Origin of the sequence: Thermodesulfovibrio thiophilus DSM 17215 (assembly GCF_000423865.1) — a bacterium.
Lineage (GTDB): Bacteria > Nitrospirota > Thermodesulfovibrionia > Thermodesulfovibrionales > Thermodesulfovibrionaceae > Thermodesulfovibrio > Thermodesulfovibrio thiophilus.
On record NZ_AUIU01000015.1, the window covers coordinates 115,344 to 173,014 of the forward strand.

The following is a 57,671-nucleotide window of genomic DNA, read 5'->3' on the forward strand; positions in this document are numbered from 1 at the left end:
TAAAATTTTAGGTTTTCTTAAAATTGCTCTTGCTATGGTAATTCTCTGTTTTTGTCCACCTGAAAGTAAAATTCCTTTTTCACCAACTATAGAATTATAACCATCTGGAAGATTTATTATAAAATCATGAGCATCTGCCATTTTTGCAGCTTCTATGGCTTCTTTATCAGTTGAAGAAATATTCCCAAATTTTATATTGTTCATAGCTGTATCATTGAATAGAACTATATCCTGTGTAACAAGGGCTATCTGAGAACGCAAGGTATGTAGAGAATACTGCTTTGTGCTTATTCCATCAATTAAAATCTCTCCCTCAGTTGGATACCAGAATCCAGCTACTAAGTCTGCTATTGTGCTTTTTCCTGATCCAGAAGGGCCAACTATTGCAACTGTTTCTCCAGGTTTTATATCAATATTAATATTTTTCAATGCATAGTCTTTTGAAACAGGGTATTTAAATGAAACATTTTTAAAGGTAATATGCCCTTTAATCTCTTTTTTAATTCCTTCTTCTGCTTCATGGTTTACAAATATGATTTCTCTCAATCTTTCAACAACATTTCTTCCCCTCTGAAATAATGCATTCACTCTTGTAAGTCTTTTAAGAGGTGTGTACATAAGCATAACAGCGGTTGCGAAAGAAAAAAAGTCTCCAGATGAAATTTTATCATTGACTACAAGCCAGCCACCATAAAAAAGTATCATTGCTACACCAACTCCTGCAATAATTTCAGTTATTAAGCTTGTGAATTCTTCGTTTTTCACTTCCCGCATTATATTTCTGTAGTGCTCATTAAGAGCTTTCCTATATCTATTAATCATGTCATCTTCCATTGTGAACGCCTTAATAATCTTTATTCCATGCAATGCCTCATGAAGAAGTGTTGTGACTCTGGCAATTCTTAAACGAGTTTTCATTCCTATATCTTTCATTCTTTTTCCAAGCTTTGTCATCACATAAACCATTAAAGGAATAACAACAAAGGAAAGCAAAGCAAGGTCCCATTTGCGATAAAATGCAACACCAGCAAGCACAACCACTGTAAGTCCTTCAACGATGAAGTTTTTTATTGTATATGACACGGTATTGTTAAGAAGGTCAATATCATTAAGTAATTTTGAAATAATATTGCCAGAGCTATCTCTGCAAAAAAATGAAAAAGGAAGCCTTAGAAGCTTATCGTAAACAGCCTCTCGTACGCTCTTTACAATATTTGCACCGATAGAACTCATAAGATAGTTATTAAAAAATGTAAAAAGTCCTCGAAGGGTAAAAAGAATTACAACAGCAATTAAAATGAGATAAAGATACTCTGATGATTTCTTAACAAAAATCTGGTCCATTGCTGGTTTAACAGACCATGCAATAGCTCCATTTGTCCCTGATATAGCAATACTGCAAATCATTGCTATAAGAAATCTCAATCTATGTTTTTTAATAAGTCTCCAGAATACAGCAAGATCATCAATCCATTTTTTTTTATACTTTATTTTAAACTGTCTTTGTATTTCCATATTCTTTTCCATGTGTATAGGTTATAAAAAATTGTTAGAAACTAATCTTAAAAAACATAAAATTCAAAAAACAATCAACCTCCTATTGTTGACATGGGGCGTAGAGGTTTTATATATTTTGACATAGCTTGAGGTTTTGAATGGATTGTTTTTATAAGAATTTTTCTAATTTCTTTATCCGATGAAGCAGCTCTTAAATGCTTTTTTAAATCAATCTCTTTATCCGAAAAAAGACATGCTCTGAGTTTTCCATCTGCTGTAAGTCTGAGCCTGTTGCATCTTGCACACATATGAGTTGTCATAGGGCTTATAAATCCAAGAAGTCCTTTTGCTCCTTGCAACATGAAATACTCAGCAGGACCAGATTTTTTTACCTGAACCGAAATTAAGTTTCCTACTGTGGTTTGTATTCTGGATTTAATTTCATCTGAGGATACAAAAAGCTCTTTACTCCAGAGCTTTAATCCTCCAAGAGGCATAAATTCTATAAATCTAATCTGATAAGGCACTTCTTTGCTCCATTGAGCAAACTTTTCTATTTCATTATCATTAATTCCTCTCATTACAACAACATTGATTTTTATTGGTGTAAAGCCAATCTCATTAGCTTTTTCAATTCCTTCAAGGACATCTTTTAAATGACCAAATCTTGTTATCATACTAAATTTTTTTTCATCAAGCGAGTCAAGACTTATATTCAGTCTTTTTAATCCTGCTTCAAAAAGATCTTTTGCATAGCTTTTGAGCAGCACTCCATTTGTGGTTATCCCTATATCATTGATTCCATCAATCTTTGCCAGTTTTTCGATGAATCCAACAACTCCTTTTCTTACCAGTGGCTCTCCACCTGTGATCCTTACTTTAGATGTTCCAAGAGTGACTGCAATATTTATAACTCTTAAAATTTCTTCATAAGTGAGAATTTCTTGATGAGACAGTATTTGTTTTATGCCTTCTTCAGGCATACAGTAGATACATCTTAAATTGCATCTATCGGTAATAGAAACCCTTAAATAGTTTATTTCTCTGTTATATTGGTCTTTCATTTTCTTTTTTTCTTTGTTGTGGTTTTCTTCGGTGTTGATTTAGTTCCAGTATTCATACTTTTAAGTATTTCTACTATTTTCTGTTGGGCAATTGTGGCTTCCTTGGATTGAGGATATTTTTCAATTACTCTTTCAAAAACTACTTTTGCGGTTTTTTTATCCTTTAACTCTAAAAATGCCATCCCTTCCTTAAGAAGTGCTCCTGGTGCCTTATCATGTTTTGGATATCTTTTAAGAAACTCCTCATAAGAAAGAATAGCATCTTCATATTTTTTCTCGCCATAATAAGTTTCTCCAATCCAGAAATAGGCATTTGGAACAAGTTCAAAATCTGGATCATTTTTAATTATTTCCTGAAATTTTTCTCTGGCAGATGTAAAATTTTTATTTTTTATATCAATATGAGCATCATCATAAAGTTGTTTTGGATCCTTTAATGTTTCTTTAGGAGGTTGTACAGGTTCCTGTTTCTCGACTGGTGGAGCAGATGGAGTAAGTTTTGCCTGTAATTCTGTTATTTTATCATTTAGTTCTTTGAATCTTTTTTCATTATTATAGGAGCTTTCCTCAAATTTTCCTTTAAGAATCTGAAGCTCTTTCACATAATCCTGTGTCTGAGCAATAAGTGTAAGTTGTCCTTCTTTTAACGCAACTGTTGTGTTAAGATCAGAAGAAAGATTATCAACCCTTGTTTTAAGTTCAGAAATCTCTTTTCTCAGTTCACTATTTTCCACATAAAGTTTTGCAATATCTGATTTCATCTGATCAAATTCTCCGGTGGTTACACAACCAAACAAAGCTATTGATGCAAATCCAGCAAATATAAGGCTAATTCCCTTTTTCATCTGGCCTCCTCAATAAATACAAAATGTGCTCTTCTATTTTTCTGCCAGCATTCTTCGGTATGTTCCATGCATAAAGGTTTTTCCTCACCATAACTTATTATGTCTATCCTTGAAGACATAACTCCAAGATTTATTAAATACTGTTTGGCAGCGTTTGCTCTTTTTTGACCCAGTGCAAAATTATATTCATTAGTGCCTTTTTCGTCACAGTGTCCTTCAATGATAACTTTCAGTTTTGAATATTTTTGAAGTGTTTTAGCTACTTGTTTTAATGTCGGAATGTCCTCTTGTTTTATATCGTATTTATCAAAATCAAAATGAATATCCCCTATTTGCTCCTGAAGCTTTTTAATTAGCTCTGACATTTGAGCGGATGATAAACTTTCTTCTTCAGAAGGCTTTGTCTCTTCAACCTCGGCTTTTTGTTCTTGCTTTGATGTAATTCCTTCAGCACCTGTTTGCCCTCCTGGCATATAAATTTTCCTTTCAGCGCAGCCAGCTACAAGTAAAATGCAAAAAATAATCAGAAAAATAGTTTTGAAATGCATTTTTGCCTCCAGAGAATGTTTTTTAATGCGGGGTTTTTAATTTTTTTCATACATATATAATACAACAATTAGTAAAGCTTTGAAATGTCTGCAACTGATTTCAATAATTCCGACAACTCCTGAATTAATGCAATGCGATTTCTTTTGATATGTTCATTTTTGTCCATAACAAGGACTCTGTCAAAAAAATTATTTATTACAGGAGTGAGTTGATTTAAATGATTTAAAGCTTCCAAAAACTGCTCATGTTTTAAATAAATTGTAATCGTTTCTCTATTTTTCAACATTACTTTATATAACTCTTTTTCTTCTTCTGTAATAAAAAGCTCTGGATTAAGCTCAATTTTTTCATAATCTTTAATGATATTTGAAACTCTCTTTACAGCGAGGAAAAAACTTTCAAATTCTTCATTTTTCTGGAATAATTTTACTGCCTGAATTCTATTTTCAATCTCATATACAGGTCGATTTAAAATAAAGTCATTTACTGTTTTTATCATGTTTACATCATATCCAGAGGTTTCTAAATAACTCTCTAGCCTCTGTGCTATAAAAATTGCAATTCTTTTTTTTGTTTCCTCATCAATTAATTCATCTATCATATCAACAACGTCTTTGATGCTTATTAAATATTTTTTCTTTAAAAGTATTGCAATTATTCCATTGGCAGCTCTTCTTAATCCAAAAGGATCCTCTGTTCCAGTAGGAAGTTCCTCAAGGTAAAAAAATGATGCAATATGGTCAAGCTTATCTGCAATGCTTACAATACAACCTGCATCTGAAGACGGAACTTTATCCTGGAAGGTCTTAGGGAGATAGTGTTCATTAATTGCTTGAGCTACTTCATCTGGGAAATTAGCAGCCCTGACATAATATCCTCCCATAATGCCCTGTAACTCAGGAAATTCTCTAACAACTCCACTTGCAAGGTCAGCTTTACAGTATTTTGAAGCAAGCCTTATAAGTTCAGTTTTTTCAGGCAAAAGCTTTTGCGATAACTTTGTAGCTATATTGATAATTCTAATGGTTTTATCATAAAGACTTCCAAGCTTTTTATGATAAACAATGCCTTTTGTTGCCTCAAGAAGTCTTTCTATTCCATTTTTTAGATCTTCTTTATAATAAAATCTGGCATCCTCAAATCTTGCTCTTATAACCCGTTCTGCACCCTTTCTTACATTTTCTCTGTTTTCTAAAGATGTGTTGCTTACAACAATAAAGTGATTTTTAAGTCTTCCTGATGAATCGATAACTGCAAAATATCTCTGATGATCCTTCATTACTGTAATGAGTAATTCTTCTGGTAGCGAAATATACTGATCAGAAAATACACAGAGTACAGTATCCGGAAACTCAACAAGATAGTTTACTTCCTCAACCAGCCTGTCATCCAGTAAAACTGTACAGCTTATTTTTTCGGCACACTTAATAGCTTGATTAACAATAGTTTCCTTTCGCTTTTCCTGATCAACTATAACAAAAGCTTTTTCAAGATGATTCTCGTATTCGTCTATTTTTGATATAGTTAGAGGGTTTTCGGCAAGAAATCTGTGCCCAGAAGTTTTACAATCACTTTTGATTCCTTCTATTTCGAATTCAATGACCCTATCCTCATATAAAGCCAGAAGCCATCTTACTGGTCTTACAAACTTGAGGTTGCCATCACCCCAGCGCATCATTTTTGGGAAAGTTAATGAAAAGAAAAGACTTTTAAGAACCTCATGCAAAACTTCCTCTGTATTTTTACCTTTCTCTTTTATTGCAGCACATACATAGTTCCCCTTGCCTTTCTGTTTAATCTGTAACTCTGAAACTTCAATCCCCTGTGCTTTTGCAAATGCAAGGGCTGGTGCATCGGGATTCCCATTTTTATCAAATGCAACATGAGCAGGAGGTCCCCATATTAATTTTTCTTGAGTTGTCTGCTGTTGAGATATTTTTGCTTTAATGGTGAGTCTTCTTGGTGTTGCATATACCTTTGGTTTTTCAAAGTTAATCCTGTATTCCTCGAAAATTCTTTTGAAGTTTTCTTCTAATTGAGAAGTAGTTGATGGAATAAATCTTGCAGGAATCTCTTCAACTCCTATTTCAAAAAGCAGATTAGCCATTATTATCCCTCTTTTTCAGATAAGCCTCTGCACAGGCTTTTGCAAGCGTTCTTACTCTTCCAATATAATTTGTTCTCTCTGCTACTGAAAGAACTCCTCTTGCGTCAAGTAAATTAAACATATGAGAACACTTTAAACAGAACTCATATGCAGGCAGGATCAAACCTATCTGGAGCATAGTTTTAGATTGCTTTTCAAAATCATCAAAATGTTCTCTAATCACTGAATGGTCAGAATGGTCAAAGTTGAAATATGAAAACTCTACTTCTCTTTCATGATGAATATCTCCGTAGCTTAGATATTTGTTCCATTTTATATCGAAAACATTTTCTACTTCCTGTAAATACATTGCAATTCGTTCAAGTCCGTAGGTTATCTCAACAGAAATTGGATTTAAATCAATACCACCAACCTGCTGGAAGTATGTAAACTGGGTTATTTCCATTCCATCAAGCCATACTTCCCATCCAAGTCCCCATGCACCAAGAGATGGAGATTCCCAGTCATCTTCAACAAATCTTATATCATGCTTTGAAGGCTCTATACCAAGTGCTTGAAGGCTTTTTATGTAGAGTTCCTGAGAATCTTCAGGAGATGGCTTAAGGATGACCTGATATTGATAATACTGACCAAGTCTGTTAGGATTTTCTCCATATCTCCCATCTGTTGGTCTTCTGCATGGTTGAACATAACCTGTGTTCCATGGTTCATTTCCAAGAACTTTGAAAAATGTTGCAGTGTGAAATGTTCCCGCGCCAACTTCAATATCATATGGTTGAAGTATAACGCATTCTTTTTCTGCCCAGTATTTATTGAGTGTGAAAATTATATCTTGAAAATACATAGATTTTCATGATACTTTAGCATAGAAACTATTGTCAAATGTATCCCAGAATACTTATAGCAGGTATCAGAGGTGGTGCAGGAAAAACAACTGTAACTTTAGCCATTCTTTCACTTTTGAGGGAAAAAGGATTAAATGTTATTGCTTTTAAAAAAGGTCCTGACTACATAGATAGCGGCTGGCTTTCTCTTTTTTCAGGAAATCCATGCTATAACCTTGATACATATATGATTCCTCCAAATAAAGTGATTCGCTCATTTATTGAGAGATCAGAAGGAGATATCTCTGTTATTGAGGGAAACAGAGGGCTTTATGACGGAATGGATATAGAAGGTACAGTGGCAACTTCAGAACTTGCAAAGCTACTTAAATGTCCTGTAATTTTAGTTGTTGACTGCACGAAAATTACACGCTCTGTTGCTGCGATTATTCAGGGATTTGTAAATTTTGACAGAGATGTCTATCTGAAGGGAGTTGTCCTTAATCAGGTTGCAAATGCAAGACATGAAAAAATTATCAAAGAATCAATAAAAAGATACTGCAATATTGAGATTGTTGGATCAATTCCGCGATTCAAAGATATAAAAATGCCTGAAAGGCACATGGGCCTTACTCCTCACCAGGAACAGGAGATGAAAAAAGAAACTGAGGATTTTATATATAGAGTAGCTGATTATCTAGATATAGAAAAAATTTTAAAAATAGCAAGAGACGCTCCTCCAATATCATATATTTTTAATGATACAAAACCATATATTAATGGTGAAGGAGTAAAAATTGGTGTTATAAGAGACAGAGTATTTCAGTTTTACTATGAAGAGAATCTGGAAGAGCTAAAAAAATACGGGGCAGAAATTGTTTTAATTAACTCTCTTGAAAATAAAGCCTTGCCTGAAATCGATGCTTTATATATTGGAGGAGGTTTTCCTGAAACCAATATTAAGCCTTTATCTGAAAATGTTGACTTAATTAAAAATATAAAGGAAAATGCGCAGAAGGGACTACCAGTATATGCTGAATGTGGTGGACTAATGTATCTTTGCAAGAGTTTAATCACTCATGAAGGAGAATTTTCAATGGCAGGCATTTTTCCTTTTAAATTAAAGATGTTTAAAAAACCACAGGCACATGGATATGTTATGGCTAAAGTCAACGAGGATAGTCCCTTTTATGAAAAGGATATCGAAATAAAAGGCCATGAATTTCATTACTCAAGGGTAATAGACTATGATGAATTACCACATATGTGCTTTACAATGTTAAGAGGAGAAGGGATAGTCGAAAATCAGGATGGAGCCTGTTTTAAAAACACTCTTGGCACTTATGTTCATGTTCATGCAATTGGATGTGAGGAGTGGATAAAGGGAGTTTTAAAGATAGCAAAAAATTACAGGGAGATTAAAAATGCGTAAAGAACTACCAACATGTCTTTTCTGTGGCAGGATAATTATGCCTCCTCAGCAGACAATGACAGAAATAGGAGAAGTTATATCTGGAAAATGCGAGTGCGGAGCAATTTATGTCTGCGAACCAACAGGACATAATCAGGGAGATGCTTTAGTTGATGCTATGCTACTTGCCTCTCCAGAGGGGATAGAAAATATAGAATTAGGAGTAAACTTTGAGATCAGAGAAAGAGACTACGATTATAGAACTCATCAGTATGTTTATATAAAAAGCTGGCCTTTCAACGGGAGGCTTTTTTTCATAAAAGCTCTGACAGGAGGTGAAAGAATAGTTGTGGAGGATAATATCAAAATAACAAAAAAGGATTTTATTGATCTCATTGAAAATAGAGATTTTGAAAAAATAGAAAAATTAGCACTTCAGAATAAAAATTCTATTGGCTGGTTGATCTCTCTTTCGTATGATAAAGAAAATCTTATATCCTGGAAAGCAATAGAGGCAATGGGACATGTTGCAAAAGCATACATTGAGGCAGGAGACATAGAAACCCTGAGAAACACTATAAGAAAACTCCTCTGGTCGATGACTGATGAATCTGGTGCTATAGGATGGCGTTCGGCAGAATTAATAGGCGAAATTATATATGCCAATCCCTCGCTTTTTGAAGACATAATACCTATTTTATGGTCTCAAAGGGAAGAAGAGAGTTTTATTGAGAGCGTCCTCAGAGGTATTTTAAAATTATCCAAAAAAGTTAATCTGTCCAATTATATAAAAATTAACTGTCAGGAACTTGAAAATCTTTCCAGACATAAAAATGATGATATAAAAGGATTATCTACTTTGCTAACGAAACGCACCACATGTGATTATGAGTTGCCTGAAGAAATCAAACAAATAACCATTTCCATGTATGATAACGGGAAAACGATAAAACTAAAAGTTAATGACGCTGAAAAATTTTTATAAGTTTATAAACTAAACTTATTTGACTTTAAAAATTGTCATACTTTAAAATTTTTTACTTTAAAAATAAAAAATGCAAATATAGACTTGAATTATTATTCCCAAAAAGTTAAAATATTTGCAAAAAACTAAGAAGGAGGTTCTACAATGCCGTACATTGAATTTAAGGGAAAGCAGATTGAGATTGATGAGGATGGATATCTTAAAAACCTTGATGATTGGACACCTGAGTTATCTGAGTACATGGCTCAACAGGATGGGCTTACGCTAACAGAGCAACATTGGGAGGTTATTAACTTTTTGAGAGATTACTATCAGAAATATCAGATTGCTCCAATGATTAAAATACTTGTCAAAGAAATGGCTAAAATGTTCGGACCTGAGAAAGGAAACACAAAATATCTTTATGGTCTTTTCCCAGATGGTCCTGCAAAACAAGCATGTAGATACGCAGGGCTTCCAAAACCAACAGGATGCGTATAATTTATCTAATTGAAGGGGTAGAAATCTGCCCCTTCATCTTTTTTGAAAAAGAGCGGGTTGATTATATTATGACCCTGACTCTATCAGATGCAAAACTTTTTATAAATAGGAGAATACATTGGAAATAAATAGCGTCTTTTCAAAGAAAAGGCAAGCTATCATCGACAAAGCTTTTAATCTGACTATCTCAACTTATCCAGAAGGAGGGATCTCCTTTTTAAAGGGAAAGCATGAACAATTTACCAACCCTGTTGGCTATAATATTTATCAAAGTATTCAAAAGATAGTTGATAACCTGATTGCTGATGAATCTTTAGAAAGTTTTGTTTCCTCTATTGAAGAAATTATACGTATAAGAGCAGTTCAGGATTTTACTCCTTCTCAGGCTGTGGGATTCATTTTTTTGCTTAAAAAAGCAATATATGATGAATTGTACAACGATGTGGATTTGTTTCAGCTTATGGGTTATCTTTCCAGGATAGACTCTCTTGCTCTTATAGCTTTTGATATCTTTATGAAATATAGAGAGAAAATCTATGATCTTAAATCTAAGGAATTAATTGATAGAACATGGTGGGTTCTTAAAAAGTGGAATATTGTTTCAGAAATTAACGATGAAAAAGATGAAACTGTGCAAAAATAAAAAAATTATTAAAGAGAGGTAGGGTGAGATGGGTCTAATATCAGCCTTTTTAATTGTGATGGGGTTAATAATTTTTGCTTATATTGGTAGTAGTATTTCAGGGTTGCAACCTCTTTTTGCTGTAGTATTCCCCTATGTTGCATTAATAATATTTATTGTAGGTTTTGTTGTAAGGATTATTAAATGGGGAAAATCTCCGGTTCCATACAGAATACCGACAACAGCTGGACAACAGTTTTCTCTTCCATGGATTAACCAGAATAAAATTGACAATCCTTCAACAGGCTGGGGCGTTTTGCTCAGGATGTTTTTTGAAGTTTTTATGTTCAGAAGTCTCTTTAGAAATGCAAAATCTGAAATGATGAGTGGAAAGCTTTATATTGGTTCAAACAAATGGTTATGGCTGGGAGCATTAACTTTCCATTATTCCTTTCTGGTTATCCTTTTAAGACATCTGAGATTTTTCGTTGTTAAAACACCATGGTGTATTTCCATGTTAGCTTCGCTTGATTCTTTCTTGCAGATAGGCTCTCCACTTCTGTTTATGACTGATATATTTATAGCATGTGCTATTCTTTATCTACTTGGAAGAAGAATTTTTAATGTTCAGGTTAGATATGTATCCCTTCCTTCAGACTATTTTCCTCTTTTCCTGATTCTTGGAATTATCACAACGGGCATATTGATGAGATATTTCGTAAGAGTTGATATCGTTAACATAAAAGAACTAGCACTGGGATTGATTTACCTTAATCCATCTGTGCCTGAAGGCATAGAAAGTATATTTTATATTCACCTTTTTCTTGTAAGCGTTCTTTTTGCATATTTTTCATTCAGCAAACTGATGCATATGGGTGGAGTTTTCTTGAGTCCTACCAGAAATTTGGCAAATAACAACAGGATGAAGATGCATGTTAATCCATTGGAGTATCCAGTTAAGCATAGGCATTATGAAGAATATGAAGAGGAGTTTAGAGAAAAAATGAAAAAAGCTGGAATACCAGTAGAAAAGGAGTAATGATTATGGCACTACCAAGACCAGAAGAATTAATAGGAACCGTTAATTTAAAACAGATGCCATCCAGAAAATGGATGGATATGTTGCCAGTAGAATTTAAGCCAGGTTTTTACTGTTATGGAGCTCAGGGCAAAAACCTCGAATATGTGGATTTTCCAAATGCGAGAGATTTCAATGTAACAGATCCTGACTGGAAGCTTCCAGAGGACTGGAAAAAAATAGTGATTGAAGGCATAAAGCAAAGACTTGAACGCTTCAGGACGTTTCATGTTTTTATGGATATCTGTGTCAGATGTGGTGCTTGTGCTGATAAATGTCATTATTTTATCGGAACAGGAGATCCTAAAAATATGCCTGTTTTAAGGGCGGAACTGTTACGATCTGTTTACAGAAAATATTTTACAACAGGTGGAAAAATATTTGGTAAATACGGTGGAGCTAGAGACCTTGATTTAGATGTATTAAAAGAACTGTGGTACTATTTTTATCAATGTACTGAATGTAGAAGATGCTCTCTGTTCTGTCCATATGGAATTGATACAGCTGAAATTACAATTATAGCACGAGAATTGCTTAATTTGCTTGGCCTGAACACAAACTGGATATCTGGACCTGTGGCAAACTGTTACAGGACTGGCAATCATCTTGGGATAGAGCCTCATACCATGAAATCAACTCTTGAGTTTATGTGCAATGATATAGAAGACATAACAGGAATTAAAATTGAACCACCAATCAATAAAAAAGGTGCTGAAATTCTATTCATCACACCATCAGGAGACCTTTTTGCTGATCCTGGAATTTATAACTGTATGGGTTATATGATGCTTTTTCATGAACTAGGACTTGACTATACCTGGAGCACTTTTGCATCAGAAGGTGGAAACTTTGGATTTTTTACATCTCTGGAAATGGCAAAAAGACTTCATAGCAAAATATATGAAGAGGCAAAGCGGCTTAAAGTTAAATGGATAATCGGTGGTGAATGTGGCCATATGTGGAGAGTCTGGCATCAGTATCATAATACATGGTATGGACCTGTAGACTTTCTTGAAGAACCGATATCTCCTATTACAGGAACGAAATTTGAAAATGCTAAATCGAATAAAATTGTCCATATCAGTGAATTTACAGCTGATCTTATCAAACATGGTGTACTCAAATTTGATAAATCAAGAAATGATAATCTGGTAGTTACATTTCATGATTCCTGCAATCCATCAAGAGGAATGGGACTTCTTGAGGAGCCACGATATATAATTAAAAATGTCTGCAATCACTTTTATGATATGCCTGATGAAACAATAAGAGAAAAGACTTTTTGCTGTGGAAGCGGTGCTGGATTGAATGCAGGAGAAATTATGGAGCTCAGAATGAGGGGAGGATTTCCAAGGGCAAATGCAGTAAGGTATGTTCATGAAAAGTTTGGTGTAAATATGCTGGCAAATATATGCGCCATAGACAGAGCTGCTCTACCACCTCTTATGGATTACTGGGTTCCCGGAGTGAGAGTTACAGGTGTTACTGAACTTGTTGCAAATGCTATGATCATGAAGGGAGAAAAAGAAAGAACAATGAATTTAAGGATGGAGCCACTACCTGGAAAGGAGGAATAATAAAATGTATGATGGATGGAAAATAATTACTGGATTGGTTGTTTTTGTCGTTATAGTGACTCTGCCTTTTACGATGAGCATCGGCAAGGCCTATATAAAACCCGAACCCCGGATTGACACTCCTGAAATACAAAAGTTGTCCGATGCAGAAAAAAAATGTATTGAGTCAAAAGAATTTATGAGAACAAAACACTTTCAACTTCTTAATGAGTGGAGAGATGAGGCTATAAGATCTGGTCACAGAGTGTATGTAAGCAGCACTGGCAAAACTTACACAATAAGCTTGCAAAATACCTGTATGAAATGTCATTCAAACAAATCTAAGTTTTGCGATGAATGCCATACTTTTGCAGAGGAAACACCCTATTGTTGGGATTGTCATATCCAGCCAAAGGAACAAAACCAGAAGGAGGCAAAACGATGAACGATATAGACAGAAGAAAGTTTTTAAAAATAGCAGGACTTGGCGCTCTTTTTGGCTTGACAGGTTTATCAATGTTTGAAGTTGTAACTAAAAAACATATTGAAGCAGCTGTTGAAAAATATAAAATACTCCCGAACACACTAACTGCACAGAGATGGGCTATTGCTATTGATTTAAAGAAACTTGATGAAAAAATAATAAATGATTGTATACAGGCATGTCATAGTATACATAATGTTCCCCAAATCGCTATGCAAAAAGAAGAGATTAAATGGATATGGAAAGAGACTTTTGAGCATGCATTCTATGAAATGGAGTATCCCTATATGCCAGAACAAATGAAAAATTTGCCTGTTCTTGTCCTTTGTAATCACTGTGATAATCCTGCTTGTGTAAGAGTTTGTCCTACCAAAGCAACATTTAAAAGAAAAGATGGGATTGTTATGATGGATATGCATAGATGTATTGGTTGCAGATATTGTATGGCTGCATGTCCATTTGGCGCAAGAAGTTTTAACTGGCGAGATCCGCGGCCTTTCATAAAAGAAGAAAACAGTGAATATCCTACAAGAATGAAAGGAGTTGTGGAAAAATGTACGTTATGCTGTGAAAGACTGGAAATTGGGAAACCTCCAGCATGTGTAGAGGTTTCTAACGGAGCTATTATATATGGCGATCTTGCAAATCCTGATTCTGAAATTAGAAAAATTCTTGCAACTAATTATGCCATAAGAAGAAAGCCAGAACTTGGAACAAATCCATGTGTATATTATCTAATTTAGGGAGGATGATAGATGCTTGAATATGCATTGAAAGGAAGTAAAAGATACTGGACTTGGGTATGTTTCTTACTTGTTCTTATTGGCATAGGTTTTATTGCTTATTTAAATCAGTTTCAGGTTGGTTTGGGTATTACTGGCATGAGCAGAGATGTTTCATGGGGATTTTATATAGGTCAGTTTACTTTTCTTGTCGGTGTTGCTGCATCTGCTGTTACAGTTGTTTTGCCTTATTATTTTCATAACTGGAAAAAATATGGCAGGATTGCAGTAATTGGTGAATTTCTTGCTATTCCTGCTGTGTTGATGTGCATGCTTTTTATTTTTGTTGACCTCGGACAACCTATGAGAGTTATGAACGTACTTCTGCATCCAACTCCGAACTCGGTTATGTTTTTTGATATGGTTGTATTGAGTGGTTATTTAATTTTAAATCTTCTCTGCGGATGGGTTGTTCTTGGATCTGAAAGAAAGAGTGCTCCACCTCCAACATGGATTAAACCATTTCTTTATATTGCTATTTGTTGGGCACCGTCAATCCATATAGTTACAGCATTTCTCTATCAGGGTTTGCCTGGAAGACATTACTGGTTAACAGCAATTATGGCTGCAAAATTTCTATCTTCAGCTTTTGCCTCTGGTCCTGCTCTTCTTGTATTGCTCTGCATGATAATACGAAAATTCACTAAGTTTGATCCTGGAAAAGAAGCTATTCAAAGTCTTGCAAAAACTTCAGCGTATTTTTTAATTGCAACCATTCTTTTTTACGTTTTTGAAGTTTTTACAGCATTTTATAGCAGTATTCCAGGACATATGGCTCCTATAACATATTTATTTTCTGGATTGGATGGCTTTACTAAACTCGTGCCTGTAATGAAAGTATGTGCTGTACTTGTTGCTATAGGAACAATTATTTTGGTAACACCTCCATTAAGAAAATGGGAAGTTACCCTTGCCATAGGAGCTCTAGCAACATTTCTTGGTATGTGGCTTGAAAAAGGTCTTAGCCTCGTAGTTGGAGGATTTATACCAAATCCTTTTGAGAGAGTTTTTGAGTACTGGCCTACATTACAGGAAGTTTTAATTGCACTTGGAGTCTGGTCTCTGGGATTTTTTATTCTTACCATACTTTACAAAATCGCCACAACTGTTAAGGAAAAAGCTGTGTTTGACAAATATGGACAAAAACAGATAATAGAGTAATATTTGCCTAGTCAGGGGAAAGGGCAGGTTTTTAAAAAATCTGCCCTTTTTTGTACTTTCTTGTGCACAAGCGTTCTGAATGACAGATTAAATTAGGTATTAACTTTATTTTATAACAATGAAAACATTGTCATAAATAATTAACAATTTGTAGGCACTTTGAATATACAGCTATGGATTCAGCTACATTAAAAGATTTAGCCTGTCAAAAACTGTTATAATATGCCTATGCTTCAATCAATAAGGTGGGAAAATGGCATAGTTTATATCCTTGACCAGAGACTTTTACCTGAAAAAATTGAGTATTTAAAATGTACTCATTATGAAGAAATAGCCAGAGCAATTGAGAATCTCGCAATCAGAGGTGCACCGGCAATAGGTATTGCAGCCGCGTTTTCCGTGGCAGTTACTTCATATAAATCACAGGCTTTATCAGGCAAAAAACTTCTTAATGAACTTAAGACAGTATTTCAGAGACTTATAAAAACAAGACCAACTGCTGTAAATATAAAATGGGCAGTTGAAAGGATGAAAAGTTTAATAATTAATAATCTGAATCTATCAGTTTCCAAGCTTAAGGAACTTATTGTAGAGGAAGCATTGAAAATACACCAGGAAGATATCGAGATAAACAGAACTATTGGTGAATACAGTTTGCCTCTTTTTAAAGATGGATGTACGGTTATGACTTATTGTAATGCAGGAAGCCTGGCAACAGGCGGATTTGGAACAGCAACCGCAGGAATGTATCTTGCCAAGCAAAAAGGAATCAAGTTTAAAGTTATCGCATGCGAAACAAGACCTTTACTGCAGGGTGCTCGTATTACTGTTTTTGAGCTTTCAGAGGCTGGCATAGATGTCACTCTTATTGCAGATAATACAGCGGGTGTTTTACTAACAAAAGATATGGTTGACTTTGTAATTGTAGGAACAGATAGAACAGTACAAAATGGAGATGTGGCAAACAAGATTGGCACATATTCTCTGGCTGTTCTTAGCAAGGAAAATAAAATTCCATTTTATATTGCTGCACCCACCTCAAGCATTGATCTTTCAATCCCATCTGGAAATATGATTCCAATTGAAGAAAGAAGTTCTGATGAGGTGACAACCATCAGAGGTGTAAGGATAGCTCCTCAGGGAGTTAAGGTAATAAATCTTGCATTTGATGTAACACCCTCAAAGTATGTTACAGCAATAATTACTGAAAAGGGTGTATTTTTACCAAAACATATTAAATACATTAATAGTGATGATAAATTGCAAAAATTGAGGGTTAGACTGTGAATCTTAATGATACGTTTAAAGAATATGAAGTGGAACTTAAAGAAGTAGAAAAAGAGCTTACAAAGATTTTTAAATCAGAGGCACTTCTTATACCAACAATTGGAGCGTATATTATAAACTCCGGAGGGAAACGGCTTCGTCCACTTTTTTTACTTCTTAGCTCAGATCTCGCAGGTTACAGAGGACATAAGAGAGTCGTACTTGCTGCAGTGATTGAAGCTCTTCATACAGCAAGCCTTCTTCATGATGATGTAGTTGATGAGGCAGAGCTCAGAAGAGGTAAAACTGCTGCAAACAAAGTATGGGGCAATCAGGTGGTTGTACTTCTTGGGGATTATCTTTATGCAAAAGCTCTGCATGTATCAGTAGCGCAGGAAAGTCTTCAAATAATTGAAGCTCTATCTAAAGCAACATCTTTAATGGCTGAGGGAGAAATCCTTCAACTAATGAAAACAGGAGATCCATCCATAACATTTGATGAATATATAAAGATAATAACAGGTAAAACAGCGGGGCTTATTAGTGCTGCGTGCCGGATTGCCGGGCTTCTTGCTGAACTTCCAGCAGAAAAAGTTCAGGCATTAACTGATTTTGGACATTATATTGGTATTGCATTTCAGATGCTTGATGATATTCTTGATTATGTAGCCAATGAATCCGAGCTTGGTAAAAAACTCGGTAAAGATTTGATGGAAGGTAAAATTACACTTCCACTTATTGAGCTTTTAAGAAAAGCTAACGAAAAAGAGGATGTTATAAAAATAATAAAATCCGAAGATTTCTCAGAACAGAGTCTTGTCGGTATTCTAAATTATTTAGAAACATACAAATGCATTGATTCATCAATGGAAATAGCAAAAAATTATATAGAAAGAGCAAAACAGTCACTGGAGATATTTCCAGATTCTCAGTACAGGCAGAGACTACTCAGTATTGCTGATTATATTTTATTGAGGAATAAATAATGCCATTAATACTCGTTACCAATGATGATGGCTTTTTCTCGATGGGTATTCAGAGTCTGTTTTTTGCTTTAAAAGATCTGGGAGAAACAGTCATAGTTGCGCCAGACAGAGATCGTTCTGCTGTGAGTCATGCTCTCACAATGCACAGACCATTAAAAGTGGACTTGATAAAAGAAAATTGCTTTAGTGTGAATGGGACTCCAACAGATTGCATTGTTGTGGGAGTGAAAAAAATTCTACCTCGAGACCCTGATCTTATTATTTCGGGAATCAACAAAGGAGCAAATCTTGGAGAAGATATTACATATTCAGGTACTGTTTCAGCTGCTATGGAAGGAACTATTCTTGGAATTCCTTCATTTGCAGTTTCACTTGTTGGAGAAAGACCTTTTAAGTATGAAACAGCTTCTACCTACGCACTTAAAATTGCAAAGTTTATCCTTGAAAAAAAACTTCCTCAAGAAACTCTTTTAAATGTTAATGTACCCAATAAAACTCTACAGGAGATTAAAGGAATCAAGGTAACAAAGCAGGGTAAAAGGTCTTATGAAAACTCGATTCATGAGATTTTTTCGCCATGGGGAGAAAAACAGTTCTGGATTGGAGGAGGAATCGTTTCATGGCACAAAATGGAGGGAACAGACATCCAGGCTGTGATGGACAATTATGTGTCAGTAACCCCGCTTCACATTGATTTAACTAACTATAATGCATTAGATTATCTTAAAAAACATGGCATTGAAGAATAACTATGATATTATTATTATCGGAGCAGGACCTGCAGGTATATTTGCAGCTTTAGAGGTAACTTCAAAATCTGACCTCAAAGTTTTAATTGTTGAGAAGGGAAAAGATATTGAAAAAAGACAGTGTCCAATGCAAACCTCAGGAAAGTGTGCTCACTGTCCTGTTTGTGACATTTTAAGTGGATGGGGTGGTGCAGGTGCGTTCAGTGATGGAAAGCTGAATCTTTCACCTGATATAGGTGGTTTTCTTACAAAATATATCAGTAGAGACACTCTAATTAAGTTGATAGATTATGTTGATAAAATTTACGTTAAATATGGAGCTCCAGAGAAACTGTACGAACCAGCTCCAGAAATTGTAAAAAAAATAAAAAGTGTGGCAACAAAAAACGGTATTGCTTTTATTCCATCTAAAATAAGACATATAGGCACAGAAAGATGTACTGAAGTTTTGAGAGCCTTAAAAGAAGATATATCAAAAAACGTTCAAATCCTGTTTAATCTGTCTGTAGATAGAATTCTTATAAAAGATAATAGGGTAGGTGGCGTTGTACTTAATGATGGAAGAAAAATCAATGCAAAATGTGTTGTACTCGCACCTGGAAGAGTTGGAAGTCACTGGCTTCAGCAGGAAACAAAGAAGCTAAAGCTAAACACTGAATTAAATCCTGTTGATGTAGGTGTGAGAGTGGAAGTTGCCGCATCAATTATGGAGGACCTCACACGGGTTTGTTATGAACCAAAGTTTATCTATTACTCAAAAACCTTCGACGATGCCACGAGAACATTTTGTGTTAACCCCTATGGAGAAGTTGTAAGAGAAAATATAAATGGGATATGGACAGTTAACGGACACAGCTATGCAGATAAAAAAACAGACAATACAAATTTTGCCATACTTTCAAGCACATATTTTACAGAGCCATTCCGTGAGCCAATTCTTTATGGACAGAGCATTGCAAGACTGGCAAATTTTCTTGGCCATGGAGTTTTAATACAGAGACTTGGAGACCTTAAAAAGGGAAGAAGGTCAACTCGTGAAAGAATAATGAAAAATCCCATTCAACCAACGCTGAAAGATGTAACACCAGGAGATCTCAGTTTTGTTTTGCCCTATCGTTATCTTGTAAATATAATTGAGATGCTTGAAGCTCTTGATAAGGTCTTGCCTGGAATAAACTCTAACCATACACTTCTTTATGGAGTCGAGATAAAGCTTTACAGTATGAGGTTAAAGCTTACAGAAAATCTTGAAACAGAGATAGAAAACCTTTTCGCAGCAGGAGATGGAGCAGGGGTATCAAGAGGCTTGATTCAGGCGTCAGTATCTGGCATTCTGGTAGCAAGAGAGATATTGAAACGCTATGGATAAATATAAACATTTAAGAGAATTGATGGTTGAGACTCAGATCCTTGAAAGAGGCATACGAGATAAACGTGTAATAGAGGTGATGAAAAAACTTCCAAGACATCTTTTTGTCCCTGAAAATATAATTGATGATGCTTATGATGATAGAGCTCTGCCAATTGGTCATGGTCAGACAATTTCTCAGCCATACATAGTTGCTTTAATGACAGAACTTATTGAACTTAAGGGAGATGAAAAAGTTTTAGAGATTGGAACGGGTTCGGGGTATCAGTCTGCGATTCTTGCTGAACTTGCAAGAGAAGTTCATACTGTTGAAAGAGTTTTACAACTTGCAGAGGAATCAAGAAAAAGATTTGAAAGACTTGGATATAAAAATATAAAAGTTTATATCAGAGATGGCACTGAAGGAGTTCCCGAGGAAGCTCCATTTGACAGAATCATTATAACCGCAGCCACTCCGGAGATTCCTCCTCCGCTTGTTGAACAACTAAAAGAAGGAGGAATAGTTGTTGCACCTGTGGGTGAAAGATATTCACAGTATATGCTCAAAGCAATTAAAAAGGGAAATGAGCTTGAACGGTATTATCTTATTCCGGTTGCTTTTGTTCCATTAATAGGTAAATATGGCTGGAAGGATGAGTCATAGAAACTTAAACAACTATTCTAAGTTGTATTCTTTAATTTTATAGTAAAGGGTTCTTAAAGATATTCTCAGAAGTTCAGAAGCTTTCTTTTTATTTCCATTAGTTTTGTTTAGCGCATCAACAATTGCTTTTTTTTCAATGGCTCTGAGATCGTTTCCCTCTAACTCTAAGGTGCTATCGACTTTTATTTCTATCTCATCATCTTTTGCCAGAATAATTGCCCTTTCAAGCATGTTTTCAAGTTCACGGATATTTCCAGGGAAAGAGTAGGTTTTAAGAATTTCAAGAGAATTTTTACTTAATTTTTTGTCCTCCCTGCCAACTTTTCTTGAGATAGTTTTCACTAGATACTCAGCGATTTTTGGTATATAATGTTTTCGATCTCTTAATGGAGGAATAAAGATTGGAAAAACATTAAGTCTGAAGTAAAGGTCTTCTCTGAATTTTCCTTCTTTAACCATCTGTTTTAAATCTCTGTTTGTGGCTGTTATAAATCTTGCGTTAGTTTTAATTGTTTCAAGACCGCCAACTCTTTCAAAGCTTTTGTCCTGCAACACTCTCAGAAATTTGGCCTGAATTGAAGGAGTTAACTCACCAATTTCATCAAGAAAAAGTGTTCCATCATGAGCAAGCTCAATTCTTCCTGGTTTTTGTTTTATTGCTCCTGAAAAAGCTCCTTTTTCATATCCAAAAAGCTCGGACTCAATCAGAGCTTCAGGAATTGATGCACAGTTTATTTCAACAAATGCTCCTTTTTTGTTACTTATCTGATGAATAGCCTTTGCAATTGCTGATTTCCCTGTTCCTGTTTCACCATAGAGTATTAAAGTGGTGTCAGTTTTTGCCACATCTTTTATCATTTTATAGACTTCTTCAATGCCTGCAAAAAGAATCTCAAAAGGAGGAATATCATGCGTTTTATTATCAGAAAACTTAATCATTGATTTTTTATTCAAAATTTTCTTTATAGCTTCCAGAAACTCTTCAGGCGAAGAAAGGGGTTTTGTAATATAGTCTATGGCTCCTTTTTTCATTGCTTCAACAGCAGAAGGAATTGTTCCAAAAGCTGTGATTACAATAAATTCTGTATCAGGAAGAATATCTTTTGCTTTCTCAATGAACTTTATTCCGTTCATTTTCGGCATTTTTAAATCTGTAATTACAAGATGCGGAGAAAATTTATTGATCTCTTTCAATGCCAGTTCAGGGTCATTAAATATCTGCACAGAATATTCTTCATCTGCGAGGATAGTTTTAAGAAACGAAGCAAATGATGCGTCATCCTCAACTATTGATATTCTGGCATTCTGAGACATACTTTTGTTCCTTCTCCCTTTTTGCTTTTGATCTCTAACTCAATTTTTAAAAAGTCGCATAACTTCTTTACAATTGCAAGACCAAGACCGGAACCTTTGGACTTTGTTGTAAAGAATGGCTCTATTGCCCTATTTAAAATATTTTCATCCATACCAGCACCTGTATCTGCTATCTCAATCTTTATTTTACCATTGATTTTTTCTGCAGTTATAGTAACTTTTTTTTCTCTGGCTTCAGATACTGCATCAACAGCATTTTGAATGATATTGTTTAGAATCTGCTTTAATTTATCTGCATCGGTTTTAACATAAATATCATCTGCAGCTACTGAAAATTCGATTTCTTTATTCTGATTAACAAAAGGCAGGCTGATTTCATGTAAAACTTCTTTTAGATTAATTTCATTTATATTAAATTTTTGTGGATTTGCGTATTGAGAGAGTTCATCTGTAAGTCTTTCAAGTCTAATACTTTCTTTTACAATTATATTCAGATATTCTTTCAAAGAAGCATCAGAAATCTTTTTTGTAAGATACTGGGCGAATCCCTTTATACTTCCAAGAGGATTTCTTATTTCATGAGCTAAAACTCTTGACAACATTGAAAGGTTTTCGAGTTCTCTTATTTTATCCTGCATTTTTTCAACTTTACTTAAAAGCATAATTGAAAAGAGTCCTCCAGAAATTATCAATATTGCTGATCCAATCATAAACATAACATGCATTTTTGCAGTTCTAAGAACAGCTTCAGCAGGATAGGTATGAAGCGCTACCCTTAAAATATAAGGTTTTTTATGAATTATCATCTTTGAGTCAGAGACAAACACTCTTTCCCCAGTGCCGAGTGTAACAAAATGATAATAGGGAGCGTTGTTATTAAATGTAGCAGTTATTTTTTCAATTTTTTTACCCATCAGTGCTGGATTTGAATGAAGAATGATTGTGCCATCCATACTATAAAGAGCAACAAAAGCAATACCTTCCCATCTTTCATCAAGTAAAATTTCTGAAAAGATCGTGCTTTCCTGTTTTTTAATCTTTTCGATATCCGAAGCCTGCAGAAAACTGTGCAGGGTTACAGTAATGCCTATTGCCTGCATTTTTAATGCTTCCAGCGTGGCTGTTTCAGCATTTTTGTACATTAGATAACTGTTTATGATGAGTGTGATAGAAGTGATTAAAACTAAAATAAAAATAATTAGCCTTGCTGTAAAACGCCTGATCTTGATAGTTCCACCTCTTTGTAAACTTCTTGAGGATTTGCTATGTATTTTGGAGATATATGAATAATTACAACTTCTTTAACATCTGCATCTTTTGCAATTTTCCCTGTGGTTTCTGCAGTTAAATGATTTCGCTCAATTGCTCTGTCTTTATCCTTACTGAGAAAATAAGCTTCACAGAATAAAATATCTGAACCTTTAACAAAATCAATTACTTTCTGAATATTCTCTTCAATCGGAGCCACATCTATGACATAAGAGATTTTTTCACCTTTAGTAATTTTCAAAATATGAAAAAGCTCTTCAATCTTAACTTTGCCCACTGGTGTATTTACTTCAACTGTGGTTTCGGGATCTCTCGGTTTAAGTATCTTTACTGGATCATAGTTATAATACAGTTTTATAAGCTTTTTAAGCTCACCAAGCCATGGACCTATCTTAAGTCCTGATTTTTCAAGTTCTACTTTGTCTATATTTATATGAAAATCCTCTTCAATGCTGTAAGCAATAACAGGTATCCCATGAGATAGAACCAGTGCTTTAACTCTAAAAAGAGGTTCTTGAAGGATTATATTGTTTTCTATAAACACAGCTGGCATTAGTCTAATTTCAAATCGTTCATTAGCTCTGAATTTCGCTATTTTTATTTCCTTTTCGCCAATTGCGAAAACTTCAATTGTTAATGGATAATCTGAAATGAGGTTCCATGTATAGCCTTTAAGTTTTCCCTGAACGCATTCAATTATGTTTTCAGGTCCGTAAACCCTGAGAGGTTCTGGTCTTCTTAAAACTGCTCGTATTACCTGGTCAAAGCCTATAAAATGGTCAATATGAGTGTGACTGACAAATATATCACTTACTTTAAGAATCTCATTGAAAGGAATTTTTCTTATATCACCGACATCCAGCAATAAAGATCTTCTTTCTCTTAAGAGTTTTATTAAAACACAAGGGTCTCCGAAGGCGTCATTTACTATCTTATAATGAAAAAGTCTTGCCACAATGGTATAATTATACTAAATTAGAATTGAATTTATTAATTGGAGGAGTTCATGCCTGAGTTAAGAAGAGATCCAATTTCGGGACGATGGGTAATAATAGCAGTTGAAAGAGGTAAAAGACCTTCAGATTTTACATCTGTAAGTCAGAAAAGGAAACTGAAAGGCTTCTGCCCTTTTTGTCCTGGTAATGAATATACTGCTCCGCAAGAGATAATTTCGTTTAGACCACCAAATACAGCTCCAAACACACCTGGATGGACATTAAGAGTTGTGCCAAATAAGTTTCCAGCGTTACAGATTCATGGAGACCTCAATAAAAGAGGAGAAGGAGTTTATGACAAAATGAATGGCATAGGTGCTCATGAAGTTATTATTGAAACTCCAGACCATCTAGCTTCTCTTTCCACTCTTCCATTAAAAGCTGTTGAAGATGTATTATGGGCTTACTATTTGAGAATTACGGATCTAAAAAAAGATGTGAGATTTAAATATGTATTGGTTTTCAAAAATGAAGGTGAGCCCGCAGGTGCATCTATTGAACATACTCACAGTCAGTTAATTGCTTTACCAATAGTGCCCCATATTGTTAATGAGGAAATGAATTCAGCTAAAAAATATTTTGAATTGAGAGATAGATGTATATTCTGTGACATAATTGCTCAGGAACTAGAGTCTGACAAAAGAGTTATCTATCAAAATGAAAGTTATATTGTTTTATCTCCATTTGCTCCACGAGAGCCATTTGAGATATGGATATTGCCTAAAAGTCATGAATCGTACTTTGAACCGCAAGGCAAAAGTTTCAGTCTTCTTGCAGATGCTTTACAGACTACGCTTAAAAAACTTGACACAGTGCTTGAATTTCCACCGTACAATTATGTATTGCATACATCTCCTTTCCAGAATGAGATTAATGATTACTATCACTGGCATATTGAAATTATACCGAAGCTAACAAAAACTGCAGGATTTGAGTGGGGCTCAGGGTTTTTTATCAATCCTACACCTCCTGAAGAAGCTGCTAAATTTATGAGAGAGGCAAAAGTATGAAAGTGGCATTGGTTTCAGCAGAAGCTTTTCCTTTTTCAAAAACTGGAGGGCTCGGTGATGTTGTTGGTGCATTATTTAAGGAGTTTATTAAGGCTGGTATAGATGTTTCACTTTTTCTGCCATTTTATCGAACAACGAGAGACAATTTTTACAATGTTGTTATGGATTCAGAAATAAGTTATGGAGTTCCAATTGGTTTTGATATCCGTTTTGGTGCTGTCAGATCAGCCAGGGTTTCTGTTGATGTTGATGATAATCTGATAGTTGAACCTTCAAAGCATGGCAATTTATTTTTTATTGAGCATAATGAGTTCTTTGACAGGGAACATCTTTATGGAACTAACTCTGGAGAGTATATTGATAATGCAGAACGATTTGTTTTTTTCTCAAGAGCAGTGCTTGAAGTATGCAAGGCTATGAATTTAAATTTTGATATCATTCACTCTCATGACTGGCATACAGCCCTTATTCCTCTTTATCTTACAACGCACTACAGAGAATGTTCCTGTTTTGAGAAAACAAAAACCGTATTAACAGTTCACAATCTTGGATATCAGGGTATTTTCCCTCGTGAAAAGCTTGAAGTAACAGGTTTTGGTTTGGAGATGTTTCATATTGACGGACTTGAATTTTACGGGATGGTAAGCTTTCTTAAAGGTGGCCTTTTCAGTGCTGATATTATTACCACTGTAAGTCCTACATATGCTAAAGAAATTCTGAATCCTGAGTATGGTTTTGGACTTGATGGAGTCTTAAGAAAAAGGCAGGGAAGTCTTAGAGGAATTATCAATGGAGTTGATTACAAAATATGGAATCCTCAAAAAGATTCATTCATCATTAAACAATACAGCATACAAAATCTAGAAGATAAGCAAGAAAATAAAAAACATTTGATAGATATAACAGGGATAGAATGTTCAATAGAAGATCCTTTGATTGCCTTTGTCGGAAGAATGGTTTATCAAAAAGGTATAGATATTATTGTGGACACAATACCAGATTTAATCGTGACAGGAGTAAATTTTGTAATTGAAGGAACAGGAGAATATTATTATGAAGAGAAAGTTAAGGAACTGCAACAAAGTTACCCATCAAAAATTTTTACTTTCGTCGGATTTGATGAATCCCTGGCACATAAAATTTATGCAGGAGCAGATGCTTTATTAATACCTTCAAAATATGAGCCATGTGGATTGAGTCAAATAATTGCAATGAGATATGGAGCAATACCAATCTGCAGAAAAACAGGAGGGCTTGCAGATACAGTTGAAGACGAAGTTACAGGTTTTCTGTTTAATGAATACAGTGCTGAGGCTCTTAAGGTTGGAGTTCATAGATTTCTTGATATTTATTCAGATAAAGCAAAACTGAACCATATGATTTACAATGCAATGAGCAGAGATTTTTCATGGACAAAATCATGTAAGGAATACATAAAACTTTATGAAGGAATAATTGTGGGTTAATGCGAGAAAGACACGCACTTTATGAATTAATACGACTGCTTGAAACTTCAGAAGATATAGAACTACTTCTTGAAAGACTTATCTATCACATTACTGAATTAATAAATGGTACAGGAGGTGTTATCAGATTTGTTAAAGGAGAAGATTTACATATTGTAGCGACATATAACATCGAGTCAGACAAAACCACTATGAGTGTCGATCAGGGAATATGCGGAGAAGTTATCAAGGATGGCAAAGCAAAAATATTTAACAGAGATCAACTTGAAGGAAAGGATCTTGACATCCCGGCATATTCAGCAATATGCATTCCTTTGAAAGTGCAGGAGGAAATTTTTGGAACAGTCCTTGTTTATAATAAAATTAACTCTGATCATGGTTTTGCTGAGTTTACTGCTGAAGATGCAGAGCTTGGAGAGCTTTTTTCAGGACTGGCATCTTTGATTATTCTCAAAGCGTTAAGGCTTAAAGAGCTTCAGGAAAAAGAAATTGAAAATAAAAAGGCAATAGAACAGATAGACGAACTTAAAAGTTATCTTGAAAGTCTGATTCATAGTTCGGCAGATGCCATCGTAGCTACTGATTTGAATAATATTGTTACAGCATGGAACATGGGAGCGGAAAATATATTTGGCTATAAAAAAGAAGAAGTAATCGGAACACCTTTACCTGTTATCCCTGATTTTTTACGGGAAGTAGAAAGATTTTATCTTGAAAAAGTTACTCATGGAGAAACTTTAAAAGATATAGAGACTGTTGGATTAACCAAAGATGGGAAACTCATTGAAGTAAGTACCACTTTTTCACCAATAAAGAATGCCTATGGCGAAATAATAGGCATTAGCAGAATAGTAAGAGATATTACAGAAAAGAAAAAACTCGAAAAAGACCTGATAAGAAGAAACGAAGAACTTACGAAAATTTTATTTATAAGTTCAGCTGTGAGAAGCACGCTGGAGTTAAATAAGCTTTTAAGGATAATACTTACAGTAATCACAATGGGAGAAGGGCTTGGGTTTAATAGAGCTGTTCTTTTTCTTGTAAACGAAGAGACAAATTCCCTAAAAGGAGTGATGGCTGTTGGTCCTTCAAGTTATGAAGAAGCATGGCAGATTTGGTCAAGTATGGCTCAGGAAAAGAAAACTCTACATGAGGTTCTTAATGAATTAAGCAGAAAGGAGTTTGTGGAAGATAGTTTTCTTGAAAGAATGTGCAGAAATATTTCCATTTCACTTAATGAAAATACACCAATTGTAAAAGCGGTCAAGGAAAAGAAAACTTTTAATATAAAAGATGTTCATGAAGAAGAGGCAGACCCTGTTATAATTCAACAACTTGGAAGTTCTGCCTATGCAGTGGTTCCTCTTATTTCAAAGGATAAAGCCATAGGAGCAGTATGGGTTGACAATATGTATACAAGAAAACCAATTACAGACCAGGACATAAACTTTTTAAAAGGGTTTGCAGACCATGTTGCAGGTGCTATTGAAAATGCATGGATATTTGAGAAAATAGAAAAAGCAGAAAAAGAGCTTGAAATGCTTTTTAATTCAATTACAGATCTGATTTATTACACTGATGATAATTATTCAATAAAAAAGGCTAATAAATCTTTTTTGGATAAACTTGGAATATCCAAAAAAGATGTGATTGATAAGAAATGCTTTCAACTTATTCATAAAACCCAGCATCCTTTAACGGAATGCCCTCACAGAAAAGCTATGGAAACTGGTAAAGCTATGGTTGGAGAGATTGAGGAAGACTATCTTGACGGAGTTTATCTTATTTCAAGTTCTCCTATATTTGATAAAAATGGTAATCTGGCAGGGACCATAAATGTAGCAAAAGATATAACCGAATTCAGAAGTTTAAAGGAAAAAATTCTAATAATGGAAAAAATGGCTTCTCTTGGAGAATTAGCTGCCAAGGTTGCTCATGAAATAAGAAATCCTCTTCTGTCTATAGGTGGTTTTGCAAAAAGACTTGACAAAGAATTAGAAGAAGGGAAGACCAAGGAATATGTAAAAATTATTATAGAAGAGGTTAAAAGGCTTGAACGAATTCTAAATGAAATTTTAAGTTTTGTAAGACCATACTCTATGGATAGAGAAAAATTTAAAATTAAAGACCTAGTTGATAATGTTGTTAATTTATTTGAAGCTACGTTAAAAGAACATAACAACAAATTGATAGTTAATGTGGAAGAAGATTTTATGGTACATGGTAACTATGATAAATTAAAAGAAGTCCTGTTAAATTTAATTTTAAATGCAAATGATGCTACAGATAATGGGATAATTACTTTAAAAATAAAGAGACCTGATAGGTTGCCATCAAGTAGAGCAATCACTGAAAAAGAATACTTCGTTATTGAAGTCAGCGATACAGGACATGGAATAAAGAAAGAAAATTTAAAAAGAATTTTTGATCCTTTTTTTACAACAAAAACCAATGGAACTGGACTTGGGTTAGCTATTTCAAAAAGAATTATTGAGGATCATGGTGGTATAATTAAAGTGGAAAGTGAGGTTGATAGAGGTACAACCTTCAAAATTTATTTTCCAGCATATAAAGAAGAAGGAGGAAACAATGAAAATTCTAGCAGTTGATGATGAAAAAAATATACTGATGCTATATAAAGCTGAACTTGAGGATGAGGGATATGAAGTTATTACAGCAAACTCAGGACGAGAAGCCATAGAGCTTTTTGAAACCCATAAACCAGATATTGTAACTCTTGATATAATGATGCCAGATATGGATGGAATTCAGGTTTTAAGACAGCTAAAGCAAAAGAATCCCAATGTACCTGTAATTATGCTTACTGCGTATGATTACAGAGATGACTTTTCTATATGGGCATCAGATGCCTATGTGGTCAAGTCTTCTGATTTAGGACCTTTAAAAGAGACAATCCGAGAAATTTCAGAAAAATTCGGTTTAAAATGAAAAAAACCGCGATTGTAATATTTTTTATTTTTATTTTAATATTTCCATCTATGGCGTTCTGTGAGGTTAAAGAAAAGGTTTTAAAAAATGGACTTAAAATAATTTTTATCGAGGATCATTCCTCTCCTGTTTCAACTTTTCAGGTATGGTATAAAGTAGGTTCTATGGATGAACCAGAGGGTAAGTCAGGAATAAGCCATCTACTTGAACATCTAATGTTCAGAGGAAGTAGGAATTATCCGGGAAATGTTTTTTCAAAAATCATTCAATCACAAGGCGGAATTGATAATGCCTTTACAACCAAAGATTATACTGTTTATTTTCAGAAACTTTCTCCATCTAAGATACAGACATCCATTTCTCTTGAAGCAGATAGAATGGCAAATTTACTCCTGCTTCCAGAAGATTTTGAACTGGAAAAGAAAATTGTTCTTGAAGAAAGAAGACAGAGATATGATGATGATCCTGAAAGTTTGATGTTTGAAGAAGTTATAAGTGTAGCCTTTAAAAATCATTCGTACAGGAAACCTGTAATTGGATGGATAGAAGATATTCAGTCAATTACTCTTGATGATGTAAAAAACTACTATCATGAATACTACTGCCCAAACAATGCATTTATAATTGTTGCAGGAGATATAAAACAAAAAGAAGTTATAGGGCAGATAAAAGAAAAATTTGAAAATATTCCTTCATGCAAAATTAATCCACCGAGAAAGAATCTTTACGAACCTGAACAGTACGGAGAAAGAAGAGTAATTTTAAAAAAGCAAACACATCTGCCAATGCTTGTTATGGCTTATAAAGTTCCTGCATATCCACAGAAGGACAGCTTGTCTCTTGAAGTATTGAGCACCATAATGGGAGAAGGAAAAAGTTCCAGGCTTTACAGAAAACTTGTCATTGAAAAAGCTCTGGTAGTTGATGTGTCAACCGGCAATTCACCATTAAGCAGAGATGGATTTTTGTTTTTCATTGTTGCATCTTTAAAGGATGTTGAGAAAATTGATGAGGTAAGAAAAATTATAGAAGAAGAAATTGACAGGATAAAGAATGAACAACCTTCTGAAAAAGAGATTGAAAAGGCAAAAAATCAGGTTGAAGCTTCTTTTCTTTTTAATCAGGACTCTGTTTTTGGATATGCTCTATATCTTGGTAGGTTTGAAATTCTTGGAGACTGGAAAATGATTGATAGATACAGAGAAGAGATAATAAAAGTTCAATCAGAAGATGTTCAGAATGTAACAAAAAAATATTTCAATTTTAATAACCTGAGTATTGGAGTGCTTTTACCCAGATGAATATACAACTCTTCTTTAAAAAAAGTTTAAATTCTTGTCACATTGTTTTACACAGGAAAACTTTTAAGCCGGTTAGCTTTAAATTTCTTATTTTTATTGTTTTTGGCTTTTTTTGTTTGTTTTTTAACAACTCTCTTGTAGGAGCTGAAACAATGGATTTTAAAACATTTCAATTACAGAATGGCACAAAAATTAAATATCTTCAGAGGGAGAATATCCCAATTGTCTATGTATCTGTGCTTATTCCAGCCTCTGTGCTGGATGAATCAAAGCCTTCGGTTGCTTATCTTACAGCCCATATGCTAACTCACGGAACGCAGAGACTTACTGCAAGGCAAATTGAAGAGGAGATAGACTTTTTAGCAATTTCAATTGAGAAAAACATCACGCATGACTATACTATGCTTACGCTATCAACAACAAAGAGACATCTGAATGAGGCTCTGAATTTATTTTTAGATATTCTCATGCATCCTTCGTTCCCTGAAGATGAATTAAAAAAAGAAATATCCATACTTGAAAAATCATTAAAACAGATGGAAGAAGATCCTTCATTTATTGCACATAAAACTTTCCTTAAACAGCTTTTTGGACAACATCCTTACGGAAGACCGATCGAAGGAGAACCTGAAAAACTCAAAGATATAACCAGACAGGATATTATAAATTTTTATGAGAATTTATATAAACCAGATGGCATGATTTTTTCAGTTGTTGGTGATATTAAGGAAGATGAATTAAAAGAATTAATTAATAAGCCTATAGCAAAGTGGAATGGTAATCGTAAGGAGAGAAATTTAAATCCTCCAGTCTTTTCTAAAAGAACCGAACCAAACAAGATTTTTATAAAAAGAGATGATTTAACGCAATCAACAATTGTTCTTGGGTTTGAAGGAATTTCCAGAAAAGACCCTGATTTTTATGCTGTGAGTGTGATGAATTATATTCTTGGTGGAGGAGGACTTACATCAAGACTTGCAAAATACATTAGAGAAGAACATGGCCTTGCTTATTCAATTTACAGCACATTCAATCCATATTTGTTGCCAGGACCATTTTATGTAGAAGTTAAAACCAAAGCTGAAAATACAGATAATGTTGTAGGAATGATAGTTAAGGAACTTAAGAAAATGAGGGAAAATGGAGTAACCGATGAAGAATTAAAAGAGGCAAAAGCATTTCTCATAGGCAGCTTTCCATTAAGAATTGATACAATGAAAAAAATAAGCGAATTTTTACCTGTTATTGAGTTCTACAATCTTGGAGATGATTATATAAAGAAATATCCAGAATATATTGAAAAAATAACTGCTAAAGATATAAAAAAAGTTGCTGATAGACTTTTAAACTCCAGTTCATATATTCTGGTTATCGTGGCTCCTTCAAATGCTGTAAAATGAATCTTCTTGATAATTAAGAAAATGTACCAAGTTTAATTTTTTAAAATATTATCTATTATCGAAGTAATAAAATGGAATATCAATAATACTGATAGGAGTCTGCGTATGGATAATTTTTTTCAGGCATTGATTTTAGGCATTATTCAGGGAATTACAGAGTTTTTACCAGTGAGCAGTACTGCTCATCTTGTAATTACACCATGGATTTTTGGCTGGACTGGAGAGTTAAACTCTCTTAGTTTTGATATTGCAGTACATCTTGGTACTCTTCTGTCACTTGTTTTCTGTTTCTGGAAAGACTGGATTGAGATTTTATTTAAAGACAGAACGTTGCTTGTATACATAGTTATTGGAACAATTCCTGCGGTTTTAGCTGGATTAGCTTTTCATGACATTATAGAAACAACTCTCAGAAATCCGCTGATTATTGCGTTTACTCTTATATTTATTGGAGCTCTCATGCTTTTAGCTGAAAAAATTGGAAAAAGGCAGAGAGATTCAGTTAGTTTCTGGGATGCTGTAATAATTGGTACTGCTCAGGCTTTTGCTCTTATTCCAGGAGTATCTCGTTCAGGAATAACAATTACAGCAGGGCTATTTAAAGGACTTAAAAGAGATTATGCTGCAAAATTTTCGTTTTTGCTTTCAACTCCTGCAATTGCTGGTGCAGCATCATTTGATTTTTATAAATCAATAAAAATGAGCCACTCCTATGATTATTCACTTTTTCTTGTAGGAGTTATCTCTGCTGCTATAACAGGAACTCTGGCGATTAAGTTTATGCTGAGTTTTTTACGAAAATACCCTTTAAATATCTTCATTTACTACAGATGGCTTTTAGGAGTTATGATTTTTCTGTTATATTTCTTTAAGTAATGACTGCAAGAGCAAATTATAGAAAAAATTTAAAAGATCAGCATTCATTCAATTTATCAGCAAAGGCAGTATTTAAAGCCATATTGCTTATAGCTTTTGCTATTTATCTTTTAATAAGTTTTATAAGTTATAACTTCCTTGACCCGTCCTTTCTCACTTATACAAAATCACAGCCTGAAAACTATGGAGGAATAGCAGGTGCATATATCTCTGATATACTGCTAAGTATATTTGGTATTGCTGGATTTTTAATCCCTTTATTTTTCATATTATGGGGATTAAGGATTTTCTCTGGAAAAGTTTTGTCATTTTCAAAGATTCCTTTGATTATAGTTATGCTTTTTTCTATTGCAGTAATGCTTGAACCATTACGGAAATCTCTTGAAACATACAAGAAATTTCCCAATGGATTTTCATGCATAGTATTTGATGTTAGCGAAAAAATTATATCAGTTTCAGGAACTTATATTTTGTGGTCAGCTGTTTTAGTGGCATCAATAATTTTGCTGAGACCTGAAATTTTGAAGAAAAAAGAAAAAGAATCGCATGATAAATCCGTAACCAAAAAACCATCTGAGGAAATAAAAGTTGTCAAACTTTCAAAATCTGAAGAACCTGAAAAAGAGAATATCAATGTTGTAAGGGATAAACATACTAATGAAAGATTTGTTAACACCAATCACAAAATTGTATCCGAAAATAAGGGTTTTATGATGCCACCACTTTCTTTGCTTAAGATTGAAAAAACTGAAGACAGCATTTCAAAGGAGGAGATTATTGCATCTGCTCGCAGTATTGAAAGCAGATTTTCAGAGTTTGGAATACATGGTTCAATAAAAGAGGTTCATCCTGGCCCTGTTGTTACAATGTATGAATTTGAGCCAGCAAGCGGAATTAAATTGAGTAAGATTATAGCTCTGAGTGATGAACTTGCTTTATCTCTTAAAGCCCAGAGCATAAGAATATATCCAATACCTGGAAAGTCAGCAATAGGCATTGAAGTTCCCAATAAAAAGCGTCATATTGTAAGACTCGGAGAAATTATTGCATCAGATAAGTTTCAGCAGAGTTCATCCTATTTAACTTTAGCTCTTGGCAAAGACATATATGGCAATCCTGTTATAACAGACCTTGCAAAAATGCCTCATCTGCTTGTTGCTGGTGCAACAGGTTCTGGTAAAAGTGTTTGTCTGAACACTATGATACTCAGTCTTCTTTACAAAGCAACTCCACATGATGTAAGACTGCTGCTTATTGATCCAAAACTTCTTGAACTTTCAACATATGAAAACATTCCCCATTTAATGTATCCTGTTATAACTGACCCGAAGGAAGCCTCAGAGGCTTTGAAAAAAGTCATTGTAGAGATGGAAAGGCGGTATAAGTTATTTGCAACCAATGGATTTAGAAATATTGATAGTTTTAATAGGTCAGCATCAATTGAGGAAAAAATTCCATATATTGTTGTATTTATTGATGAATTTGCTGATTTGATGTTTACAGCACCAGCAGAGGTTGAACAATCAGTTACTCGAATTGCTCAGATGGCAAGGGCATCAGGGATTCATCTTGTTGTTGCAACTCAGCGTCCAAGCGTTGATGTAATAACAGGTATAATCAAAGCAAACTTTCCAGCAAGGATTGCATTTCAGGTCTCATCTCGCATTGACTCCCGTACAATTCTTGATTCACAGGGTGCTGAGAAACTACTCGGGATGGGTGATATGCTTTTTATGGTGTCAGGAGTAAAGATAATAAGAGTTCATGGAGCATTTGTAAGTGATGAAGAGGTAAAAGCTGTTAATGACTATCTTCGCAGTCAGGGTAGTCCTGATTACTCAATGTTTGAATCAATTCAGGTGCCTGTAGAAAAGAAAGAAAATGGTAGAACCAATGGAGTTGAAAGAGACAGTCTATATGATGAAGTCATTGAATATGCATCTCAGGCTGGAGAGATATCCATATCACTTATTCAGAGGAAATTTAAAATCGGTTATAATCGAGCTGCAAGAATTATGGATTTACTTGAAGAAGATGGACTCGTTGGCCCTCCTCAAGGAGCTGGGAAACCCAGAAAGTTTTTTAATAAATTTTGATTGCAATTCAGAAAAAGGCAATTAAAAATACTCTAAATTCATAAAGAGGTTTACTCCTGAGCTGTTTGTTTAAGTGATTAATTATTGCAAAACTTTGAACGGCCTCTTGTGTGCTTTGCAATGTTGATTGCTGTATGTTTGCAGAATCAAACTGCGGCTTTTACTACAATTACAGTTATCATATTACAACTATCCTGTTGTTTCTCGCTATGTTCCTTCAATGCAGATAGAACTGATTCGCATACAGCCAGTTGCTCCAGTACATATTCCACAGATGCGTATTGGAAGATAAAAAATAAATTTACAACAAAAGGAGTAGTTGAACGTATGAGAGTAGGAAAGAAGAAAGCATCTAAAAGGGATTACTATGGCATGCTGTTCAGAATGTATAACATCTATAATTTATAAGTTTTCAATTTAATGAAGTTCTGGGATTGAAACTTATTTATATAAAATCAAAAATAAATCGCTTTCTACTACGTCATCTAAAATATTAAATTCCGGGGTGATTTCTAAGACGATATTTATAAGCTCTTCTATATCGAAATAAACTAAACCTATGTCTTTATGCTTTGAACGACGGTTAAGGCATGTAAAGATGAGCTTTTCATTTGTGTGATTAAAAAGCGTTTTAATGCATTTTTTAGCTGTTTCTTTTGCTGTCTGAACCAACAGGTTAAAAACTCCGATGGAGATTATATAATCAAATGTTTTAGTAAGAGGCTCATTTTCAATATCCATTGTATAAAATTCTGCTTCTGGATAGTTTTGTTTCGCAAACTCTATAAGTGAAGGATTTATGTCTATGCCTGTATAGTTACATTCCATCCCTTTTTCTTTCAAAAAAGAATAAAAATCTCCTTTGCCACATCCAAAATCAAGAATTGTTTTGCAATTTGGATTTATAAATTTTAAAATCGCTTCATACCGCAGTGTTTGACCTTTTTTCGTCCATCCGACAGACTCAGGAGAATTCTTAAAGTGATTCAGCCTTTTTGTAAAAAAATCAATCACATATTCTTTTACAAGCTCATCCATTCAGTTATGTTATACCAGAAATCAATTGTAATTCCAGTAATATTTTCCCATTTTGAGAACAAGATCAATATGCTAATATTTTTTAATAAAATATATTTAAAAGCATGCAGGGAATATCTTTCTTTAAATGGAAAAAGCCACAGTCTATTAAAATCATATTATCTGGCAAAGTTCATATCTCTATATCAAGTATTGGAATACTAGTTTTTTGAGATTTATACTCTTTTGCTTTGAGGATTACTCTGTGGGTTATTTGAAATACATTTAAGGCTATATATTGTTAAATTTTATATTTTTTTGATTGTTTTTTTCTATTGCTGAAAAAACAATTACTTTTCAAAGAGATTTTTTTGAGAAATTTCGCAGGGTTTTATCTAAAAAACTTATTATGACTGATATTGCAAGAAAAATTCGTCTTAAAGCAAATTAAAAAGCAAAAATCAACAAAAATTGAATATATTTGTCAAAAATCAGCAAAAATAGAAGATATATTATATTATTTGCTCTTGCTCATATTTTTAATTTCAGGTTATATTAGCACTCGATAGAGTGAGTTGCTAATAATTTAAAACACTAAAAAATAAAAAAGGAGGGCGCATATGAAGATTAAACCACTCAAAGACAGAGTAGTCGTAAAATTCGCATCTGAAGAGCTTGAGAAAACACCTGGAGGAATTTATGTTCCAGATGTGGCAAAGGAGAAGCCTCAAAAAGGAACGGTTATGGAAGTTGGTTCTGAAGTAAAAGAGGTGAAAGCGGGTGACACAGTTCTTTTTGACAAATATGCAGGTTCAAAAATCAAGATTGATGATGTAGAGTATTTAATTATTAAAGAAGAAGAAATACTCGGAATAATACAAAAATAAAAGGAGGGGATGATATGGCAGCAAAGCAATTAATATTCGGTGATGCAGCAAGACAATCAATTCTTAAAGGTATTACAGTTCTTACGGATGCTGTAAAGGCAACATTAGGACCAAGGGGAAGAAATGTAGTAATTGAAAGAAAATTCGGTTCTCCCAATGTAACGAAAGATGGTGTTACTGTTGCTAAAGAGATAGACCTCAAAGAGCCATTTGAAAATATGGGAGCTCAGCTTGTCAGGGAAGTTGCTTCAAAAACAAGCGATGTTGCAGGTGATGGAACAACCACAGCAACTGTTCTGGCATATGCAATTTACAAGGAAGGACTTAAGTATGTCTCAGCTGGCGCTAATTCAATGGATTTAAAAAGAGGGATTGATAAAGCTGTTGAGGCTGTCGTTGAGGAGCTAAAAAAGATTTCAAAGCCAGTTGTAGACAAAAAAGAGATTGCACAGGTTGGAACAATCTCTGCAAACAATGATCCTTCAATAGGCGAACTTATTGCTGAGGCAATGGATAAAGTTGGCAAAGATGGTGTAATCACTGTTGAAGAAGCAAAGGGAATGGCTACAACCCTTGATATTGTGGAGGGAATGCAGTTTGACAGAGGATACATCTCACCATACTTCATCACAGATCCAGAGCGTCTTGAATGCATTCTCGAGGATGCCTATATTTTGATACATGACAAGAAAATTTCAACCATGAAGGATTTGCTCCCGATTCTTGAGCAGATTGCAAGAATGGGCAGGCCTCTTCTCATCATTGCAGAAGATGTTGAGGGTGAAGCACTGGCAACTCTGGTTGTAAACAAACTCAGAGGAGTTCTTCAGGTATGTGCGGTAAAGGCTCCTGGATTTGGTGATAGAAGAAAAGCCATGCTTGAAGATATTGCAATTCTTACAGGTGGAACAGTCATTTCAGAGGATATAGGTTTAAAACTTGAAAATGTTAAAGTTGAGGACCTCGGAAGAGCAAAGAAAATAATTATTGACAAAGATAACACAACAATTGTTGAAGGAGCTGGAGATCCTCAGAAAATTCAGGCAAGAATTAAGCAGATAAAGATTCAGATTGAAGAAACCACATCTGATTATGACCGTGAAAAACTTCAGGAGCGTCTTGCAAAGCTTGCAGGTGGTGTGGCAAGAATCAATGTTGGCGCAGCCACTGAGGCTGAGATGAAGGAAAAGAAAGCCCGTGTTGAGGATGCTTTAAATGCAACAAGAGCTGCTGTTGAGGAAGGAATTGTACCAGGAGGTGGAGTGGCACTCCTTAGATGCCAGAAAGTTTTGGAAAAAATTAAACTCGACAATCATGACCAGCAACTTGGTGCTGATATAGTTAAAAAAGCTCTTGAAGAACCGATAAAGCAGATTATAGCTAATGCTGGCGTGGAAGCAACGTTGATTGTTGAAAAAGTTAAAGAAAATAAAAATATTAACTATGGATATGATGCCTATCAGGAAAAATTTGTTGATATGATGGACGCAGGCATCATCGATCCAACAAAAGTTACAAGAACAGCACTGCAGAATGCTGCCTCTGTAGCAGGTTTAATGCTTACAACAGAGGTTGTGGTGGCTGAAATTCCAGAAGAAGAAAAGAAACAGCCTCCAATGCCATCACCTGATATGTATTAAAATTCTTTTTTGTATTCAAACAGGGAGCATACTATATAATATGCTCCCTGTTTTTTTATAACCATTCAAAATATTTTTAACATACCTACTTATCGTATCTTTATTGAAAAATCAGCCATTTTATTGTATTATTCAAGTTATGAAAATTCTTTTAATAGAAGATGATAAAGAACTCGGACAGTCTCTTAAAAATTATTTTGAGCTTAATAAAATAGAAACAGTCTGGTTATGGGATGAAAGAAACATTAATAACCTGTTAAAAGTTTATGATTTTGATGTAATAGTTCTTGATCTTATTTTGAGTTTCAGTCGAGGAGAAGATATTATTTCTTTGATTCGAAGTCAAGGGATAAAAACACTAATTCTGGTATTAACTGCTAAAAATTCTTTAAAGGATAAAGAAGTTTGCTTTCAAAGGGGAGCAGATGATTATCTTACTAAACCATTTGAACCAAAGGAACTTATTCTAAGGATAAAGGCGTTAAGTAAAAGAAAACGCATAGACAGTATTATTACAATAGGAGATCTAACCATAAATACTGATGCAAAAACAATTAAAAAGGGTGATGAAGAAATAAAAATCTCAAAAACCGCATGGGATTTACTCATTCTTCTTATTAAAAAAAGAAGAGATATTGTTGATACAGAAACAATTCTTAATTATGTCTGGTCAGGTAAGGCAGTGGGAGATGAGATAGTAAGAACCTATATAAAGGAGCTTAGAAAAATACTGCCACCAGATTCAATACAGACTTATAAAGGAAGAGGATACAGATTAATTTGAGTTTTCAGACAAGACTTTTTATAACCCTTGTTGTAGCAGTGATTACTGCACTTACAGTCATAAACTTTGTAACCTTATATTTTTTTATCGAACAGCAACAGAGAAATGAAAAAGAAATCATCGCGGTCTATCAAGAAATTCTCAAACTAAATAAGACCTATCCATTACCTGCTCATATAAAAAACTACCAAAATGAACTCATGATGGACAGAAGCTATGCTCATCAACGCTTAAAAGAGTATTCAAAAACTCTGCTCATATGGGAGTCTATACTTGTATTGATTTTACTTTTTCTTTTCTATAGAGTTTTAATTGTAATGGTTAAAAAGGAAAGGGAAACAGAGGACTTTCTGACACTGCTTATTTTTGTTCTTTCCCATAAAATAGGCAACTTTATCTCTGTAATAAAAATAAATATAGAGATATTGAAAATAAAACCAGACCAAGCAATTTTTGATAGACTTTGCAGTCAGTGTAATCTTTTAAACGACGAGATAAAAAAGACAATGGATACAATAAAAAAACTGCCTTTTCTTTCAAAAAACAGAGAAAAGGTCAATGTGAAACAGATGTTATTAAATACTGTTTCAAAGTTTTATACAGAACAAACAGTCAGAATAACTGCAAGAGATGTTTTTTTAGAAACAAACCCTGAAACTTTTGAAACAATAATTTTTTTACTGCTTGACAACAGCTTTAAATATGCAGACAATAAGGTTCATATCAAGATCTTTAATAACGCCATTGCAATAAGGAATGACATCTCAGATGTCAGTAAAGGTGCTGGTGTTGGTCTTCAAATAGTGAATTTTTTATCAAAAAAAATTGGGTTGAATTTCAAATATCGTGCAAAGACTGACCATTTCCTCGTTCTGATAGACTTCCAAAAGAGATAATAGCGTTTTATTGCAAGTTGTTTTTATAAATCAATCTTTCGCTCACAGAATTCTCACGATTTTTTGAATTGTGATTGAGTAGAATATAAAACATGAAAGAAGCTTTAATATTAATTGCTGTTATCTTTCTTCCAGCTATGCTTTTGGCTGTTGATGAACTGTATCTTACAGGTACTGTAATTAACTATGAGCCTGATACAGGCAAAATAAGAATTGATGTAATTAACAGTTCATGTAAAGGAGTAAGAGAATTTATAACGCAAAAAGGTTTACCAAAACAATTACTTATTAATAAAACAGTTGATTTTGCAATTGATTCAAATCACTGCGATAATTTTAAGACTCACAGCATAACAACGCCTCTTTTAGATTTAAATTGAGGTTATTATGAAGAAACTCGTATATTTAATTATATTGTTTATTGTTTCATTTTTGATAAAAGAAACGCCTTCTATAGGATCAAGCGTGATGTCTGATTACTGTTATGTACCTCCTTCAATTGGTCAGATCGCTGCGCCAAATGTATTATTTGTAATAGATGTAAGTGGTTCAATGTTATGGTGTGCTTATAATCCTAAGAGTGATGGGACATATTGCTGTGATTCAAAGTCTGGATGTGGATGGACATACAAAGGGACAGAAGAAGGATACTTTGAACCTGATAAGATTTATAAATATAATTCAACAAAAAGATACTGGGAAGTAACTACTGGAAGTGTTACACCTTGTCCTAAAAGAGCAAGTAGTATAGATAAAAAAAATCAATACAAGGGTGCATGTCTTAATTTTCATTATATGAGAAGAGTTGATCTTGTTAGATGGGCAATAACAGGAGGAAGATTAACTTCATGTAATAATAGGGATCCAAAAAAATGTGATCCAGAGCTTTACGGACAACCAAACGCTAATTTAGATTGTGATGACTATGGTTGTACTCTTGAGTCAGAAGAATCAGGAGAAAGAGTACGAGTTCCATGGAATAGAATTAATGATAGTTTAGCCATGCAATTTAAAAAATTAAGTCTGCAACCAAGACTTGGTGTAATGTTTTTTAGTGATACGGGTGTTAGAAATAATAAAGTTTATATTGGTGATTTTACTTCAAGTTCCAATTTTGATGGAGTTAATCCATATAAAAATTTAATTTCAACAATAAATGATGAATCTCCCAACGGTGGAACGCCAACTGCTCCAGCGTTATGGGATGCTTATAACTATTTTGCTCAAAACACGCCTAAATATAATGGCTTTACCCCTCAACAGGGCAATGGAGATCAATGGAAAAATCCAATGTATCAGTGTTTTGACGAAAATCAAGACGGAGTCTGTAGTGGTAGTGAATTTAAATCTGTTCCATGTGCAAAAAATTTTGTAATCCTTCTTACAGATGGACAGTGGAATTATGGTGGTGGAAAATCCACTTGTACAATAGATACTGGATACGAGTCTAACTCAGCAGATCCTGTTGTGCCAGCGTACTGGCTTCATAAAAAAGGATTCACAAACTCTAAAACAAAGGTCGATTCTTATGTTGAAGCTGTCTATGGAATAGGATTATGGCTCGGAGGTTCTGGAGAAAAATCGCTTAAAAATGTTGCAATGTATGGATCATTTAATAGAAGCAAAAATTGGCCTGATAACTTAAATGGCTATCCAACTGAAGAGTGCGATCATATAGATGATTGTTGTTCTAGTCCAAATTGTGGTAAAGGCAGTTCGTGTACTGAGCTTCCTGCTTCATCGATGGACTGGGATAAAGACAATGATGGAAAACCTGATACTTTCTATTCCGCCTCAGATGCGTCTGAAATAAAAGATGCTATAAGAAGTGCTTTATTTGATATCCTGAGAAGAGTATCATCGGGTTCTACTGTTGCAACACTTGCATCAAGAACAGAAATATCCAGTCTTATAATTCAGCCCTATTTTTATCCAAAATATTTGAAAGATGACGGAACAGAGATAGGATGGCTTGGATTTTTGCGAAGCTTCTGGATTGATTTAACAGGTCATATAAGAGAAGACACTATCGCAAATCAAATCCTTGATCTTGCAACTAATAGTTTAGACTTAATTATACAGTTTTTTGTTGACTCTGCAGGAGATAGTAAAGTTGCAAAAATTACCGATGTTAATGTATGTACTGCTGGTGATGCTGTTTCAATAGATCAAGCTGTTTCAGTTTTTAATAGCGGATGTGTGCTGGCAAAAAGAGACAATAAAGATAGGACAATATTATTTAATAAAGATGGCACATTGGCTAATATTTTTAGTTCAAATGAGGTTTCTAATGATACCGCAGCATATTTTAGTGGAATCTGGACTCTTATTGATTCTACAATAGATTCTAATAAAGCAAAATGTATAATAAGATATATTAGTGGAGATAATCCAAAAGATTCTTCTTGTAACTCTCTTCCTTATGTACAAAGGCCAAGAGAGCTTAATATAAAATCTTTCTGTGGAAATGATCAGTCAACCACCTGGAAACTCGGGGATATAATTAATTCGACCCCTTCTGTTAGTTCAGATAAACCACTAAATTATTATCATTTGCGTTATGGAGATACAACTTATTTATCATATATAACTGATTCTAATTACAAAGCTCGAGCAAGCTTTTCTTTTGTTGGTGCAAATGATGGAATGCTCCATGCATTCAGAGTTGGAACAGTTGTTAATCAGACAGATCCTGAATATCCCGCAAAACTTCAAAATGCACCAAACGATACTGGAACAGACAAAATTGGACAAGAAGAATGGGCATTTATACCTAAGAATGCCATTCCTTATCTGATATGGTATGGTCATAATGACTACTGTCATGTTCCAACTGTGGATTATAGAACTATGGTATTTGATGCTTCAATTAATGGAAATTCTGGAGATACAAAATCACAATCAAGCTGGAGAACACTTCTGGTTGGGGTAATGGGTTTCGGAGGTAAAAAAATTGATCTGGGATCTGGAAGCGTTTACAGTTCTTCAATTTTTGTATTAGACCTTACTGATTGGATGAATGGTTCATCAACTTATCCAACCCTTTTATGGGAACAATCTTTACCAGATAACACTCTTACAACTTCGTTCCCATCTATTGTAAGGCTTGGAGATAGCAGTACAAATGGTACCTGGTATGTTGTGTTAGGAACAGGTCCTTCAGATCCTGATGGTTCTAGCTATTTAAATACTGCAAAAATTTATTTTTATAATTTAAAGACAGGCTCTTTAGACAACAATTTAACTTTAAAGACAGGTTCTGCTACGGTAGCAGTGGGAGATATAAATAATATTGATGTAGATGATGACTATCAAGATGATACTATTTATTTTGGAGTATATGGTAAGAGTACAAATAATCCTGTATGGGGAAATTTTTATAGAATATCTTTAAAAAGTGGAACTAGTTATAAAACAATAACTGGTCTGCAAAATTCTGATATTCAAAACGCTGTGGACCTTTCTACATTTAAAACTGGTAATTATCAACCACCGGTTTTTGCAGCTCCTGCTTTTACTATGGATGTCTCCAATAATGTATGGGTATATTTTGGAACCGGTAAGTTTTTGAATAACGATGACAAAAGTATTCCTTATACAAATTATCTAATAGGATATAAAGACCCATATTGGAACACAACAGGTTCCGCTTTTACAAAAAATGACTTGATTAATGTAGCATCTGTACTTTCTACTGCGACTACTGTACCTTATTTAACTGAAAAAGAATGTATATGTGATCAAAGTGGGTGTGCTTTAACAGACATTACTTATAATCAAACCCAGCTTAGTAATACTGTTAATGTTACAAATGGATGGTATTATGGATTGAGCGGCGAAGCAATAATTTCTCAACCATTTGTTTATACAGAAATGGTAAATAGCCTGGTTTTTATCCCTCCAGGAGGTATATGTGAATATTCAGGGAAAACAAGATATATTTCATTCTATTATACTTTTTTGAATGAGCCACAAAGTACAATAGTTATTAATCAAATAATTGCACAGGGTGTTCCACCGTTAGGACAACCATTCCAAACTCTGTCAACTGGAAAGTTAATTATTCAGACATCTTCTGGATCAATTACTCAGTTATTTAATCCGTCATTTTTAGTTCAGGGAAAATTTATATCATGGATAGAAAAGTAGCAGGATTCAGCATTCTTGAACTGTTAATAACTATAGCAATTTTATCAATCCTTATGTATGTCGGAGTATCTGAATATACAAAACATAAAGCAGGTCGAGAGCTTATGAGGCAGACAAATATGCTTGCTGATGAACTGGGATGGATAAAATCTCAATCCATTGCAAAACAACCTCATGGAATTGTTATCAATGTTAATAACTATACGATTTTTATAGACAATAATGGTAATTGTACTTTTGACAACGACACTATTGTGGAGGCAAAGTCTTTTATTTCAGGTATTTCTTCTACAAAAAGGGTTATAAGCGTTTTTGACAGGAGAGGATATCCCTTAAGTAATAATTGCGGACTGGGTATGGACGGTATAACACTTACAAACAATCTGGGTTCGCAGAAAATTGTAAATATTTCAAAATATGGAAGAATAAAAATTGAATAACAAAGGATTTACGCTTATTGAGTTAATTGTTGCCATGTTGATTGTTCTCATTGTTATGCTTGGATTTTTAAAAGGAGTTCTTGAGTATAATAAGTTCTCTATAAGGGCAAAAATGAAAGACAGAGCAACAGAGCTAGCACAGCAGATGACAAATTATATTGAAAGTCTTCCATATGTAAGTGAAGACAGCGGTACTCAATCGATACTATATGCAAATAACAGTTCATGGGCAAGTATTCAATGCAGTTCTACTAATTGTAGTTTTTTTCAAGATGAGGTTGATTTTTATAGCCCCGGAACACCAACTGTTACAAATCCACTTGGTTCTCTGTCGTCAAATTTAAGACTTTATCCTTCAGCGGATACTGTAAATGCGTTATGTAGCTGTAGAGGTAGCTATTGCCCAACTGATCTTCCCATATGCACTTATGAAGGATTTTCTGATAGACGTATATACTCTGCTATAAATATTGCAAGGCTTACAGATGATTATGGCAGAGAAGCAGGCAAATCAGCATTAGTTATGGTATGGTATTTTGAGCCGTTTACAAATGATTATAAAATTATCACTGCGATTGTTATTAAGGAAAAAAAATGATAATACGAATAAGTTCAGTGAAAATTTTTGTCAAACAAAAAGGTTATTCAATAATTGAGATTTTAATTGTTATTGCTATAATGGGAATTCTTGCAGGAGGAATTCTTTCTGCTTATAAGTTTATAGCCAGAGAAAATGCTACCAGACATTTTGTTGCAAAGCAGGAGCAGGATGCAGCAGTTCTTATTAGCCAGATTGTAAAAGATATTGAAGCTGCAGGGTTTGGAATTGATAATGATAATTTAACTTTAACCTCAATTACATCAAATAGTTTGACCGGAGATACTTTGACTTTTCCATCTGTTGCTGCAAGACAGGAAACGTTATCAGGATGCTGGGCAGCATTAACCAATGGAAGTCTAACAATTAAGAGTAAAAATTTTATGGGACAGGACTGTCAGTTTCCATCTGCATGGTATATTGTTTTGGATCCAGTAAGTAAAGAAATCATAACACAGCAGGATCAATGTATAGATTCTTTATGCAGTGATTTAAGTGGCATGACAGGATTGGCATTTTATGCTACTAATGATGACAGATATAATTATCCTCAAGCATTTATGGTTAGTTATTATCTGACAGACAATAAATTACCAAAAGAGTGTGCTCCAGCAAATAACAAACAAAAAATATATAACCTTATTAAAACTCTTGGAACTTCAGGGTCTTCCGGTTATAATGCAGAGCCTATTGTTTCGTGTGTATTAAACTTTAGAATTCGTACTGGAATGGTTCAAGGAGGTTCTATTATTTATCAGGATACATTTGATTCATCAGATATTGAGCTTAAAAAAGTTAAGCTTTTGCGCCTCTGTATGGTACTTCAGATTGGTGTAAGACAGGATACTGTTACTGCTCCTCCAAACTTTAGTGATAATTGTGCTGGAGGGCCAGCAATAGATAATTCATGGTGGAATGATACAGGAAGGTGGTATAGATGGAAAGTTATAGAACAGGATATAGCTTTAAGAAACTATCAGTAAATCAGTCAGGTATTGCTCTCATTTCAGCAATACTTATTGCACTTTTTGCATTGCTTGCTCTTGCAGGTCTTTATTTTGCTCTTACAAAACTTTTTGGTTCTTCTCAAACCATAAAAACATATGCATCAATTCGGGATGCAGCAGCAGGTGGAGTGCATTATGGAATAGCTACAAAAGTATTTGAAATGTATTCTAAAGCATTAAATGGAGATGTAATCGCTGGAGTTTGTGATAGCATACAGTTAAAATTTAAGTTAGAAAATACAAGTGGCACTTTTGATAACGATATTCAGGTATGTTATGGAGGTAGAGGAGCATTTAAGACTGGTTTTGGGAAGGAAAGAGTTATAGGCAGCGGTTCAGGTGGCGGTGTATTTGCATATTGGCTTTGGTTTACAATCATTTCTGAAGCAAAAGGTCCTCAGGACACTCACTCTCGTATAGAAGCTGTTTACGCAAGGTAAGTCCTGTCAAGATACATTGCACATAATTCGATGATTCTTTATATATCAATTTCATCTGGAAACGGATTCAGATATTTTTGATTTAAGATATAACTATTTCTAGAACTATATGCCATGTTTCTGAAAAGTTTTATTATTACTTTGAGTTCTATGAAATTATTTTTATATTTCTCAATTAAATCAAGAATCTCTCTTTTTTCTTCATGATTGAGCTGTTCTGACAGATGCCCTGAAATATGCATTAAACTATTTAGATGTCTACCACGTGATGTTTTCTTTTTTAATGTTTGATAGAATATTTTGCTGTATCTATTAAACTTTTCGTTGGTATTCATAGATGCATCAGCCACAATTCTTCCAAGTTCTTTAAGAGACTTTTGACTGTATGTCATAAGAAGATATTTGTATCTTGAGTGAAAATCTATCAGGGATGAGATTGAAATATTTTTATGTATTTGTTTTAACTCAGCAAAAGCAAAGATCCTTACAAGAAAGTGGAATCTTACATCATTATTTTTCAACGTTCCTTCATCTTCAATAGGTAAGTAAGGAAAATGAGTTTTTGATGCCTCTGCAAAAAATCCGTATGTTTTGCCACACACCATTCCTTTAAAATAAAGTTTTGCTGAACCCACGGCACATGAAGGAGATTTGCTTTTTAACAGAAATCCATCAATCTGGTTGAGATTTTTGATCGTTCTATCAATATAATTAAACATTTGTTCTGTTAAATCTTTATCAGTGTCTGGCTGGATGAGTTTTTTTGAGTTATTGTTTTTTACGAGAATAATTTTTGAACGTGGAACTCCAAGTCCAATATCACATTCAGGACATAAATCAACAACTTCAACAAAATCTTTCAGTTTTTCCACGAATTCATCATGAATAATTCTACCATCATATCTTACAGGTTTTAGAAAGCATCTGCTCAGAACTATTCTTGGTTTAATCATAGATTATATTGTAGTATATTTTGCAAATCCATTAATCATATCTATCGTTCTTAAGCTATTTTTATGTACAAATTAAAGGAGAACTTGAATAGATTTAAATAAAACTTTTTGTTATAATAACACACTATGTTTATAGGAACTCCGCTTATTTCAGAAGAACAGATTCAAAAAAAAGTTAAAGCCCTTGCACATAAAATATCTTCAGATTACAAAGATAAGGATGTAGTTGTAATTGGCATTCTGAAAGGATCATTTATGTTTTTTTCTGATCTTATCAGATATATTAAGACTCCTGTGAGAGTAGATTTTATTATGGCATCAAGCTATGTAAAAGATGTATCTTCTGGAGAGGTTAAAATTCATTACTTTCCAACAGAAGAATTAGAGGACAAAGATATACTGCTCGTTGATGATATTATTGATACGGGGATATCTTTAAAAATTATACAGGATAGAATTCTTGCAATGAATCCGGCTTCCCTTAGGATATGTGTTTTCCTGGATAAAGCAGAAAGAAGAGTGGTTGATGTTCATGTTGATTATGTGGGATTTAAAATTCCAAATAAATTTGTTGTGGGCTACGGGCTTGATTATCATGAGATGTTCAGAAATCTTCCATATATAACAGTATTCAAAAAGGAACTTAAGTGATGTATAAGCTTAGAATCATAACAGATTTTGACGCAGCTCATCAACTGAGAGGATATAAGGGAAAGTGTGAGAATATTCACGGACATAACTGGAAGGTTGAAGTAGAAGTAATGGCGGAAAATCTCAATCAAATCGGTTTAGCCATTGATTTTAAAGAATTAAAAAACATAACAGACGGAGTAATTTCTAAACTTGACCATACTTTCATCAATGAAATCCCTCCATTTACAGTTATAAATCCTTCAAGTGAAAACATAGCAAGATGGATATATATGGCACTACGAAATAAATTTGCCAATACATCAGTAATGCTTTACAGTGTTACTGTCTGGGAGTCTGACCATGCATCAGCAACATATATGGAATAATTATTTAAATTTGATAAAACAAAAAATTCCCTCAATTAATGCTGATTGGGAGATTTATTTTTTCAATAGAAAAACCTATTCAGTAGAGGGTAAGAATTTAGAAATTGATAAACAAAAGGATGCGATAAGATTTCATTTTTCAATAAGAGTAATCAAGGACAAAAAAGCTGGATTTGCAACCTGTAGCGATATAAATAAAATTCCGAATGCTTTTGAATCAGCCATCAAACTTGCCCTGATCTCTGATGTAGATGATTTTTTGAGTCTTCCACATCCAGAGCCTGTAAAGGACGTGGAACTCTTTGATGAGCAACTCATAGAGATAAAAGACTCATTGCCTCAAATATTAATTGATATGCAGAAATCTACACTTTTTGACAGCAGAATTAAGAAACTTAGAAATGCAGAAATAGATCTTGCAATTGAAGAAAGAGGTATTATAAATTCAAATGGAATTTCGGTTTTTCAGTCTTTGACCTCCATAAATAGCTATATAATTGCAGTTGCTGAAGATGGAGATTCTCAAATGGGCTGGGCTTACAGAACAGAAAGATTTTTGAAAAATATTAACTTTGAAGATATAGGCAGACAAGCAGCCAGTAAAGCATTAATGCTTCTCAATCCTCAGAGAATCAGTCCTTTTAAGGGTTTTGCAGTTTTAGACCCTTATGTTGCATGTGAATTTCTTGAGCTTATTAGTCATTCTCTATCTGCGGAGAACTATCTGACGGGTAAGTCTCTTTTTATTGATAAAATTGGACATCCAGTGATTAATGAAAAATTGAAAATTGTAGATGATGGAACGATTCCACAGAAATTTGGTTCATCTGCATTTGATGACGAAGGAGTTCCAACATCAAGAAAAATTTTGATAGAAAAAGGCGTTCTGAATTTAATTTTACACAACACCTATACTGCAAAGCGGTCTGGTAGTAGTTCCACAGGAAATGCTGTCAGAACAGATAGAGGAATCTCAGTGGGACCATCAAATCTTTATATTGATACAGAAGAACAAAAACTAAGCAGAGATGAGTTAGTCAGGAAAGTCCAAAAAGGAGTCTATATTGTTGAAGTTATGGGAATGCATACCGCAAATCCTGTAAGCGGAGATTTTTCAGTTGGGATTTCAGGAGTTTATATAGAGGATGGACAGATGAAATATCCAGTAAGGGAAGTGGTTGTATCTGGCAATGTGAGGGAACTCTTTCAGAATACAGTGGCTTTGGGTAATGACTTAACATTCTTTGGAAACTTTGGTTCACCGACCCTCCTTGTAGGGGGCATAGATATATCTGGTTAAAGGAGGAAGCAGTGGATTATTTTTTAACTGAAGAACAAAAAATGATAAAAGAGCTGGCAAGACAGATTGCTGAGGAGCATATTCTTCCTGTTCGGGCAGAGCTGGATGAAACAGGTGAGTTTCCATGGGAGGTTATGAAAATTCTTGCTCAGGCAGATATGTTCAGGGTTTTTGTTCCGGAGGAATACGGAGGGCTTGGTACAGGTGCACTTGAACTCTGTCTTGTAGTTGAAGAGCTGTCTCGTATTTGTCTTGGAGTATCAACTACTTATGCTGCAAATGCACTGGGAACTTATCCAATTCTTCTTTTTGGAACAGATGAGCAAAAGAAAAAGTATTTACCGGACATAGCTGATGGGAAAAGACTGGTTGCTTTTGCTCTTACAGAGCCAAACGCTGGTTCTGATGCAGGAGGGATTCAGACAACTGCGGTAAAAGACGGAGATCATTATGTGCTTAATGGCAGGAAACAGTGGATTACAAATGGCGGAGAAGCCGAAATTTATACAGTTATTGCTCTTACAGATAAAGCAAAGGGAGCTCGTGGTGCATCAGCTTTTATTGTTGAAAAAGGAACTCTTGGTTTTAGTTTTGGCAAGAAAGAAAATAAAATGGGAATAAGAGCATCAGCAACAAGAGAATTAATATTTGAAGATTGCAGAATTCCACAGTCAAATATGCTGAGCAGAGAAGGTATGGGCTTTATTGTTGCAATGAAAACACTTGATCAAAGCCGTGTTGGTGTTGGATCCCAGGGACTTGGAGTTGCACAGGGTGCATTTGAAGAGGCTGCAAAGTTTGCCAAACAGAGAGTACAGTTTGGCCAGCCTGTGATAAGTTTTCAGGCAATTCAGCATATGCTTGCTGATATGGCAATTCAGATTGAGGCAGCTAGAGCACTCATTTATTCAGTTGCAAGGTACATTGACTCTGGAGCAAAGGATATTACAAAAGCATCAGCAATGGCAAAAACATTTGCCACTGATGTTGCCATGAAAGTAACAGTTGATGCTGTTCAGGTTATGGGAGGCTCTGGATATATGAAAGATTATCCTGTTGAAAAAATGATGCGGGATGCAAAGATACTTCAAATTTACGAGGGCACCAATCAGATTCAGAGAAATGTAATCGGGCAGGCAATAATAAAGGAACTTACAAAAGCGGGTTTTTAATCAGGATATTGTTTTTGAAATTTTTAAATTCAGGATATTATTCAATATTCCTTATAGCGATGATTTTTTGGCTCTGTTCGATCAGTTGCTCGAGCTTTCAAAATATTTCTATGCCACAAAGCTATTCAATAGAGCTAACATCAAGAGAGAAAATGGAATTATTGGATGAACATAATCTGTGGCGAAAACAGGTTGGTGTGGCTGAACTTAAATGGGCATCAGAGCTTGAAAGAGTTGCTCAGGACTGGGCTTATAAATTGAGCAGGCAGTATGGATGTAAAATGATTCACAGTGATAATGATTTTGGAGAAAACATCTTCTGGGCAAACTATAATGCAACTGCAAAAATAGTTGTTGACTACTGGGCAGCGGAAAAATTTTATTATGATTATTCAACTAACAGTTGCAGAGCTGGTAAAAGCTGCGGGCATTACACTCAGATTGTATGGAGAGATACCAGAGAAGTAGGATGTGCAAAGGCTAGATGCAGTAATACAGAAGAAATCTGGGTCTGTAATTACAGGCCTGCGGGTAATATACTCAATAAAAGACCTTATTAAGCAATATTCAGTGACAAAGGCGTATGAAAAGTTCAAGAGAGATTATAGTTGAATTCTGAGATTGATTGATGTGGCTTATAATTTTGATAGAATCATAACTCTGTGTGATTCTCCCATCCCAGATGGCAGTACAAGTCTTTTAAATTTCTGTATTAAATCCTCTTTCTGGAGTTGTTCAAGCAGAGGCTCATCGCATAGAGAGATTAAAAATTTACTCTGTGATAGGTATAAATCAACATTAAATCCAGCCTGTTCAGCCCATTTTTTTAATGCTGTAAAATTAACATGGGCAGTAATGTCCTGCTCACCAAGATTTACATAAGGGTTTTCATTTACGCTGTGTTTATAATAACAGAGCAGGCTGCCTTTTTTTCGTTCATAACTGTAATATTCTTCATTACTCCATCCATAATCAAAAATTAATACAAATCCTCTTTTCATCATTTTATATATTGTTTTAATGAACTCTTTCATCGCAAGATTTATCTCAGAACGGTATCCATCTATCTCTAAAATCCAGGGAGCGAATTCATTGATATACTCCACTGTATCTTGCCTTGCAGGTTTTAACTCTTCAGTGAACTCTTCTGTGTTTAATCTCACATAAACTTCAAAGACCTTATTATTTCTGATTTCAAAAACTCTCACAGGAAAAGCATCAAATATCTCATTACAGATTAAAACACCCTGAAATTCCTCTAATTTATCTATGGAGTCATACCAGAATATTTTTCCGTGATATTTTTTTAATCGTTCTCTCTGTGTATTTTCCAGATGAGGATTTATTTCTATCAGATAGTATTGAAAACTATGTTTATCATTTTCATTATATAAAAGCTCTTCCATAATATCTTCTGCAAGATATCCCATCCCAGGTCCTATTTCAGTAATTGCAAACTCATCCGGACAGCCCATTTTTCCCCACATCAGTTTTATCTGTTTGCTTAAGATTAACCCAAAAACTTTTCCAAGATGAGATGCTGTGAAGAAATCTCCTTGCCTTCCGATTTTTAAATCAGATTTGGTATAGTATCCAGCTTCCGGATAGTAAAGAGCCATGTTCATGAATTCATCAAAGGGAATTGGACCATTTTTTTTAATTCTTTCAATGATTATATCTTTAAGCTTCATTTCTGGCTATGAGGTTAATGCTGTAACTAAGAAACCAGAGTGAGCATTCTGTCAACAGCTTGTTTTGCTTTTATTCGGAGTTCTTCTGAAACTTTAATTACATATTTATTTTCTTTTAAGGCAGACAGAACACTTTCCAGTGTGGTTATTTTCATATTTGGGCATATCATGGTTTTTTTCAGTGGATAGAAAATTTTATCCGGATTTTCTTTTTTAAGCTTGTATAGAAGTCCTGTTTCTGTTCCTATTATAAATTCTCTGTGAGAAGATGCTTTTGTAAATCTCACCATCCCTGAGGTAGAGGCAACATGATCTGCAAGTTCAATAACTTCTGGACGGCATTCAGGATGAACAACTACAAGGGCATCTGGATGAGATTCCTTTGCGCGAAGCACATCTTCTTTCTTTATCATGTGATGGGTGGGGCAGAAACCATTCCATACAATAATTTCTTTATCAGGAACATTTTTTTTAACCCAGTCAGCAAGATTTTTGTCAGGAACAAATATGATTGAATTAAAAGGAACTGCTTTTACTATCTGAGGAGCATTGGCGGATGTACAGCATGCATAACTTAAAGCCTTGACCTCTGCTGTTGTATTTACATAAGAAATAACAGGAGCATGAGGATATTTTTTAATCCATTTCTTGAGTTCTGTAACATCAACAGTATCTGCCATAGGACATCCTGCATCAATCTCAGGCAAAAGAACAGTTTTATCCGGGTTAAGAATTGCTGCAGTTTCAGCCATGAAATGAACTCCGCAGAAAACTATGACATCACACTTAACCTGAGCTGCTGTCCTGCTCAGTTCAAGAGAGTCTCCAACAAAATCAGCAATTTCTTGAATTTCTTCTTTTTGATAGTTATGGGCAAGGATTATAGCATTTCTTTTCTTTTTTAATTTTTTTATTTCTTCTAATGTTTCGTTGACCATATATAGATATCCTCCCTGTTGGTATATACAACAGTTCCATCGGACAGGACAACAGCTTTTATAGGTGAAGATCTTTTAATTCCGGGATAACTTGAAAATTCCGGAACCTTTCCTGAGTATCTTAAAGATATTCTTCTTACATAATTCTGTGTTTCCACTATATTTGGTATTCTGCCGAGTGATTCAACGAGGTTTGGCCCTGCATTGTATGCAGCAAGAGCAAGATTTACATCTCCATTAAACTTTTCAAGCAAATACTTCATATATCTTATCCCGGCATCGATATTTTCAACAGGATCATAAGGATTTTTTACACCCATAAGCATTGCTGTTGAGGGCATAAGTTGCATAATTCCCATAGCTCCCTTTGGTGAAATAGCGTTTACATTCCAGGCTGATTCTTCCCGTATCATCTCTTTTATAAGTTTGGAATCCATACTATAATGCTTTGATTTTTCTTCAACAATGTTTTCAAGTTCTTCCCTGGATATACTGGAAGATGTCTGACTCATGGCTGGCATTCGATAATTTACAGATTTCTTTATCGATTTTTTTTTGCTTTCTCTATTGCATAAATTTGTATAAACTTCTTGCCCGTTTATAATTTTCAAGCAAATTCTATCAGCCCACGCATTACTGTAAATAAGAAAGAGAATTATAAAAATTTGTAACAATTTATGCATGCTAAATTATATCAAAATAATAATGTCATTTCAAATTTAAATACTTTCTCAGAGAAATAAATAAAAACATAAAATTTTCGAAAGATTTCAAAACAAAAATATTAAAGATCTTCAAAGCCTTATTTTATATGAAATTAAAACTTAATCGGTCAAAATTAGCCATATCTCTTGACATAGGGAATTAAAATTTTATAGACTAAAAACTTATTACATGAACAAATGTTCAGCATATGAGTCAAGGCAGAAAATTATCAATGTAGCTGAAAAAATCTTTTCTCAATACGGTTACAATGGTGCTACCATGAGAATGATTGCAAAGGAAGCCAATATAAGTATTGGAGGATTATATCTTCATTTTAAAAATAAGGAGGAGTTATCTTTATTTTTGCTTAAAAAGAGAATTGAAGAATTTTTTGAAAAAATTTTAAAGCCTGTTGAAAGCATTGAAAGTCCTGTTGATGCATTAAAAGCTTTGATAAAAAATATAGCAGAATATGCAAAAGAAAATAGGGAATTTATAATAATGCACACTAAAGAGCACGGTTTTACTTTTGGCTTAAGTATAAAAAAAGAGTTTTTTAAGAAAGAACTGGGAATTATTAAGAATATTATTCAAAAGGGCATTGCTTCAGGTGAATTCAGTAATAGTTACGATCCTGAAGAAGTTGCTAAAATAATTTTAAATATTACAAGGGGCTTTGTTATGTCTGTTGTTGTTGATAGTGAAAATTTATTTAACCCGGAAGAATGCCTGAATATTCTTCTGTATGGTTTGTTTAATAAAAATAGGAGTTAGAGGATGGACATTAAAAAATTTAAAATTAAGGGCTTTAATATTAAAAATCTTAAAATCAAAAAAAAGCCATTTGTTATTGTCTGTATTGTTATTGCTGTTTTAATTATTGCAGGGATTGTGATTAAAATGACCGGAAAGAAACAGGCCCAGCCCATGCTTCCAGAGGTGTCTGTTATAAAAATACAGACAGAAGAGGTGCTCTTGATAACCGAACTTCCCGGAAGAACTACATCATACAGGGTTGCTGAGATCAGACCTCAGGTAAGCGGGATTTTGCTTAAAAGATTATTTACTGAAGGAAGCAAGGTAAATGCAGGACAGGTTTTATATCAGATTGATCCTGAACCTTTTAAGGCAGCTCTGGATAATGCGAAAGCGTCTCTTACAAAAGCTGAAGCTAATCTACCATCCATCAAAACACGATTTGAACGTTATGGACAGCTTGTTAAAGTAAATGCTATCAGCAAGCAGGAGTATGATGATATTAAATCTCAGTATGAACAGGCTCAGGCAGATATTGATTACTGGAAAGCGCAGGTTAGAATAGCTCAGATTAATTTAGGATATACAAGGATTACCGCACCAATCACTGGTATAATAGGCAGGTCAAATATTACAGAAGGTGCTCTTGTTACAGCATATCAGCAGATGGAACTTACAAGAATTCAACAGTTAGATCCAATTTATGTTGATATTCCACAATCCACAACAGAGTTAGCACTTCTTAAAAGACGACTTGAGGAAGGCAGGATTAAATATGCTGGAGAAGATCAGGAAAAAATAAAACTTATCCTTGAGGATGGCTCAATTTATTCACTTGAAGGGTTATTACAGTTTAGAGATGTAACAGTTGATCCAAGTACTGGCACAGTTATTTTAAGGGCAATATTCCGTAATCCTGAAGGCACACTGCTACCAGGGATGTTTGTTAGAGCTCAAATAAAAGAAGGAGTAAATAAAAATGCAATTCTGCTTCCGCAAGAGTGTGTACTTCGAGATTCTAAAGGTAATCCATATGTATATATAGTTGACAGGCAGAGTAAAGTTCAGGTAAGACCTATAGTTATTGACAGAGCAATAGGAAACAAATGGCTTGTTTCTTCAGGACTATCTGAAGGAGAGTTAGTAATAATTGAAGGACTTCAGAAAATAAGGCCAGATATATCTGTTAAAGCTGTGTATTATGCTCCTAAGAAAACCGAGAATCGAGGCAATCAATAATGTTATCAAGATTTTTTCTGGATCGTCCAGTATTTGCCTGGGTTATTGCAATAGCCATAATGGCAGCTGGATGTCTTGCAATATATACACTTCCCATAGCCCAGTATCCTCCTGTAGCTCCTCCTTCTATATATGTTAGGACATTTTATACAGGCGCATCTGCTGAAACCGTTGAAAACAGTGTCACTCAAATAATAGAAAATGAAATGACAGGTCTTGATAAAATGATATATCTATCAGCCTACAGTGATTCAGCAGGAACATGTCGTATTGAGTTAACCTTTGAGCCAGGAACAGATCCAGATGTTGCATGGTCAAAAGTTCAAAATAAAGTGCAACTTGCGATGTCAAAACTTCCAGAGGTTGTTCAAAGAGGAGGCGTTGATGTTGGTAAAGCAACAAAAAGTTATATCATGGTTGTTGGAATTGTATCTCAGGATGGAAGACTAGATGCGTATGATTTAAGAGATTATATGTCATCAATAGTTAAACCAATTCTTGCCCGTATTCAGGGAGTTGGTGAGGTTGAAGAGTTTGGATTTCCTTATGCAATGAGAGTCTGGTTTGATCCTAACAAACTTGTCAGTTATAACCTGACTGTTGATGATGTAATCTCTGCAATAAGGTCATATAATATAGAAGTCTCAGGAGGACAGTTTGGTGGTCAGCCTGCTCTTAAAGGCCAGCGTTTAAATGCTTCTATAATAGTTCAAACCATGCTTAAAACTCCAGAAGAGTTTGCTTCCATTCCTATTAAAGTTAATCCTGATGGTTCATCAGTAAAAGTAAAAGATATAGGAAGAGTGGACCTAGGTACAGACTACTATGATATTGAAACATACTATTCTGAGACAGATGGAAAGAGAAAAATGCCATCAGCAGGTCTTGCAATCAGGCCACTTCCAG

At 34.4% G+C, this 57,671-nt stretch carries 55 protein-coding genes (2 of these 55 cut by a window edge); 40 read left to right on the forward strand and 15 right to left on the reverse strand.

Annotated features, from left to right (window positions below; genetic code table 11):
• From G581_RS0107325 to G581_RS0107350, 6 genes are all read right to left on the reverse strand, one after another.
• On the reverse strand, positions 1–1,527 hold the 5' portion of the coding sequence (locus G581_RS0107325; protein WP_028845271.1) for an ABC transporter ATP-binding protein. It extends 255 nt beyond the left edge of the window; the window shows 1,527 of its 1,782 coding nt (coding positions 1–1,527); it begins with the start codon at positions 1,525–1,527; the stop codon falls past the left edge of the window.
• A gap of 62 nt (positions 1,528–1,589) precedes the next feature.
• Positions 1,590–2,561, reverse strand: a complete 972-nt coding sequence (gene moaA, locus G581_RS0107330; protein WP_028845272.1) for a GTP 3',8-cyclase MoaA — start codon at positions 2,559–2,561, stop codon at positions 1,590–1,592.
• Positions 2,558–3,406, reverse strand: a complete 849-nt coding sequence (gene ybgF, locus G581_RS11695; protein WP_051179021.1) for a tol-pal system protein YbgF — start codon at positions 3,404–3,406, stop codon at positions 2,558–2,560. Before ybgF ends, moaA begins: the two co-directional genes overlap by 4 nt.
• On the reverse strand, positions 3,403–3,954 hold the full coding sequence (gene pal / locus G581_RS10965) for a peptidoglycan-associated lipoprotein Pal (protein ID WP_038065453.1): 552 nt from the start codon (positions 3,952–3,954) through the stop codon (positions 3,403–3,405). Before pal ends, ybgF begins: the two co-directional genes overlap by 4 nt.
• 68 nt (positions 3,955–4,022) lie before the next feature.
• Positions 4,023–6,062 (reverse strand): glycine--tRNA ligase subunit beta, encoded by a 2,040-nt coding sequence (glyS, locus tag G581_RS0107345; RefSeq protein WP_028845273.1) that lies wholly within the window; start codon positions 6,060–6,062, stop codon positions 4,023–4,025.
• Positions 6,055–6,906 (reverse strand): glycine--tRNA ligase subunit alpha, encoded by an 852-nt coding sequence (locus tag G581_RS0107350; RefSeq protein ID WP_028845274.1) that lies wholly within the window; start codon positions 6,904–6,906, stop codon positions 6,055–6,057. Before G581_RS0107350 ends, glyS begins: the two co-directional genes overlap by 8 nt.
• Positions 6,907–6,944: 38 nt before the next feature.
• Between G581_RS0107350 and G581_RS0107355 the strand changes: the two genes are divergently transcribed.
• The 14 genes from G581_RS0107355 (at position 6,945) to G581_RS0107425 (ending at position 20,458) form a co-directional block, all read left to right on the forward strand.
• The gene (locus G581_RS0107355) at positions 6,945–8,318 is read left to right on the forward strand and encodes a cobyrinic acid a,c-diamide synthase CobB (protein WP_028845275.1); all 1,374 of its coding nucleotides are present in this window, start codon (positions 6,945–6,947) and stop codon (positions 8,316–8,318) included.
• Entirely contained in the window at positions 8,311–9,282 is a 972-nt protein-coding gene (locus tag G581_RS0107360) for a DVU0298 family protein (protein ID WP_028845276.1), read from the forward strand. Before G581_RS0107355 ends, G581_RS0107360 begins: the two co-directional genes overlap by 8 nt.
• Positions 9,283–9,426: 144 nt before the next feature.
• Positions 9,427–9,762, forward strand: a complete 336-nt coding sequence (locus G581_RS0107365; RefSeq protein WP_028845277.1) for a TusE/DsrC/DsvC family sulfur relay protein — start codon at positions 9,427–9,429, stop codon at positions 9,760–9,762.
• Between the two features lie 118 nt (positions 9,763–9,880).
• Positions 9,881–10,405: an RsbRD N-terminal domain-containing protein gene (locus tag G581_RS0107375; RefSeq protein WP_051179023.1), complete on the forward strand. Its 525-nt coding sequence runs from the start codon at positions 9,881–9,883 to the stop codon at positions 10,403–10,405.
• 28 nt (positions 10,406–10,433) lie between these two features.
• Entirely contained in the window at positions 10,434–11,423 is a 990-nt protein-coding gene (gene dsrM / locus G581_RS0107380) for a sulfate reduction electron transfer complex DsrMKJOP subunit DsrM (protein ID WP_028845279.1), read from the forward strand.
• Positions 11,424–11,428: 5 nt separating this feature from the next.
• Positions 11,429–13,039: a sulfate reduction electron transfer complex DsrMKJOP subunit DsrK gene (gene dsrK / locus G581_RS0107385; protein ID WP_028845280.1), complete on the forward strand. Its 1,611-nt coding sequence runs from the start codon at positions 11,429–11,431 to the stop codon at positions 13,037–13,039.
• 4 nt (positions 13,040–13,043) lie between these two features.
• Complete coding sequence (dsrJ, locus tag G581_RS0107390; RefSeq protein WP_028845281.1) at positions 13,044–13,463, forward strand: sulfate reduction electron transfer complex DsrMKJOP subunit DsrJ; 420 nt, start codon at positions 13,044–13,046, stop codon at positions 13,461–13,463.
• Positions 13,460–14,245 (forward strand): sulfate reduction electron transfer complex DsrMKJOP subunit DsrO, encoded by a 786-nt coding sequence (dsrO, locus tag G581_RS0107395; RefSeq protein WP_028845282.1) that lies wholly within the window; start codon positions 13,460–13,462, stop codon positions 14,243–14,245. Before dsrJ ends, dsrO begins: the two co-directional genes overlap by 4 nt.
• Positions 14,246–14,257: 12 nt before the next feature.
• Positions 14,258–15,445 carry a sulfate reduction electron transfer complex DsrMKJOP subunit DsrP gene (dsrP, locus tag G581_RS0107400; RefSeq protein WP_028845283.1) on the forward strand — a complete coding sequence of 396 codons (1,188 nt, stop codon included), beginning with the start codon at positions 14,258–14,260 and terminating at the stop codon, positions 15,443–15,445.
• Between the two features lie 222 nt (positions 15,446–15,667).
• Positions 15,668–16,732 (forward strand): S-methyl-5-thioribose-1-phosphate isomerase, encoded by a 1,065-nt coding sequence (gene mtnA, locus G581_RS0107405; protein WP_028845284.1) that lies wholly within the window; start codon positions 15,668–15,670, stop codon positions 16,730–16,732.
• Positions 16,729–17,697, forward strand: a complete 969-nt coding sequence (locus tag G581_RS0107410; protein ID WP_051179029.1) for a polyprenyl synthetase family protein — start codon at positions 16,729–16,731, stop codon at positions 17,695–17,697. The genes mtnA and G581_RS0107410 overlap by 4 nt, the downstream gene beginning before the upstream one ends.
• Positions 17,697–18,446, forward strand: coding sequence for a 5'/3'-nucleotidase SurE (surE, locus tag G581_RS0107415; protein WP_028845286.1), 750 nt, complete (start codon positions 17,697–17,699; stop codon positions 18,444–18,446). The genes G581_RS0107410 and surE overlap by 1 nt, the downstream gene beginning before the upstream one ends.
• Positions 18,430–19,815: an NAD(P)/FAD-dependent oxidoreductase gene (locus G581_RS0107420; protein WP_038065456.1), complete on the forward strand. Its 1,386-nt coding sequence runs from the start codon at positions 18,430–18,432 to the stop codon at positions 19,813–19,815. The genes surE and G581_RS0107420 overlap by 17 nt, the downstream gene beginning before the upstream one ends.
• Entirely contained in the window at positions 19,808–20,458 is a 651-nt protein-coding gene (locus tag G581_RS0107425) for a protein-L-isoaspartate(D-aspartate) O-methyltransferase (RefSeq protein WP_028845288.1), read from the forward strand. The genes G581_RS0107420 and G581_RS0107425 overlap by 8 nt, the downstream gene beginning before the upstream one ends.
• A gap of 12 nt (positions 20,459–20,470) precedes the next feature.
• Here the strand turns inward: G581_RS0107425 and G581_RS0107430 are convergent, their stop codons facing one another.
• The 3 genes from G581_RS0107430 to G581_RS0107440 are packed head-to-tail and all read right to left on the reverse strand — an operon-like array spanning position 20,471 to position 23,996.
• Positions 20,471–21,772 (reverse strand): sigma-54-dependent transcriptional regulator, encoded by a 1,302-nt coding sequence (locus G581_RS0107430; RefSeq protein WP_028845289.1) that lies wholly within the window; start codon positions 21,770–21,772, stop codon positions 20,471–20,473.
• Entirely contained in the window at positions 21,745–22,914 is a 1,170-nt protein-coding gene (locus G581_RS0107435; protein WP_028845290.1) for a two-component system sensor histidine kinase NtrB, read from the reverse strand. Before G581_RS0107435 ends, G581_RS0107430 begins: the two co-directional genes overlap by 28 nt.
• A 56-nt stretch (positions 22,915–22,970) precedes the next feature.
• Positions 22,971–23,996 (reverse strand): ribonuclease Z, encoded by a 1,026-nt coding sequence (locus tag G581_RS0107440; protein WP_028845291.1) that lies wholly within the window; start codon positions 23,994–23,996, stop codon positions 22,971–22,973.
• A 51-nt stretch (positions 23,997–24,047) separates the two neighbouring features.
• Here G581_RS0107440 and galT point away from each other — a divergent pair, with 51 nt between their 5' ends.
• The 8 genes from galT to G581_RS0107480 all read left to right on the forward strand — a co-directional run bounded on the left by galT (position 24,048) and on the right by G581_RS0107480 (position 35,134).
• Entirely contained in the window at positions 24,048–25,046 is a 999-nt protein-coding gene (galT, locus tag G581_RS0107445; RefSeq protein ID WP_028845292.1) for a galactose-1-phosphate uridylyltransferase, read from the forward strand.
• Positions 25,043–26,512, forward strand: a complete 1,470-nt coding sequence (glgA, locus tag G581_RS0107450; protein WP_028845293.1) for a glycogen synthase GlgA — start codon at positions 25,043–25,045, stop codon at positions 26,510–26,512. Before galT ends, glgA begins: the two co-directional genes overlap by 4 nt.
• On the forward strand, positions 26,512–29,121 hold the full coding sequence (locus G581_RS0107455; RefSeq protein WP_028845294.1) for a PAS domain S-box protein: 2,610 nt from the start codon (positions 26,512–26,514) through the stop codon (positions 29,119–29,121). The genes glgA and G581_RS0107455 overlap by 1 nt, the downstream gene beginning before the upstream one ends.
• Positions 29,102–29,461, forward strand: a complete 360-nt coding sequence (locus G581_RS0107460; protein ID WP_028845295.1) for a response regulator — start codon at positions 29,102–29,104, stop codon at positions 29,459–29,461. Before G581_RS0107455 ends, G581_RS0107460 begins: the two co-directional genes overlap by 20 nt.
• Before the next feature lie 50 nt (positions 29,462–29,511).
• Positions 29,512–30,762: a M16 family metallopeptidase gene (locus tag G581_RS10970; RefSeq protein ID WP_038065515.1), complete on the forward strand. Its 1,251-nt coding sequence runs from the start codon at positions 29,512–29,514 to the stop codon at positions 30,760–30,762.
• A gap of 152 nt (positions 30,763–30,914) precedes the next feature.
• Positions 30,915–32,162 carry a M16 family metallopeptidase gene (locus G581_RS0107470; protein WP_169368419.1) on the forward strand — a complete coding sequence of 416 codons (1,248 nt, stop codon included), beginning with the start codon at positions 30,915–30,917 and terminating at the stop codon, positions 32,160–32,162.
• A gap of 105 nt (positions 32,163–32,267) precedes the next feature.
• On the forward strand, positions 32,268–33,038 hold the full coding sequence (gene uppP, locus G581_RS0107475) for an undecaprenyl-diphosphatase UppP (protein ID WP_028845297.1): 771 nt from the start codon (positions 32,268–32,270) through the stop codon (positions 33,036–33,038).
• Complete coding sequence (locus tag G581_RS0107480; protein WP_028845298.1) at positions 33,038–35,134, forward strand: DNA translocase FtsK; 2,097 nt, start codon at positions 33,038–33,040, stop codon at positions 35,132–35,134. The genes uppP and G581_RS0107480 overlap by 1 nt, the downstream gene beginning before the upstream one ends.
• Before the next feature lie 146 nt (positions 35,135–35,280).
• On the opposite strand, the gene G581_RS12355 is transcribed toward G581_RS0107480, so the two are convergent.
• Positions 35,281–35,406, reverse strand: coding sequence for a hypothetical protein (locus tag G581_RS12355; protein ID WP_275574444.1), 126 nt, complete (start codon positions 35,404–35,406; stop codon positions 35,281–35,283).
• A 169-nt stretch (positions 35,407–35,575) separates the two neighbouring features.
• Positions 35,576–36,172 carry a class I SAM-dependent methyltransferase gene (locus G581_RS0107485; protein WP_028845299.1) on the reverse strand — a complete coding sequence of 199 codons (597 nt, stop codon included), beginning with the start codon at positions 36,170–36,172 and terminating at the stop codon, positions 35,576–35,578.
• A 599-nt stretch (positions 36,173–36,771) separates the two neighbouring features.
• Here G581_RS0107485 and G581_RS0107495 point away from each other — a divergent pair.
• The 10 genes from G581_RS0107495 (at position 36,772) to G581_RS0107540 (ending at position 46,992) form a co-directional block, all read left to right on the forward strand.
• Positions 36,772–37,038, forward strand: coding sequence for a co-chaperone GroES (locus G581_RS0107495; protein WP_028845300.1), 267 nt, complete (start codon positions 36,772–36,774; stop codon positions 37,036–37,038).
• Positions 37,039–37,052: 14 nt separating this feature from the next.
• Positions 37,053–38,678 carry a chaperonin GroEL gene (gene groL / locus G581_RS0107500; RefSeq protein ID WP_028845301.1) on the forward strand — a complete coding sequence of 542 codons (1,626 nt, stop codon included), beginning with the start codon at positions 37,053–37,055 and terminating at the stop codon, positions 38,676–38,678.
• Positions 38,679–38,817: 139 nt separating this feature from the next.
• Positions 38,818–39,462, forward strand: coding sequence for a response regulator transcription factor (locus tag G581_RS0107505; RefSeq protein WP_028845302.1), 645 nt, complete (start codon positions 38,818–38,820; stop codon positions 39,460–39,462).
• Positions 39,459–40,358 (forward strand): histidine kinase, encoded by a 900-nt coding sequence (locus G581_RS0107510; RefSeq protein ID WP_028845303.1) that lies wholly within the window; start codon positions 39,459–39,461, stop codon positions 40,356–40,358. The genes G581_RS0107505 and G581_RS0107510 overlap by 4 nt, the downstream gene beginning before the upstream one ends.
• 92 nt (positions 40,359–40,450) lie before the next feature.
• Positions 40,451–40,738, forward strand: a complete 288-nt coding sequence (locus G581_RS10975) for a hypothetical protein (RefSeq protein ID WP_051179033.1) — start codon at positions 40,451–40,453, stop codon at positions 40,736–40,738.
• 7 nt (positions 40,739–40,745) lie between these two features.
• Complete coding sequence (locus G581_RS0107520) at positions 40,746–44,507, forward strand: pilus assembly protein (protein WP_051179035.1); 3,762 nt, start codon at positions 40,746–40,748, stop codon at positions 44,505–44,507.
• Positions 44,492–44,947: a pilus assembly FimT family protein gene (locus tag G581_RS0107525; RefSeq protein ID WP_028845305.1), complete on the forward strand. Its 456-nt coding sequence runs from the start codon at positions 44,492–44,494 to the stop codon at positions 44,945–44,947. The genes G581_RS0107520 and G581_RS0107525 overlap by 16 nt, the downstream gene beginning before the upstream one ends.
• Positions 44,940–45,545: a prepilin-type N-terminal cleavage/methylation domain-containing protein gene (locus G581_RS0107530; protein WP_028845306.1), complete on the forward strand. Its 606-nt coding sequence runs from the start codon at positions 44,940–44,942 to the stop codon at positions 45,543–45,545. Before G581_RS0107525 ends, G581_RS0107530 begins: the two co-directional genes overlap by 8 nt.
• Positions 45,542–46,528 (forward strand): prepilin-type N-terminal cleavage/methylation domain-containing protein, encoded by a 987-nt coding sequence (locus G581_RS0107535; RefSeq protein WP_028845307.1) that lies wholly within the window; start codon positions 45,542–45,544, stop codon positions 46,526–46,528. Before G581_RS0107530 ends, G581_RS0107535 begins: the two co-directional genes overlap by 4 nt.
• Positions 46,483–46,992, forward strand: a complete 510-nt coding sequence (locus G581_RS0107540) for a hypothetical protein (protein WP_028845308.1) — start codon at positions 46,483–46,485, stop codon at positions 46,990–46,992. Before G581_RS0107535 ends, G581_RS0107540 begins: the two co-directional genes overlap by 46 nt.
• A gap of 38 nt (positions 46,993–47,030) precedes the next feature.
• Here G581_RS0107540 and G581_RS0107545 read toward each other — a convergent pair whose 3' ends face one another.
• On the reverse strand, positions 47,031–47,945 hold the full coding sequence (locus G581_RS0107545; RefSeq protein WP_028845309.1) for a YbgA family protein: 915 nt from the start codon (positions 47,943–47,945) through the stop codon (positions 47,031–47,033).
• Between the two features lie 126 nt (positions 47,946–48,071).
• On the opposite strand from G581_RS0107545, the gene hpt reads away from it, so the two are divergent.
• The 5 genes from hpt (at position 48,072) to G581_RS10985 (ending at position 51,996) form a co-directional block, all read left to right on the forward strand.
• Entirely contained in the window at positions 48,072–48,596 is a 525-nt protein-coding gene (gene hpt, locus G581_RS0107550) for a hypoxanthine phosphoribosyltransferase (protein ID WP_028845310.1), read from the forward strand.
• Complete coding sequence (queD, locus tag G581_RS0107555) at positions 48,596–48,964, forward strand: 6-carboxytetrahydropterin synthase QueD (RefSeq protein WP_028845311.1); 369 nt, start codon at positions 48,596–48,598, stop codon at positions 48,962–48,964. Before hpt ends, queD begins: the two co-directional genes overlap by 1 nt.
• Positions 48,939–50,264, forward strand: a complete 1,326-nt coding sequence (locus G581_RS10980; RefSeq protein ID WP_051179040.1) for a TldD/PmbA family protein — start codon at positions 48,939–48,941, stop codon at positions 50,262–50,264. Before queD ends, G581_RS10980 begins: the two co-directional genes overlap by 26 nt.
• Positions 50,265–50,275: 11 nt before the next feature.
• Positions 50,276–51,436: an acyl-CoA dehydrogenase family protein gene (locus tag G581_RS0107565; RefSeq protein WP_028845312.1), complete on the forward strand. Its 1,161-nt coding sequence runs from the start codon at positions 50,276–50,278 to the stop codon at positions 51,434–51,436.
• Positions 51,437–51,546: 110 nt separating this feature from the next.
• Complete coding sequence (locus tag G581_RS10985) at positions 51,547–51,996, forward strand: pathogenesis-related family 1 protein (protein WP_051179042.1); 450 nt, start codon at positions 51,547–51,549, stop codon at positions 51,994–51,996.
• A gap of 75 nt (positions 51,997–52,071) precedes the next feature.
• On the opposite strand, the gene G581_RS10990 is transcribed toward G581_RS10985, so the two are convergent.
• Genes G581_RS10990 through G581_RS11700 form a run of 3 tightly spaced genes read right to left on the reverse strand, consistent with a single transcriptional unit; the run spans position 52,072 to position 54,748 of the window.
• Positions 52,072–53,127 carry a class I SAM-dependent methyltransferase gene (locus G581_RS10990; RefSeq protein ID WP_051179044.1) on the reverse strand — a complete coding sequence of 352 codons (1,056 nt, stop codon included), beginning with the start codon at positions 53,125–53,127 and terminating at the stop codon, positions 52,072–52,074.
• 26 nt (positions 53,128–53,153) lie between these two features.
• The gene (gene nadA, locus G581_RS0107580) at positions 53,154–54,065 is read right to left on the reverse strand and encodes a quinolinate synthase NadA (RefSeq protein WP_028845313.1); all 912 of its coding nucleotides are present in this window, start codon (positions 54,063–54,065) and stop codon (positions 53,154–53,156) included.
• Entirely contained in the window at positions 54,047–54,748 is a 702-nt protein-coding gene (locus tag G581_RS11700) for a lytic transglycosylase domain-containing protein (RefSeq protein WP_083962660.1), read from the reverse strand. Before G581_RS11700 ends, nadA begins: the two co-directional genes overlap by 19 nt.
• A 211-nt stretch (positions 54,749–54,959) precedes the next feature.
• Between G581_RS11700 and G581_RS0107590 the strand changes: the two genes are divergently transcribed.
• The 3 genes from G581_RS0107590 to G581_RS0107600 all read left to right on the forward strand — a co-directional run.
• Positions 54,960–55,544: a TetR/AcrR family transcriptional regulator gene (locus G581_RS0107590; protein WP_028845314.1), complete on the forward strand. Its 585-nt coding sequence runs from the start codon at positions 54,960–54,962 to the stop codon at positions 55,542–55,544.
• Positions 55,545–55,547: 3 nt separating this feature from the next.
• Complete coding sequence (locus G581_RS11000) at positions 55,548–56,765, forward strand: efflux RND transporter periplasmic adaptor subunit (protein ID WP_156875230.1); 1,218 nt, start codon at positions 55,548–55,550, stop codon at positions 56,763–56,765.
• Positions 56,765–57,671, forward strand: part of the annotated coding region (locus tag G581_RS0107600; protein WP_028845315.1) for an efflux RND transporter permease subunit (this coding region is incomplete at its 3' end). Its footprint extends 1,687 nt past the window's final position; 907 of its 2,594 annotated nt are in view. The genes G581_RS11000 and G581_RS0107600, both read left to right, overlap by 1 nt.

What these genes read in the sequence shown, in the direction of transcription:
- moaA (WP_028845272.1), bottom strand. Translation starts at nt 2,561, where the DNA reads ATGAAAGACCAATATAACAGAGAAATAAACTATTTAAGGGTTTCTATT.
- ybgF (WP_051179021.1), bottom strand. Translation starts at nt 3,406, where the DNA reads ATGAAAAAGGGAATTAGCCTTATATTTGCTGGATTTGCATCAATAGCT.
- pal (WP_038065453.1), bottom strand. Translation starts at nt 3,954, where the DNA reads ATGCATTTCAAAACTATTTTTCTGATTATTTTTTGCATTTTACTTGTA.
- glyS (WP_028845273.1), bottom strand. Translation starts at nt 6,062, where the DNA reads ATGGCTAATCTGCTTTTTGAAATAGGAGTTGAAGAGATTCCTGCAAGA.
- G581_RS0107350 (WP_028845274.1), bottom strand. Translation starts at nt 6,906, where the DNA reads ATGTATTTTCAAGATATAATTTTCACACTCAATAAATACTGGGCAGAA.
- G581_RS0107355 (WP_028845275.1), top strand. Translation starts at nt 6,945, where the DNA reads ATGTATCCCAGAATACTTATAGCAGGTATCAGAGGTGGTGCAGGAAAA.
- G581_RS0107360 (WP_028845276.1), top strand. Translation starts at nt 8,311, where the DNA reads ATGCGTAAAGAACTACCAACATGTCTTTTCTGTGGCAGGATAATTATG.
- G581_RS0107365 (WP_028845277.1), top strand. Translation starts at nt 9,427, where the DNA reads ATGCCGTACATTGAATTTAAGGGAAAGCAGATTGAGATTGATGAGGAT.
- dsrM (WP_028845279.1), top strand. Translation starts at nt 10,434, where the DNA reads ATGGGTCTAATATCAGCCTTTTTAATTGTGATGGGGTTAATAATTTTT.
- dsrK (WP_028845280.1), top strand. Translation starts at nt 11,429, where the DNA reads ATGGCACTACCAAGACCAGAAGAATTAATAGGAACCGTTAATTTAAAA.
- dsrJ (WP_028845281.1), top strand. Translation starts at nt 13,044, where the DNA reads ATGTATGATGGATGGAAAATAATTACTGGATTGGTTGTTTTTGTCGTT.
- dsrO (WP_028845282.1), top strand. Translation starts at nt 13,460, where the DNA reads ATGAACGATATAGACAGAAGAAAGTTTTTAAAAATAGCAGGACTTGGC.
- dsrP (WP_028845283.1), top strand. Translation starts at nt 14,258, where the DNA reads ATGCTTGAATATGCATTGAAAGGAAGTAAAAGATACTGGACTTGGGTA.
- mtnA (WP_028845284.1), top strand. Translation starts at nt 15,668, where the DNA reads ATGCCTATGCTTCAATCAATAAGGTGGGAAAATGGCATAGTTTATATC.
- surE (WP_028845286.1), top strand. Translation starts at nt 17,697, where the DNA reads ATGCCATTAATACTCGTTACCAATGATGATGGCTTTTTCTCGATGGGT.
- G581_RS0107420 (WP_038065456.1), top strand. Translation starts at nt 18,430, where the DNA reads ATGGCATTGAAGAATAACTATGATATTATTATTATCGGAGCAGGACCT.
- G581_RS0107425 (WP_028845288.1), top strand. Translation starts at nt 19,808, where the DNA reads ATGGATAAATATAAACATTTAAGAGAATTGATGGTTGAGACTCAGATC.
- G581_RS0107430 (WP_028845289.1), bottom strand. Translation starts at nt 21,772, where the DNA reads ATGTCTCAGAATGCCAGAATATCAATAGTTGAGGATGACGCATCATTT.
- G581_RS0107435 (WP_028845290.1), bottom strand. Translation starts at nt 22,914, where the DNA reads ATGTACAAAAATGCTGAAACAGCCACGCTGGAAGCATTAAAAATGCAG.
- galT (WP_028845292.1), top strand. Translation starts at nt 24,048, where the DNA reads ATGCCTGAGTTAAGAAGAGATCCAATTTCGGGACGATGGGTAATAATA.
- glgA (WP_028845293.1), top strand. Translation starts at nt 25,043, where the DNA reads ATGAAAGTGGCATTGGTTTCAGCAGAAGCTTTTCCTTTTTCAAAAACT.
- G581_RS0107455 (WP_028845294.1), top strand. Translation starts at nt 26,512, where the DNA reads ATGCGAGAAAGACACGCACTTTATGAATTAATACGACTGCTTGAAACT.
- G581_RS0107460 (WP_028845295.1), top strand. Translation starts at nt 29,102, where the DNA reads ATGAAAATTCTAGCAGTTGATGATGAAAAAAATATACTGATGCTATAT.
- G581_RS10970 (WP_038065515.1), top strand. Translation starts at nt 29,512, where the DNA reads ATGGCGTTCTGTGAGGTTAAAGAAAAGGTTTTAAAAAATGGACTTAAA.
- G581_RS0107470 (WP_169368419.1), top strand. Translation starts at nt 30,915, where the DNA reads ATGGATTTTAAAACATTTCAATTACAGAATGGCACAAAAATTAAATAT.
- uppP (WP_028845297.1), top strand. Translation starts at nt 32,268, where the DNA reads ATGGATAATTTTTTTCAGGCATTGATTTTAGGCATTATTCAGGGAATT.
- G581_RS0107480 (WP_028845298.1), top strand. Translation starts at nt 33,038, where the DNA reads ATGACTGCAAGAGCAAATTATAGAAAAAATTTAAAAGATCAGCATTCA.
- G581_RS0107485 (WP_028845299.1), bottom strand. Translation starts at nt 36,172, where the DNA reads ATGGATGAGCTTGTAAAAGAATATGTGATTGATTTTTTTACAAAAAGG.
- G581_RS0107495 (WP_028845300.1), top strand. Translation starts at nt 36,772, where the DNA reads ATGAAGATTAAACCACTCAAAGACAGAGTAGTCGTAAAATTCGCATCT.
- groL (WP_028845301.1), top strand. Translation starts at nt 37,053, where the DNA reads ATGGCAGCAAAGCAATTAATATTCGGTGATGCAGCAAGACAATCAATT.
- G581_RS0107505 (WP_028845302.1), top strand. Translation starts at nt 38,818, where the DNA reads ATGAAAATTCTTTTAATAGAAGATGATAAAGAACTCGGACAGTCTCTT.
- G581_RS10975 (WP_051179033.1), top strand. Translation starts at nt 40,451, where the DNA reads ATGAAAGAAGCTTTAATATTAATTGCTGTTATCTTTCTTCCAGCTATG.
- G581_RS0107520 (WP_051179035.1), top strand. Translation starts at nt 40,746, where the DNA reads ATGAAGAAACTCGTATATTTAATTATATTGTTTATTGTTTCATTTTTG.
- G581_RS0107525 (WP_028845305.1), top strand. Translation starts at nt 44,492, where the DNA reads ATGGATAGAAAAGTAGCAGGATTCAGCATTCTTGAACTGTTAATAACT.
- G581_RS0107535 (WP_028845307.1), top strand. Translation starts at nt 45,542, where the DNA reads ATGATAATACGAATAAGTTCAGTGAAAATTTTTGTCAAACAAAAAGGT.
- G581_RS0107540 (WP_028845308.1), top strand. Translation starts at nt 46,483, where the DNA reads ATGGAAAGTTATAGAACAGGATATAGCTTTAAGAAACTATCAGTAAAT.
- G581_RS0107545 (WP_028845309.1), bottom strand. Translation starts at nt 47,945, where the DNA reads ATGATTAAACCAAGAATAGTTCTGAGCAGATGCTTTCTAAAACCTGTA.
- hpt (WP_028845310.1), top strand. Translation starts at nt 48,072, where the DNA reads ATGTTTATAGGAACTCCGCTTATTTCAGAAGAACAGATTCAAAAAAAA.
- queD (WP_028845311.1), top strand. Translation starts at nt 48,596, where the DNA reads ATGTATAAGCTTAGAATCATAACAGATTTTGACGCAGCTCATCAACTG.
- G581_RS10980 (WP_051179040.1), top strand. Translation starts at nt 48,939, where the DNA reads ATGCATCAGCAACATATATGGAATAATTATTTAAATTTGATAAAACAA.
- G581_RS10985 (WP_051179042.1), top strand. Translation starts at nt 51,547, where the DNA reads ATGCCACAAAGCTATTCAATAGAGCTAACATCAAGAGAGAAAATGGAA.
- G581_RS10990 (WP_051179044.1), bottom strand. Translation starts at nt 53,127, where the DNA reads ATGAAGCTTAAAGATATAATCATTGAAAGAATTAAAAAAAATGGTCCA.
- nadA (WP_028845313.1), bottom strand. Translation starts at nt 54,065, where the DNA reads ATGGTCAACGAAACATTAGAAGAAATAAAAAAATTAAAAAAGAAAAGA.
- G581_RS11700 (WP_083962660.1), bottom strand. Translation starts at nt 54,748, where the DNA reads ATGCATAAATTGTTACAAATTTTTATAATTCTCTTTCTTATTTACAGT.
- G581_RS0107590 (WP_028845314.1), top strand. Translation starts at nt 54,960, where the DNA reads ATGAACAAATGTTCAGCATATGAGTCAAGGCAGAAAATTATCAATGTA.
- G581_RS11000 (WP_156875230.1), top strand. Translation starts at nt 55,548, where the DNA reads ATGGACATTAAAAAATTTAAAATTAAGGGCTTTAATATTAAAAATCTT.